Below are 43,603 nucleotides of genomic sequence, written 5' to 3'. Positions count from 1 at the left end.
GAGGGCCTCATAAGTCTTTATGGGGAGTGGTGATGAGGGGGTGCTGATTTTGCAAGGCCCTTTATAAAGACCACCACAATTGAGGTATAACGTAAAAACGCGATGAGTACACACATAATAGGACAACTTGCATCGGCTCTGTATAGAAAGTTAGTAAAACGTGGTTGTGAAAAGTATGAACACTGGTCTATGTCCAGAATCAAAACTCTTCAGGACCTATCCCGATATGATTAATCAATCCATGTGGACTTTTCGCAGAGCCACTTGCATCATATTAATTTTAAATAGTGGCCACATAAGATCAATTTTACCTGAGCCAATTTCCAGTAGGGGCATTTCCACGCAGATACAATAAACGAGGTTCTGCAAAAAGGCATGGTGATCGGTAATAGTGAGAAACGTAGTAGAGTCAATGTATGAATTGATATGAATAGGACTGCGATACGAAGTCGTGTACATATCCAAACTCGCTTTTCACAGATTCCACAAATAACCGGATATAAAAGACAACTAATAAAACAATCCGAATTGTTGAGATGCAAAATCAAACAAGGATTTTGCTGTAAGACGAACATATCATCTTTACCTATATGATTATGATATTGAGAATGGAGTATGACATCATGACTACTACAAAGACTACACGGACCGATCATTGCATTAACAAATAGGTGGTCTACGCCCATCCGTTGTCAGAGAAGTTGGTCCAGCCAGCTGCGGATCTGATTGACAGGGGAATCCCACATCTGTAATGATGTGTTCCAAAGGTGAAGAGGAATTTTCCAACCGCCATAGAGCGGTTCTCCAAGTAATGCCGTGAAGATGTCCGCATCAAGTGAATCAATGACACGAAGAAGTCTTGTTGAGTCGCCAGCAGGCAGATCCAAGACAACGGTCAATTGATTTTCAGAACTGAGAGAGAGAGTTGCAACAGGCAACCGAAAAGAGAGATATGCAAGTTGGTGAACAGCAGTCCGATCCTCAGTCTGGAGTACAATACGTTCAACAAGTCCCACATTGTGCAGTTCGGAAAAACGAATGATAAGGCCATGTCTTTTCAATAGCCGCAGACGCTTGATAACGATGTTCTGCCCGCTTTTTACAGCTTGCCGGATGCGGGCGACTCCAGAGATCCCAGATTGAACGGCATTTAGGATTTGCAAGTCGAGTTCGATCAAGCGTATCTGAGGCCTACTTCGGAAGTAGGTGATCATCTCCAAATAAGAGGTGAGAGAAGGATCCACTGATAACATATCCGATTGAATACTGTGCCAAGGAATAGACCATTTTTTGCGAACGGAATCATAAAATTGTAAATTATATAATCGACCCGAACGAACGACCTCAAAGAGTTCAATATCAACATTCCACTTAGCGGCTAATCGCTCAAAGCTGGTGAGCGCATGGATGGATGATAGATTATCCGGGACGCAAAAGATTGCAAGAGCATCGGCATGGCCAGTAATGAGATTTTGGAACAGGTACAAAAAAGGGCTATCACGAACAAGAAGAAGCGGATCGACAAGATCACCAACACCTGTGAGGAACACATGAAACATACGGATATTTATCCGAGAGAATGGCGACCAATCAAATTGCCTGAGAATTCCGCGAGCTTTGAGGTCTGCTGTTTTCGTAGATACCCACTGCGGGCTCATACCCAGCTCCTGTGCTATATCGCGAACACTTTTTTCCGGGTGATTCAGGAAGGTCTCAATCAATTTAATTTCGGTCTTGTCGATCCCTGTCGAAAAATAGCGAAACCTACGAGATAAATACCTTACATAATCAGAGAAATGAAGTTCAATGTCACCCCTGTAAAGACTGGTCAACTCGCGAATGAGTTGATAAAGGCCCACCTTTTCGGTCAGACTATAAAGAAAAGAAAAATACTTTGAGGGATAATACACAAGATTGGGAGGTACCTGTATTTTCGGTGTGGTCTTCTGCCACAGATTGAGCCATCGTTCAGACTCTTGGACTGGCAGCTGTTGCCTTGCAAATTCTAGGGACATATCAATACGGCATGAATCACAAACAGGATAGGCAGAGAGTACTTGATTCATACAGGCGAAAGCTATTGCACCGGCAAGAGGAATGTGCTGTTCCAACGGGGCATCTGGAGCAAGTTCGATGTCTGCGGAGTATGTTTCAACAAGATCGCCCCACAACGCAGGAATGTTGAGAGGCACTTGTGCAGACAGAGTTCTGAGGCCAATCTCCTTTGAGATTAATGATGCATACATCTTCCACAGTTTTGATTCTTGTTCACGTTTGGATTGAGAGAGAGGCGATGGAGGATCACGCTTCATCATCATCAGTACCTGGATTCCGAATTTGCCTGAGTCTTAGAATTATCTTTCCGAGATCGGTTATCGCAACGCTCGTTTTTCGTCCGTGTGCCTTTTTGGTCACAAGACCCATTCTTTCAAGTGCTTTGACGTGTTTTGAAACAGAGCTCGCTCCGAGACTCTCACGCGAACCTAATTGGGCCATCGACTCAACGGCACCGCCATTTTTGAGCAATCTTGTGAGAATCTTTCGTTTTTGTCTTAATAGGGTCTGTAGCGATAGTGGACGGAACGCAACAAGTTCTCCTACAACATCGGTGTCGTTTTCACTCACAACATAAACCGTTGCCTCAAGTAGGGCTGCTGCTGCATAGGTGGCTGCTGTCATCACACGGGTCCCGCATGAAACGTTGAATTCCACAACCTCATACTCTTCGTTCTCAACAACAATAGAGAGGATTGATGCAAGAATTTTCCTGTAGTCCCACGGATGAACAAGAACGCCCTCTGCAAAGATCTTGCCCTTTTCGAACCGATCAATCAGGACGGGAAGAAGATGTTCATTCTTTTTTGTGTAGACGAGCACGACCTTGTCAGCACCCTTTTTCATCACTACGTGTTCGATACGCTGATTCGCATGGAGTCCTAGAGTTGCAATGTGCAAACGCACATACCTCACCAATTCCAGAGAACAAGTTGTACCTGAAAAGGTCTCTCGTATTGTAGAAAGTTTCCGATTTTTCAGAAACATTCCGGTCTACGGTCCAATTGAATGATCATTCCTTGTCTATGGATCTTGTGCAGGGCTACTTGGTGATTAAAAATGAATACTATCCCTGAACAACCCGAGTGGCCCTGGTAAACTGACATGGTCTGTCAACAACAGCCTAAAACTTTGGTTTCCTTAGACATCATAAACTGGCCTAAATAGTTCACAGTACCTCTCACGTGTGATCTTCAGCATGGCGTTGAGGTTACTGTTACCCGCTGCCATTGGTAGAGGGACTATGGACCTAATGACCAACGATATGCGACGTACCATCGATAGTTCAACCAGAGCAGGTAGGACGTGATCGTCCTTAGTTTTCACGAAATCTGGTCGCAGTGGTCTATGCATTGCGACCTGTAACTTTTTCGAAATAGTATTAATGGCATTGATTCCAATAGGGACAATCCTCATAGCATTGATCAGGCATTCCGGGATCGCGTTCGTCATAGACCAGCTTCATTGCTTCGTCGCGTAATTCGAGAAACTCCTGACGTAACGGCTCATCAATACTGTGAACGTCATGTTTGATTTGTGGCTCGGGTGCAGTGTTAAACCAGCAATAGATAATACAACCGACATCGACGGGGTATTCATAGATACTCTCAATCACCAGTGCATATCCTGCTGTAGCAAGCCTATGAAATCGCTGCAACCGGCCCGTCTTAATATCCATCACAATTCCTTCTTGTCCATAAGCATCGGCACTGAGATGACCACTTAGTCCAAGATTTCGACCATCAAGACGTTGCTCCACGACTACAGGAATAGCCGTGTTGACTAATGCATCAAGTCCCAAATAAGGCTGAGTCGAGAGAACAGCATCAACAGAATAGGCAATTTGACTCGTGGAAGTATCCCATATCCAGAGCATATTCTTGCCCCATATCTTCGGAGCATATTCGCCACCACGATCAACCACGTCCGGTTTTTTTGTTCGATTTAGAAGATCTTCGATAACACGGTCCCTGATCTCGGACATATGTTGCACGAGCTCAGACCCCGTCATCTTACCTATTGAGTAAAGTATCTTCTTAGCATTTTCAAAAGCAAGGGCCGCAGTCTCATGATAGAGTTTTCCACTAATCATCTTAGGCGTTGTCGGTTTACGGACATGCTCGACATGACGGAGATAGATGTCTCTCATTGTCGCGCAGTATCGCCCAGTTATCTCACTAAGAGAGAGTTGAATATCATACGGTGGATCAATTGGCGGATATTGCCAAGCCCATCCACGGAACCGTTCATCAACAACAACTTCACGAGACCTTCGTCTATAGCGCCTCAACACCCTACGCCGAACATTTTCAGGTAATATGTACAAAATCAGTCCCCCCCTTTGCTGGATAATTATGGTTGATCTCTTCTATCCCAGCCTCTACGACCTAATCGCACTTCCACACGGCCAAACCCCGCAGTTCTATTTTTTCCAACGTTACTCAACTCCGCAAAACGCGATAGGGATGCAGTTAAAGCCGCAAAGGGACTATCATTATCATGAATGCTGTAAACGGTTTCGCCAATGAATCCAATAATCTTCCTTCGCGTGCCCATCCTAATCTCGGTCGTACGGAGATTATAACGACTAATAGAGACCTTTTGTTCAACCCAGTCGCGGTATTCTGAAACTCTCTCGATCAAGGGTAAACGGTCAATATTATTCCACACACGCAAAAGAGATGGAAAGACACGTTCTGGCTGTGGGAACAGAGTGGAAAAGTCGCTACCATAGTGCGAGAGGTGAGTGGGAGTAAGAAACCGCATCACGATCTTGTACGGAGTGCAAAGTGTTGATCGGAACTCATCGGTCCACTCGGCCATAAGAGCCTCAAAATCTAGCTGGGTATAGTCGATTCTGCTGACAGGAAATTGGTAATGATGCAGTCTAATCGTCTTTGGTGGACGGATGATAAGATTTCTAATTCCCGTCCGGAGAGACCCTGCATCCAATACATGCACTGCAAAATTATAGGTCTCCCCTTCATTAAAGAGCGTCTGGAATCGTGTATCTGTCGGAAAAGGAACAAGAGAATAAATCCGGGTCTCATGCGAGTCATGGAGTGTTTTACTCAACTCGGGATCATCCGATTTAAGCATATTGAGAAAGGCCCCACGCAAGGCGGTCCCCGTAAAGTCAAGACTTCCTGTGAACGGACTTTGTAGATAGAACTGGAGAGAGATCAAATCGAAATCACATCCTTCGTTTCATTTGTTCTTTCATGCTCTAGAAATTCAGCAACGAGGGACCAATCCCCGATCACTACACCCCCACTGCTATCTTCACAAAACAGTCGAGGAAGTCGGTAATCAACATTTCTATTCATACGCCACCAATAGAATACAAGATTTCGCATGTCAAGCAGTTCTTCAATAATCTCGCGTAATCGCTGGTTTCTGATTTTTATCGTGATATCGTCTTTTGTAAATACGACTGCTCTTCTTCTACAAATAGCGTTATTTGCAATTGCAACACGAGGATACCCTTGTCGCACAAGATCTTCAATTACAAAGATATATTCGTCAGGAAGGTGCCTGCTACGGACTCCAGACGGAATACGCTCCCAATGCTGTAAAGCCTTTTCCAGATGACCAGTCAGTCGGAATATATCAAATATATCAAGCTCTGCAATGATCGTCCCGGTCTCTCCGGTGATAAACCTAAGTGGAATTTGTACAAGAATCGAGTTCATAGTTCCGCGGACAAGACTGTTTTTAGCAATGACCTTCACATAGAATTTCTTGAGGTATGCCTCTATTTCTTTTTGGTCGGTTAGTCCAAAGTTTTCAACAAGACTATACTCCCCAACGCTCACTGTAGCATTTGCCGAAACAAGATGTTGATAATACTCTGCCGCCTTAGGGACATCAAATATGACTTTGCGGCCCCTGAAGTATGAAACAACTGTGCTCCCTGCCAAGGCCATTGCTAACAAGATCTTCCTTGCTTGTGGACTACACACGAAGCGTGCATATGATGGCAGTTCATTAAATGCCTGCTGAGCCTGATCAATAAATTCGGGATATGAGATTGTATTGACGGCACTCAACCGGCTGGCCATTGGCAATGGGACATATAGTGTACCCGCACAGGAAGCATGTCTTCCACCTCTACCAAATCTCTGGAGAAAAGATGCAAGATCATGAGCCTCGGCCACTAAAAATGGAACATCGAAATCAACACCAACTTCAATTGAAGAGGTGCCAATCAAAATTGCTTCGCGAAGACGGGATATCTCAGGTCGCGCTCTCTTGGGGACAAGACCATGATGTTGAAAGACAATCTCATCAGGGTTATCACCACGGGCAAGAAGGATCTCTTTGACTTGTCGGGCGACATTTATTGCAAATGTAACAGAAGAGAAGATGCCCAGTACTTTTACAGCAGGTGATCTTTCAGAATGCCATTTGTATGAGGTATCATACCATTTAATCAGCTCTTCTGAAACGGCTGAAACATCTTCCAAAGACTGTAACACTGACGACTGAGTACGTATATCAAATTGAGAAATGTACCGTACTTGATGCCTATCAGCCCCACGTTCGGTGTAGACCGGAGTCTTGATTATGTCAAGATCCCGGTATGTACTCTGGAGCAAGTCAAGGGTATCACCATGGGTAGCACTTAGAAAAACAATCTCAAAAGCGGGGTCATCGGGGGAGATGCATAGATCATTCAACATGTAAATTAATCGTGCAAGTGCAGGTCCAGAATACAGATGGAACTCGTCTACAACCAGTGTTTTGAAGGTGTCAATTTGTTCAGCAATCAGACCACTCCTAGCATAGCGTCCTGAGGATATGAGAAAGAGCGTATCAGGATTCGTCAAGATAATCCTCAGACCGCCCCTCTTGTGAGTCCCCTTCAATATTCGTTCCATCGCAACGCCCTTGGAACTATCCTTGGCCATGGAATCAAGTGTTTCACCTGTCAGGTGGATCACATAAACAGTATTGTCATCAACTGGAGAGGGCTCCTCTGAGGGATCCCACACGGAATCGATAAGTCGGACATCGTAATCTTTTTTCTCTAACAGTTCGCAAATAGACACCACCTGATCCTTGACTAGGGCATTAGTCGGATAGATGAAGATAGCAGGCAGTCTCCGTTCGGTGACCCGGGCAAGAGCCGCCAGAGTCTTGCCCGAGCCTGTAGGTGCGTCTACAAGCAAGACCTTCTTCTTGCTCGTAATAGTACGTACTTGGTGTTCGTAGAGATGCTCGATCTGACCCCATTGTCGGTCTGTCAATGTGACAAAGGCGTCACCCACAGTAACGGTGTGAACCGGGTCGCTCACAATAGATCAACTCCCCCATGTCATTGGAAATCTATCAGTCCGCGGGATAGGAATCCGATGAACAAGCCCTTTAGGATCGGTTGCTTCGAGATACGCCCCCTCGAGAACACTATCCGTGATGACAGGCACAGGAGGGATTGTAAGAATCGAACCTTGTAATATTTCGGTCTCATCAGGAAGATCACTGACGGTCACGGGACAAGTAGGACTGAATCGACCCTCCTTAATCGTGTATTCGAGAGCAAAGTGTTTGATCCGTGCTGTTGTGTATTTTTTGCCGATCCGGATAACACTCGGTGGCGGTGGTCCAACAGTATAGAAATAAAAATTGGCGAGAGGAGGATGTTTGTAGTATCCTCCAGTCTTTGGTAGATTGTACCTGTCTTTAGACATCTTATCAAGAAGACTCTCACCGATACTGTTCCACGTGATCAACGTTGGATTGAATCGATTCCAGCGTGTCGAGATCTCCTCGCCAAGTAACAACCTATGGTCTAGCCAATTGGATGTCTTGCTGGCCGAGACTTGCACAAAAAAATCTGTGAACGTTGCGGGTGTTGCATAGATATTCATCTTAGGCAAATCCACGTCGTAAAATGGGGTGGACCCACTCACAAGCCGCCTAATCTCGGGGATATTACGATTCAGGGCATACATCAGTGCGTAGTTCCCAATCACGTCAGCAGGTCGAGCAACCGAACCATAGTCCTGACTAGCATAGAATAGAAAGTCATGACTTGTCATCAACACAACGCTAACGACTGGTTCGCTCATTCAACTCCACTCCTTCTCCTATGACTTGGTCTTCTGCTCTTTAACAGCAAGTTTGACAAAGTCATTAGCCTGTTTCTCCATTGACTTGACAAAGGGTTCATCCACAGAAAGATCTTGGACTGATGATACTAGGTCAGCAACCTCTTCAGCAGAGAGAGTGACTATGTTCTTCCGCGAAGCGCTGAGCTGTACATATTTTTGCAGTATTTTTTCGGTCTCCTTGGCCAAGTCTTCAGACTCCCAGACTGCTGCAAGCTCAAGAGCATATTCAAGAGATGTGATAACCTCTTCATAACCGGCCACTATCCCTAGCACCACATTTCGCATGTCACCCTTTGTCCGGGTCTCAGCACCATATGACTTGGTTGCCAACACAGTCTTCAGGTACAACGCTAGTTCTTGCCACGTCACCGAAGTTAGTGTGACGACAGAGGGAAAGTTGGCAAGTGGTCGGACATTATGTGTGACATTGAGCGCTTGACCAGTCAACTGGGAATTTTCAGCAACGGCATTGAAGGTGATCGATTCCAAGAGATCCTCGTATTTTTCAATCGAGAAGGCGGTAGAATATTCGATCCTGTGCTTGATGTTGTATTTTGCTTTGCCCGAGACGTTTACCGCCCCAAAGAGAACGCAGCGAGGACACTTCATACATAATCCATCTTTCAATTGGCAGGTGATATTACTCACTGTCCTTAGAAAGCGTGAGTACATCCTAGTTTCTGGAGCCTTCTGTTTTGAAGCAAGAAATGCTACTTTGACAACGGGATCTGTACTAGTGATGTCCTCAGGAATCACAACCGTGTTCAATTCTCGGCTCTCTTCAGTACGAAAGATTGTGTAGTCATGTGTTTGCCGTAATAGAAGGATCTGCACCACCCTAGCATCTAGAAGCGGCGAGATTTTGTCTACTAAATATGGTTCAAGTTTTGAAAACGTTGGTGGTATTTTCACAGGCATATCTATTCCTCCTTTCCTCCCTTTTTGTAGTCCGTCCAAAATTCATCCACGATAGGTTTGAGCCCTACAGGCAACGAAAAAGGATCTTCCATCTCGTCGAAAGAATCGTAGACCTCGTCAGGATCGAGATATTTATTTATTTCGTCAATTGATGAAAACCGTTTTTTCAGCCATTCATGGAACTTTTTCTGTATCCAGAGTCTCTGACCGACCAGCTTTTGTTTATAGACGCTGAAGAAGACCTCATCGTCTATGTCCTCGACGGCCTTCAACCACTTTGTTGGTGGAAGCAACTCTTTGAGTTCCTTGAGAAGATCAATAGCAGTATCCAAACGTTCTGCTGCTGACGCGGGAACTCCACGCCGTTGCGATTGCTGGTTTTTGTGAATGTTTAAGATGTAACCCTTGACAGCATCCCAATTAATGTCACCAGTCGTGGTTATCCGTGCAAGCAACTTGCCCACTGGTCCCATCAATGAGTGCTTCGAGTCACTCCCAGTATTCTCAGGATGGAATGTGTCGAGATATTTAACCAAGGCTACAGCAGCCTGATTACGAACTTCCCGAACACGGTCCATATCCGTGGTTTCTTTTTCTTTTTTCATACGAATTACCAAGTTATCACCTCATTCGATTATTATTGGATGATCATCAACGATATCTGGCAAGACATCTAGCCAATTGACCAGTCTTCGTCGGGTCCCTCCCTTGAGTTTCTCTCCGAGTTCAGTCTGTGCCCTTCGAAGAATAGCCCCACGATTCATCGAGAGAATTCTGAGAAGGCGATCCTTGCCAAGTTTCTTTACCTGATATAAAGTGATCAACGTTACAGCCGCCAGCTTTTGCAGTGCATCCTTAACATTCGAGAGAGGCATCTCCTCGGTAATCCCGTAGGATGCAAGTGCAATGGACGCGGGAGCTGGTAATTGAGTGCGTACAAGCCCCTTTAGAGTAAAATCTGAAATGGGCTGGAATCCTTCCATCGTTATTACGCGGGCATGATAGACCACTGCCAAGAGCATCGCCATAAAGTATGTACGTATTGCAGTCGTGCTCTTCGATTCTTCTTTGTCTTCATAGGGTGGATTTCGAAGGAACATGAAAAGATGATTAGGCGTTAAATAGGTTGAACTCTGCAATGGTTGGGGCATTTGAAAATCCATCAGATGGTCAGGTTCAATCTCGATATCTCCGTGCAAGTGCGCGCGAGCAATCTCCTCAAATGTTTCCAGCTTGCCAATACCTACAAGATCACGATATCCAACATTCTCAGGCTTCCCAGCATCATTACGCAAATGCTTGGCCAAATCGTCAACACGTTGTTTAGTCGGGTGTAACAGATCAGAGAGATCTGTTGCGTTGTTGACAATTTCGCCACGAGCTAATAGTTTGTAGATATCGGTCATGTTCCATACTCGGCTAGAGCTGAGACCAATTTTTTCCCTCATTGCAAATGATTGAACACCGTCCGCCCATTGTTTCGCTAATTCAGGACTCAATGAAAGATCGGGTAAAACAATGAACGTAGTTGCCGGAGGTGACGGGAAGAATAACGCACGTAGAGTGCCCTCGGCTATGCAGAGATCACAGACCTGCGCTTTTTTACCGCTACCAATACTAACCCCCGCAGGAAGAAAATTACTGAACTTTTCAGACCCATCTCCAAATAATGGCGCAGGAGCGGTATCTTCAGCTACAGCCCCACACAGACTACAGATCCGCCTTGACTTTTCTTTTCCGGCCTGATACCTTTTCGAAGGGCCATCTGCTTGAGATCTGATCTCAGTGTCCGAGAGAAGTACAAAAGGAACGTGAGCAACATCAGCAAAAAGCAATTTCTTGGATGTTTCTGAAAATATTGGGGGCGCATAACGTTTGTACTTTTTAAGAACTCGAACCATTAGGGTCTCATAGTTTTTAATTAGGATCTTTCGTTTCTTTTCGCGAGGCAGTCTATGGAGATCTTTGGTTCCGACTTGCCATAGCTTGGTAATAATTTCAACACGGGTTGTGAGATCTGCGGTATTTTTAATCTTTTTAGAACATAGCTCGAGATCAAATTCGCCCAAGAGTGCTTTCAACCAATCATTAACATCGGCGGTATACTCGTCGATAACACCTGCTGCTTTTGCAATATCCTGATACTCTTTGAGAAAGCTGGCAACATAAATTAGAAAACTAAAATCAGAACCCATTTCCGCAAGGGTCTCATCACGATCTGCACCGATTTGTTTGAGGAAGGTTTCTACAGCAGGTTTATGCTTTGCCTTTGCCGAATCATAAAGTGACTTGCCATATTTCTTGTCCTTGTTAGTTGTAGGCATATTTGAGATATGCGCGAGTATTTGGGGGATCGAATTCACATCAGCCAGATGCACACAGGGCCAAGTAGTCTGAGTCAATGGCCCAATTACTGCATTAGTGATGTGTGTTTTGTAAAATGTTGTTCCTTGGAACGTCGTGACCTGATCATCAAGCAACTCTTCAAGACGCTCCATCACATTATCCGGTATTGTTGGCTCCCCTACAACTAAGTATACGGTTCCACTTCCAAAATACAACAATGGAATATAGCCACATTCCTTCATGAGTTCTAGAAGCGCTTGATTCAGAAAGGTCGTCGTGAGCCCACGGATCATTGAGAGCTCATGATATTCGAAAGAGACTGTCTTATCCGTCGGAAGATCAAGATCATGTGCACGGCGAAGAATCTCAGCGGGAGTTTTGATACTCGCAATGGCATCGGACAGCCTGACAACAGGCACCAATGCATCAATTGGACCGACCTGTTTTTTTCTCCGAGCGGCATCTGCTCTATTTTGTGTATCGTGAGTGTACACAATAATATTCAGAATGCGATCTGCGAACTGGGAAATCTTGACAGTGTGACCGGGATCCATTGCAGCCTCAGCCTGTTGGAGAAGGTCAACGAGCCGTGAACGTTGGTCATCAGACCCATCATCATGAGAGAAGGCACTCCCTTGGACCCGCTTGCCGCTCATAAAGCTTAAAGCTGCTGACTGCCACTTCTCATCCGCTTTTTGGTAATCATGTAGAAATCCGGCCAGACACGCGATGATAACAGAATCAGTATCAAGATCGAAGAGGTTTTCAGCAAGTACCTTGGTCACTGAAAAAGTGTTTAACGCATGAACAAAGAGAGACTGTTTATGTTCTCTTCCAAATTTAGCATACTTGAAATTCCACTGCTGGTCAAGTGCCATTGAGATGAGGCCTCTTCGGATCTGTTCAAGTTTATCGGCTTGGCTGGACATAGCGTGACATATCTCCCGTCATTTTCGTCTTCTCAACATATACTACCCCCACGGACAATATAAGCAGCAATCCCGAGCATGTAGACTGCGCTAAATGATACAGTTCCATGAGAATTTTGAAGGAGACCCTGCGCTCACGGGTAGCGGGATTAAAGTGATTGCCACTTAATAGGGAATTTTAGTACTCCTCTGGCGCTCACAGATCACGACACTGATCCGCAAATCCACACCCGACACGAGAGTATCGACATTCTCTACGCGGTTCGGGAACAACTCCAGCATCGAGCAGATCGCGGATACGTCTAAGATAGACCTGTGCTCGACGCTTCACGCCCTCGGTCAGAAAGACCTGAACAGTCTGCTCGTCTTTCATATAATGCAGATAACCCCTTCGGACAATTGTATCATAGTGGTCCTCAATGAGCAACGCAATGACAGCAAGCTGATATTTGTGATCTAACCGCACCTGCCGATTTTTGCTGACCATCGCTTTGAACTCGACAGGGATATACTCCCCCTCATTCGTTATCACCAGCATGTCCACCTTACCGTGGACCTGTAATCGCGGTGATCGAAAAAAGAGCTCGAACTTACGTTTTGCAACAGTAAAAGGAAAACTCTGCTTTAGCATATTCCGCCTCCGCTTTTCATGGTCCGCTATACGCACATGATCTTTCTTTGCATCCGGTTGTTGCGAACTCATGATCGGTCGAATTTGAACTACCCGCGTGAAATACGTGACACGAGGACAGAAAACGTACTGCTTGACATCAGTTGGTGTGAGAAAATTCTCCTCAACATCCAGGTCTTCAGAAAAACGATACTCGAACTTCATCTTTCTCCATCTCCTTCTCTGCACCAAGCACAATACGTCCATTAAAGCACGAACTACAGAGTTGAAATATCACAATTGAATCGGTCTCGATCCCATCATTCAAGAACCGTCGCATATCAACAATTAGAGAGTTGAAACTATGCCTCATCAGCTCTCCCTGAAACGCACTGAATTGAATCCGTTCAAGACCATAGTCCTTCAGACGTTCACTGATCTTTCCCCGTAGTCCATCATCTGTAATATCATAGATCACTATGATGTGCATGTATTACCACCTCTGGATAAATGGGTCGTACTTGTCCTTCTGTCGCCTCAGAACCTTCACGACCATCCACGCTTGGCGTTGGATCACATTCTTGAGAGAGATCTTTGAATCATCATAGGTCACTCGCTCATCCAGTCGCTCGATAACGGACTTGGCCACATTTTGTCTTGCCAATTTCGATAATTCTCCCTCTGCGATAATTTCTCTTGGCGGAAGACTTCCACGTATTACCACTGCAATAACGGGTCGATCCACGATCTGTTGCCTGAATTCCTCAATAAGATCAAGGACGAGCGAGGGCCGGCCTGGTCTGTCCACATGTAAAAAACCAGCAAACGGATCTAGACCAGCTATTGTTACTGCTGACCAGATCGCTGTGTATAGCACTCCATACCCGTAATTGAATAACATATTCATCGGATCCCGTGCGCCTCGTGTCTCTCGCCCAGTAAATCCCAGCTCCGGCGGGAGAATCTTTGCGACCCCCTCCCAGTAGCTCTGTGCGGCACGACCTTCTATATTCATGATCGTCTGGCGAATCTCACCAGTCAAACGTCCCTCTATCTCCACAAGATCTTTGATTGCTGTATCGACCCTTTTGCTTTGCGCAAATAGATAGTCCGAAGTTTCAGGAGATGTCCGCGTCCTGTTCTTAGCCCATGACTTTAACAAGTTGCGCTGGTTAGCTAACTTTCCTCTTATGAAACCTAGTACCAACCTTGTTGCTATTGCTGATTCAGCCTCTAAATATTGCGCTCGCCTCGTGATTACTGTACCATGACCCTGAACCGGTGTGAGAAATCCAAATGGCTTGCCACTTGAATATGTGAATGCGATCTGAACCCGGTTCACTACTGCTAAGTACAACGCTGCACTACTAACCGATACCCCTGCCGAGGAAATTATGATCCGCTCTACCTCACTTACCGGAAATTCAGCTAGTGCCTTCCCAGACTTCTTTACTACAAACCGTTCCCCTTTCTTCCCTAAGAAAAGTCCAAACTCATCTAAAATGATCGATTCCAGTTCAAACCCCACCCTCTAGGATTTTGTACTATATTGTCGCGCCCATTTTAAAATGTGGTGGTCTTTATAAAGGGCCTTGCAAAATCAGCACCCCCTCATCACCACTCCCCATAAAGACTTATGAGGCCCTCTTTCCTTATTTTTCATGGGTTTTTGCCCGGGTCGCAGAAGAAGATCCCAGATTGAGGGGATTGAAACCGCTTAACGATTGTCCCGGGTCGACGCCCCTTCGGCAGCAGTCGCAGAAGAAGATCCCAGATTGAGGGGATTGAAACCAAACCGTGATCTCAGGTACTGACCGACAGATGGATCGATGTCGCAGAAGAAGATCCCAGATTGAGGGGATTGAAACTTTGAGAGAATACCGAGCAGATAGGCCGTCGATGACGCATGTCGCAGAAGAAGATCCCAGATTGAGGGGATTGAAACGTATTTTGGTGTAATTTACCATACTTCTTTCCAACAATGCAGTCGCAGAAGAAGATCCCAGATTGAGGGGATTGAAACAGAGGAGGCTACGGTCTTCGCATTACTGGGGGTGCCATGTCGCAGAAGAAGATCCCAGATTGAGGGGATTGAAACTTGGCAGCGGTGCGGTCGTGTGGGTCTACATCGACGAGTCGCAGAAGAAGATCCCAGATTGAGGGGATTGAAACTATCCTCTAGACTATATGGCAAATCACACGGTACATGTCGCAGAAGAAGATCCCAGATTGAGGGGATTGAAACATCAGGAGGCCTTATCGACCGCCCGACAGTCGCCCTCAGGTCGCAGAAGAAGATCCCAGATTGAGGGGATTGAAACCCGCGGTGGCTCCGTTAGCTCACGAGTCTATCCGTAAACACGTCGCAGAAGAAGATCCCAGATTGAGGGGATTGAAACACACGAGGGTCATAACGCCGTAACGATATTCGCCACGACGTCAGTCGCAGAAGAAGATCCCAGATTGAGGGGATTGAAACACAGCTGATCCTGGCAGCAGTGACCCATCACCACAACGTCGCAGAAGAAGATCCCAGATTGAGGGGATTGAAACAAAGTGTCTTTTGATCTCATTATGATACATTCCATCCTGAGGTCGCAGAAGAAGATCCCATATTGAGGGGATTGAAACTATATGAGGTACGGCAGCTTATCCTGAAATCGATCAGGTCGCAGAAGAAGATCCCAGATTGAGGGGATTGAAACGTCCCGAGGAGGCATTGTGTCGCGCTGTGCCATGTTAGTCAGGTCGCAGAAGAAGATCCCAGATTGAGGGGATTGAAGCAAGTTGATCTGGGGATTGCGATCTTCCGCTTCGGATTTGCCGGTCGCAGAAGAAGATCCCATATTGAGGGGATTGAAACTCAGGATAGCATCTGTGTAGGATTAGCTATTTGTCATTATTCGTCGCAGAAGAAGATCCCAGATTGAGGGGATTGAAACATCGCCCAGTCTTCTTCGAATTTTTCCGAGAAATTTTCGAAACGGTCGCAGAAGAAGATCCCAGATTGAGGGGATTGAAACTTGATCAACACATTCAAGTCGCCGGAATCTTGAGGATCTTCATGTCGCAGAAGAAGATCCCAGATTGAGAGGGATTGAAACTGAGGATGATACCATACGTGGGACATACTCTTCGTGCGCATCGGGAGGTCGCAGAAGAAGATCCCAGATTGAGGGGATTGAAACCGTGCTGAGCAGTGTGTAGAGGGAAGGTCGTCAGCCGTGAGTCGCAGAAGAAGATCCCAGATTGAGGGGATTGAAACCTACGTCAGTCATCAGACTGCTTGCTCCCTACCGAATAGTCGCAGAAGAAGATCCCAGATTGAGGGGATTGAAACGCATATCTCTGGCACACGCATGAATTCATCATCACAGTCGCAGAAGAAGATCCCAGATTGAGGGGATTGAAACCACGATCCAAGTCGTGGTCTATATTTCACAGTCCATGTCGCAGAAGAAGATCCCAGATTGAGGGGATTGAAACCATGATAGAATCGGGTGATTCCCAACTTTCCATAGCAGTCGCAGAAGAAGATCCCAGATTGAGGGGATTGAAACAGAAGAGGGTGGGCCGTTGGAGTGTCCCCATGACGGTGTCGCAGAAGAAGATCCCAGATTGAGGGGATTGAAACTTATTCACGCGGGACCCAATCACAGAGCGATACGGCCAGTCGCAGAAGAAGATCCCAGATTGAGGGGATTGAAACAGCGAATCATATGGTTTCCATATTGGTACATGTTCAGGTGTCGCAGAAGAAGATCCCAGATTGAGGGGATTGAAACGTATCTCATGGCCGATGACCAACGGGAGCCTCTCAGACTGGGTCGCAGAAGAAGATCCCAGATTGAGGGGATTGAAACAGAAAGAAGGCGACGTACCTCTCGACAAAGAATAATACCGTCGCAGAAGAAGATCCCAGATTGAGGGGATTGAAACTGAAATGAGCAATCTGGTATATGATATTCCTGGGGTGGGTCGCAGAAGAAGATCCCAGATTGAGGGGATTGAAACGTGAAGAGGCTCGTCCCCGTAAGGGGCTCAAAACCAAGGTTACAAAATAAGATCCCAGATTGAGGGGATGCAATTAACACCTTTTCTAATCTCTCGCATCTAAGAAGAAATGATAATTCTTTAACAACCAATTCGGATATAGACCATTTTGTAATAGAATCAGATGACATAAGAGCACGATGATAACTGAAATATTTCGAGAACAGGACTAATGGGATGACAAAGAAAAATAGAAGTATGCACCATAAAGATGCACACTTGTTGTAATTACTCATAGCGAAGAGCATCGACCGGTCGGAGGCGTGACGCTCTCCATGCAGGATAGAGTCCAAAGACCACGCTGACCACGATTCCAAAGAACATAGCCCCAAGGAGGACATTGATGCTAAAGACCGGAGTAAAGGACGGGAATGACATTGGTCGAGGACCACTAAGTGACGAAGAACCAGTAGTCAATCGAGAGAAGATAGTCGCTACAAAATAGCCGAGGCCAACTCCAAAGACTGCGCCAAGCAGACCGATCAACATAGCCTCAGTGAGGAAGACGGCCATGACAGTCCGATTCTTCATGCCCAGCCCTTTCAGGATGCCGATCTCACGAGTCCGTTCCATCAGCGAGACGATCATGATGTTCATGATCCCGACGCCAGCAACAAAGAGAGAGATCGCGGCGATCCCGACGAGCAGGGTGGTCATCATGCCGAGTGCATTATTTATGGTGTCAAGCACAGCGGTTGGCGAGGTCACTTTCACAAGGTCCTCGAAGGCATCCTCAATTGCCTGAGTAACATTGTCGATCGTAGTCTCATCACCATTGACAAGTTTGACGACTATGTTCGAGACCTCCTCAGTATCAAAGAAGTCCTGAGCATCAGAGATGGGGATATAGATCCCAGAGTCCGAGGGGCCCATTGAAAACGCACCGATCTCATCAAGCACACCAGCCACAATGAACGATCTGTTCGTTGTGACAAGACTGCCATTCACCCGACCGGTCCATGAGAGAGTGATGTTATCGCCGACTACCACGTTGCGCGTCCCGTTCTTCCAAGGATCAGCAATGGTATGACCAACAACAACCTTGCCTTCTGGAGAGCTGAGAGGGATCTCACCTTCCACTGTGGAGAAGGTGCTGTAGACCTGGGCGTACTTTTCAAAGTCCACCCCACTGGTGGGCAAGGTATACTCAGTACTGTTGAAGTAGACCTTACAGGTCTTTGACATGACAGGAATAGCGGTCTGCACGCCGTCTATCTTAGTAATCGTATCAGTATCATTCACCAGCAGTGTAAAGTCCGAATCGGGACCACTGAAACTCATCCGACTGTTACCTACGATCAGAGTGTCGGACGCTAATCCTTCTTCTAATTGACTGGTCATTGCCACCTGAAAGCCCTGAGTGATGGACATCAATGCTACAATTGCAGCGATCCCGATGACCACACCTAGCGTAGTCAGTCCTGCTCGCAATTTTCGTAGCCGTATTGCTGAGAACGAGTATGAGAAGATGTCACGTACTTTCACTTAGTTGGCCTCCTCCGCAATGATTAGGCCGTCACGCATTCGTAGAATTCGACTGGCCTGCCGACCGATCTCTTGGTCATGTGTCACAACGATCACGGTCACCCCGAACTGCTCATTCAATTCTCTGACCAGAGTCATGATCTCCAGAGCGGTCTTCGAGTCGAGATTCCCGGTCGGTTCATCCATCAGAATGAACTGTGGATTGTTGACGAGGGCACGGGCAACTGCAACGCGCTGCCGCTCGCCACCACTCAGTTCAGCAGGTCGATGATGCATGCGATCCGTGAGACCGACATTCTCCAACATCTTGACTGCGCGTTCTCTCCGCTCCTTCCTACCGACACCTGCGATCGCCAGAGGAAGTTCTACGTTACCAATGGCATCCAGTCGTGGAATGAGATTAAAGAACTGGAACACAAAGCCAACGTTCTGTCGTAGGTCGGCAAGGAGATTGTCATCGGCAGTGCTTGTGTCCTTTCCTGTGATCACCAGGCGTCCGGAAGTTGGCCTATCCAATGCCCCGATCATGTTCAAGAGGGTGGACTTTCCGCTTCCAGAGGGACCAAGGATGGAGATATACTCTCCTTGCTGTACTGAGAAACTGACACCTCGTAGTGCCTCAACAGGCACTTTTCCCAGCATGTATGTCTTGGTTATTTGTTCTACTTCTAATACTGTGCTCATTATCGGCACCTCAGTCTGATGACTCTCGTTCGTGTTCAAGCTCAGAGGCGAGTGCCTCAATCTTCTTCGCGGCGGTATTCAGAATCCGGACTACCTTCTTCTTCACATCTGTCGAGGCATCTTGGCCCATGAGCGGGCCCAGTCCACGTAGACCTTGCAAGATTCGAAATCCTGCCTGAAGGATCGGATCATCCCGGCCCATGCCAAAGAGAAAGAATGGCGGGATCATCCCACTGGACAGACGACCTTGCATCTGTTCTAGGAGACCCTTCTCCTGCTCTATGAGATCAAGACCCTTTTTCGTGAGCCGATACCGCTTCATCCCTTTCTGCCCATGGAGAGTCTCCTCAATGATGCCGTTCTTCTTCAGACGCGCCAGCAGAGGATAGATGCTTCCAGGTTTAGGCCTCCACCGACCACCGGTCTCAGCCTCGATCGCATCAGCGATCTCTGACCCGGACATCGGCTTTTCCATAAGAAGCCTGATCGATCGTAGACGCAGAAATCCCTTCGGGACAGTTGCCGTATGACGCATCCATCCAGATTTGAAACGTTCCTCTATAGAGGCCACCAGTTCTTCAGAGAGATAGTATTTCTCATTGACTTCTACAATAGGAAGAAACTCTGAGAACACACCGGTCAGCCGCATCTTGAACGTCTTTGGAAGTCCAAGTTCTTCAAGCGTCATTGCGGTGTCAGGACTCAGAGCACCCTTCTCACGAAAGGTCTGAATGACTTGTTTGAGCATTTCCGGCATCTGTGGGAACAATCGATCTTTCTCCTTGGGATTCGTTTTTGTTCTGTTCTGACCACGAACAAGCGGTCATATCATATCTGATATCACACGTGATATCACATGTGATATATATAAGGATTTCTGAAGTGTCATCGAGAAAAAGTTCGACGATCGACGGCACAGAGAGAGCAGGTGTGTTGAAACGGTAGCACGTGACTAACGGAGTACAGACCAAAGTTCATAAACGGACAATCCTATGCAAACGCAGGGAGTAATATGACAATTTGCCCATTTTCAAGACAGGAGTGTCTAAGAGAGGAATGTGAACTCTGGATAACGGCCGAAGATCTACTTGCAACAACAGCACATCTTCCGCAATTTGCAAAACAGATGGCGGCCATGAGCACCCAGTTCATCCGTTCGGTGATCAAGGATGGAATGTGCTCCATCAAATACGGCCTGAGTTTCAAGACATAGTGTGATCCATGGAAAAAAGTGAGAGGGCCTCATCAAAGGCCCTATTTTTTTACTCGTGTAGAAGACGGTAACTCAACGTTTCAAGAGATGCATGGTTGTAAATGTCCGTTGAGCCAACCATAATAGAGGCCCGAGCAAGACCAGTGCGAAGACCCAGATCACAGCGAGGTCCCACACAAGGGTCAGACTTGTACCGTTAATGAAGATCGCCACAAGCGAGCGGTACACATTGAAAAATGGCGTAAAGAGATTTACAGGCTCAGACCCGATTCCTACTATTAGCAAGGGGGCAATACCTCCACAGAGGATCCAATAGCAGAGAGATAACATGGCGGTCAAGGGGACAAGATACACTGAGTTCTTGAACAAAGAACCAAGGAGTGCACCAATGGACGCGCTGAGCAGACCTAGTGGGAGGGTCAGCAAGAGGAAGATCAGTAGATCGCCCTGTGGCCAGACACCGAAGCCCACGAGACCTAAGAGCAAGAGCACCGGAACGACCAGATAACTGCTGATGACACCACTCAGGATCTTCCCAACAAAAATGGAATCGACGGGAGCGGAAGAGAGAGTGATCTCGTCAAGCGTATGCGCTTCGAACTCGTTAGTCACAGCAGACCCTGCAATGTACATGCTCACGAACATGATTGAGAAGATGGCAATTGTCCAAGACATATATGCAAGCCGTGGCAGAGAGACCTCCTGTGTAGTCGATAGAGTAAAGTCAACAGATGCGTCGTCGCCCAGATATTTTTGATAGAACAGGTCCACCTTACGTATGATCGGCATCCGCAGATTTTTGGTGGCGTCCTCGTGAATGTTGTTGACCCGGACTTGAATGTGAGCGGACGATCCGTTTGCCACACTATTCTCGAATCCGTCGGGGATCACTACAACGACCAACACATCGCCATTAGCAAACAAGCTGTCAGCGGTCTCAGCATCAGTCCTGATGATCATAAGATTTGGTGGAATGGAGTCATGTTCTTCAAGGGTCTCAATGAGTCCATTTGTATAGTAACCCGGCGAGCTCTCTTCAACGACCAGGGCGACTGAGATCCCAGAGGAATAGATCCCGCCCATCAAGATGAAGAAGGACGAATAGTACAGTAGAGGCAAGAGAGTCACAATGAACAGCTTTCGCTTGTTACGGCGCAGAGTTCGCAGTTCCTTACGCACAGTTGCACTGATGACATACATTCGGGAATTCATTCAATCGACCTCCTACTCAATAGAACCGCCCCAAGAACAGTCAAGAAGGCCCACCAGAAAAATAACATAAATACGGGAAATATCAACAGGCCCTGAGATCCTATAAAGAAGGAACGGATCCACAAGTCAAGTGCATAGGTCATTGGCGATAAGAGAGTAATGAATCGGTAAGGTGGCGGCAATAGGGAGACTGGGGCGAGACCACCACCTGCAAAATATCCCAATATCGTTATGATCACAGATAGAAGAAGGGCCTGCTCGCGATTTCCTACAGCGTTACCGATGATCTCACCTATAGGAGCAGTACCGAGAATGGTCAGAATAATCACTCCTACAAGAAGCAGAGGCTCTCCAGTTGACGGAAGACCCAAGGTCAAAGCAATGAACGGAATCACGAACACAAGCCCAATCATGGATCGAGGAATTGCGGCGATCGTTCTACCAAGGATATAGGAGATTCTGGGGGCGGGCGAGTTCAAGGTCTCGTACAGCGCACCGTGCTCGATATCGGCTGCTGCAAGCATGGCCTGACCACCAATAGCACAGGCAACCACTGAGAGGAGAATTGCACTGACACCACTATAGCTAAGGAGAGAGGGTGTAATTGGTAACAAGAGGGTCTCATCAATGGCCACACGTGCATTCGATTGATCAAAGTCCGGAGCGTATGCATGCTGGTTGAATAGAAGAACAGCGGTCTCTACACGGTGTACATAGTTCTTGACAACATCATCATTTACATTGTTGATATGTAAGACCACACTGGCCTTTTCGCCAGCCGTAATGTTCGCCCCAAATCCTTTGGGGATCTCAATATATGCTATCAACTTCCCGGATTCAAGACGACTTGCTGCTTCTGCAAGATTGCACCGTTCTACAGTGAACCACGGGTGATCTGTCGTCGAGGTCATATTCTCAATAATGGCCGCCATGTTACCAGCCTGTGCCGAAGTATCATCGACGACAAGTCCTACAACAAAAGACTCGCCACCACCAACAGTCGGAAAGAGAGCGACATAAACAAGGATAAGAGCTGTGGGTACAATGATGCTCGGTCCGATAAATCGGGGATCCCGGCGAGCCTGTTTCAATTCTTTTCGGACAACTGCATAGATCTCACGTAGCATGATCAATCCCTCAACTCAGTCCCAGTAATATTAAGAAAGACATCTCCCAATGATGGTGCCCTCACAGTCATCTCAAGAATGGGGATTTTTGCTTTTCTAAGCATCTCAACTATCAAGGGCAGATCAACAGGTCCGGCACTGCTCCTTATTGCAATTTGAGAGGTCTCACTATCGGTGCTCTCAAGTATCTGCACGATCTCATGACCCGCGTCCCGTATCGCCTTATTGGCCTCTTCCCTGAAACGATCCTCCACACTAATCAATATCAGATACTCACCAATACAATCGCGTTTGAGTGTTGTTGGAGAACCTTCTGCTACTATCTGACCCTTGTCGAGAATGACCAACCGGTCCGCAAGATCTTCAGCCTCATCCATGTAGTTTGTACAGAAGATTATGGTTCGCCCCTCAGCCTTCAATCGTTTTACTTGCGACCAGATCAGGTTCCGGCTCTGGACATCCACTCCAAGAGACATCTCATCCAAGATCAGAATCTGTGAATCATGAAGCATTGCCCTCACTAACGCAAGACGCCGTTTCATTCCACCACTATACGTCTTGACAAGATCGTGTGCGCGATTCCTCAGCCCAGCAAGGTCAAGCATTGCAGTAATACGTTCGGCGACCTCTCCCGGAGGAACACCATAGAGCGCAGCATGATACTCAAGGGTCTCATATGCAGTAAGATCATCATACAGAGCGGTCTCCTGAGGCACAAAGCCGATCACATGACGGACTTGTTTCGCATTGGCGAAGACATCGAGGCCATTGATCCTAATCGACCCCGCTGTGGGACGTAGTAATCCGGTTATGGCCTTGACAAGAGTGGACTTGCCTGCACCGTTTGGCCCAAGAATCCCAACGATCTCTCCCTTCTCCACCGTGAAAGAGACCCCATCTAATGCCTGTGTCCCATTCCGATAGGTATGTGAGAGATTCTTCAGTTCGATTACTGGCGATAGCATAATCATCATCATACCTGTAGACACTACAGTACCATATGATATTGGTGTCACTAAGAGTGTGACAGCGAAATTCTAGCAGGATAATAGGCAACTTCGGTATTTTAATGCGCAGCGACGAGATTGAAAATCTGTAACTCCTAAAGTGACAACAGATTAATGAGGAATAAAGATGATAGAGACTTGATACTCTTGGAACGAAACATGATCTCTGACCTAATGCAATTGAGTCTCAAGAAGAACGAGGCCAGAGCATATTATACGTTGGTCACAAATGGACGGGCCACAGCAAGTCGTGTGGCCAGTCTCGCACACATACCACGTAGCAAAGTCTACGAAGCGCTGTATGGGCTTGAGGCAAAAGGGATGATCAGAAAGGTTGTGGGATCCAGTCCAGCCGAGTTTCAAGCATATTCCCCAAGGGAAACAATCCCATTCTTGGTGGAACGTGTGGAGGGGATTGGCAAGTCCGTAATGAAGAGATTGAGTGCACTTGAAAAACAGATGGCTATGAGTGGCTATGATGCGGTCAGAACGGTAGTAGGAGAACAGCAAATTGTCATGGAACTCAGAACAACAATAGATCGTGCAAAAAAGAATGTACGAATCACGTCGCGTGAGCCAAGTATTCTCAGATCATTAATCCCTGCATTCATTCAAGCAAGACAGCATGACGTAAAGATCGAACTATATGTCACGGCTGCTGCAAGAGATCATCTAGAAGAGTTGAAACATTATCTTACAATTAGAGAGCTGGCACCAAGCTCAGAGATACTAAAAAAGAGTGTCCAAGAAGTCCTTGTCGAGCCCGTGATAGTAGACGGGATCACCGGGCCCGAAGAGACAGCCGTCTTTATCATAGACGGAGAGGAGAGTGTGGCAGTCTTCAACTATGGTCGGAGGGACACGAAACCGTGGGCACTCTGTGTAAGAAACACCTTGATCGCAACGATCCAATGGCAGGTCATCAAGACGGTCTTGTCAACCATGGAAGACCTACCACAAAAGACCAGCAAGAAGAGAGAAAAGAAAGGACTAATGCGTATCTTTGGAAGATGACAGAGAACAAAAATATGCATGCACTATAGAACGGCAGGATAATGGTTCCTAACGCGGCCCATAAATGAGATGATAACAAGACCTAGTACTGTCGTTCTTTGATCTTTTGTATTTTGATGATGCTGTTAATTACAAGAAACTCCTCGGGATCATCAGAAGATCCACGCTTAATTGCAACGATTCCATTACCAACGTAAGCAACTTTCCCTTCCGCAAGAATCACCATTGAAGGGCCAAAGAATCTGAGCAGTGTACCACGCTCCGCAGCAGTTCTCAAGACGGACTTGATCGTTTCATTTCTCTCTATTGTCATAATCATATAATATCAATCTAGTAAGATAAGTCTTACAAAATGCACGTATAACATAGAGAATTCACCGGAGAAAAGCATCTGTGTTTCGCAAATTACTGTATATCATTAAAGTGGATACCATAGTTGATTCACATCTACAAACTGTTCAGTGAGATTTGAACAATAATTTAAGAAAAATAAGATTGATTTGCATTGAAACTCGGATGAAAATATAACAATGCATCACATGATTCCTAAAAATAAATATCATTCTAACTGAGTCTGAAAAACCAGTGTCTTGCTTAGATCCAAGACTGTGTCAAAAAGGGTGTCTGCGGGTACACGGCCCAGTTCCTTTGGCTCGATTTTATGAAGCCCACCACCATATACGCGTCCTTCACGTATCAAAAGATTAGACGGTATAGCACGCAATGCGGACCAGATATCTAAAAGTAATTTTGGATTTTTCGTGATAAGAAGATGTAGATTCTGATTGGGATACATCATCAAATATGTATTCGTAACAATAGCAGAGGAAAGGTTTAGTATGAATCTAAAAGGCGACGACGTTTTATCAGTACTACGACCCATATACGAACAGAGGAGAGGGGCGGGTTGCCTCAATTCTTGAGAGTACCACGGATTTCGATTTCTACATAAATACCGTTTATGAACACCTTGTCTAATTCCCTCCTCGAGATAACTCCACAGCTCGGGATATTCAACCTGAATGCGCTCTTCGGGTAAATCACATGACAACAATACATACTGTGGATCAAGTAACGGCATGCCATGCTCATCTGCATATACCACATCAGCGTCCAGACCACGAGGACTTGGAAGAATGGGAAACAGAAATTCTGAAGCAAGTCCTAACTCTTCTGCTCTTTCAGATGTCATAATGAAAAAAGAGTTGGCACCAGTTGCAATTCCACGTTTAATCATAAAGAGATGGTCCAGTGTGAACTTGGGCGGAATAAACTGTGACTCGTCAAAAAACTTAATCCATTTGGTTTCACGCTTCAGTAGCGAAGCTTCCACGCTCTTAATCGATTCTGGATTTAGCAAAGATCCGCCATAACTGAATTTGACAATATGATTGGAAGGGGGTGGTTCATTCTTGAACCAGATAATTGAAGATGAAACGGTTGCATCCCCAAATTGTACATCTTCAGGACGAAATCTATGAATCCGTAGAAGAGTGACTCGATCAAGGAGATATGTACGGAGATATCTTCCATACCCCACATCCATGAACTCGCTAGGAATTAGCCAACCAGAGATAGCCCCTTTTGACATCCAAGAGTGTGCTAATAGAATAAAATAAACATAAAGCCCTGAAAGACCGTTTGGAACGATTCGGGTCCGAACCATGGCCTCGTTTTGAAGACGCTCTTTTGTTAATCGATCTAGGTGGTGATGTCTAACATACGGAGGATTACAGATTATGAGATTAGGCAACTCGGATGACTCAAAATTAGGTTCAATGGCGGTAAAGTCTGCTAATCTGATATCAATAGGAAACCCACTCCATAATTCCTCGGCAGCCTGCACAAATGACCTGTCAATTTCAAATCCAATAGCAGAGTGGATACGATCTCGAGGAAATTCGGAAAGCAGTGCATGATAAAATGTTCCAATCCCAAAGGCGGGATCGAGAAATCTAATTTGAGGGAGGTCAGAAGTAAGCAGACGGGCGTAATGTAATATTTCAAGAGCCAAACCAAGGGGGGTTGCGTGCTGTCCAAGCTTGTTTCTCTCAGGTAAAGTCCGTAATGAATTAAGTTCACGTTGTAACTTTTCCCGAAAGAGATCTTGTTCGTCCAGTGAACGCATATTCAAACACCAAGTAGCTTAAAATCTTCAAGTCGATGTGACCATACCCAATCTATTTTTGATTCATGCATATATTGAAGATAAGCTCTATTAAAGTACCCGTTAAGTAATAGAACGTAATCAAAAGAAACGGTATAAATTTTTTGTAAATGATCTAGTTTTTTTGCCTCTTCCTTTCGTCGCTTGTTCACATTTGCAAAATCTCCAGCGGATTTTGCCTCAACGAGCAATAATCCTGCCGAGGAGGGTCGCATCAGAGCAAGATCAAGGGGAACATTGGTTCCTTCGGTAGAAGAGATAGCAACAGGACGTATAAGATAGGTGTGATCATTCATCTTAGTTAGATCATGTTCACGATTCTCAGCAGGACTATATCCTCGTTCTTCTAGCCATTTGCATAGTGCATCAAGTTGTTGCTTTTCCTGAATATTACGGATGAGTGTATCGTATAAAATCCCTCGAAAACGATCCGCCAAAATACCTGTAGCCAACTCTATTTCATGCATAGTAGGTTCTCGTGATTGTGCTAGCCAAGGGAACAATGAGTAATCAATCATTTTAAAAATAATACTCGTGATAGATTCTAAATTACTTAATATCTTCTCTTCTGACATTTTCGGGGGAAGATCATTACTCCGTTCCATTCGTTGGACAAAGCCCCTTGAAACATCACAAAGACCAGCCAGACGATCGATAGCTAATGGAGGCGCAGTGATCAACCGTACCACTCGCAATAACTCGGGACGATCCCTGAGAAGATCGATAAATTCAGTTTCAGTCTTCATAATCTTTAATGAATTTGATCTTTCCATGAACTGTACAACATATTTTCGGGCTTGTTTGTAGAGTTTATGAAAATGAAAGGGAGCCGCCTCAATAAACCACTTATTGTAAAATTGGACCGATTTATCGATATCTTCAGCCCATCTCTTAGTCTTGTCAATGTTTGCAGGCATATTTTACTCCATCTTTAGTGCTACATAAACCCAAAAAGGAAAAGGAGTCCCGAGGAAAAATCCCCCCGGGATGTTTTCCGACATTAAATAATTTTAAGCTCTTTTCCGACCTTCTCGTAGGCATTAAGTGCCTGGTCGAGATGTTCCTTCGTCAACCCAGAGTTCATAATGTTCCTGATCCGGGCTGCATCACGTGCAACCATCGGAAAGACAATAGGCAGAGCAAGGATACCTTCTCTGTAAAGGCCCTCACTGAGCTTTACAGCCTTTGAACTCTCACCGACAATTGCAGGAACGATAGGTGTCTGCGATCGGCCAGTGTCATAGCCCATCTCTTGGAGACCCTTCACAAAGTAATCGCGGTTCTCCCAGAGTGTCCTGACATGCTCAGGCTCGTTCTCAAGGACATCAATGGCTGCAATGCAGGCAGCAGCAGTGGCCGGAGGATGAGATGCGCTGAGGAGCCAGGAGCGGCTCTTGTTCAGGGCATAATTGACCATGTCCTGACTACCAGAAACGTGGCCACCCATCACACCAAAGGCCTTTGAGAAAGTACCCATCTCAAAGTGAACCTCATCGTGTGTCAGGTTGAAATGGGACACGATACCTCTACCGCCCTTCCCCAGAACAGCCTCGCCATGTGCATCGTCCACATAGATCATTGCACCGTGTTCAGAACCCAGTTTGACAATCTCATCAAGGGGTGCAATGTCACCATCCATTGAAAAAACACCGTCAGTGATGATGAGCATGCGCTCCGGATTGCCCTTCTCAGCCTCATTGAGCACACGTTCAAGAGAGGCCATATCGCAGTGATCGTAGACGAAGCGATCAGCCTTTGTGAGACGAACACCGTCAATAATGCTTCCATGATTGAGCTCATCAGAGATAATGGCATCACCCTTGCGTACGAGCTGTGGAATGAGTCCCTCGTTCGCAGTGAACCCGGCACTGTAGGTAATTGAGGCCTCTGCATCCTTAAACTGGGCTAAGCGACGTTCCAACTCTGCGTGCAGGTCCATAGTTCCTGCAATAGCTCGCACTGAACCAGAACCCGTCCCATGAGTCTTGATAGCCTCAATAGCCGCCTCCTTGAGATGCGGATGGTTCGTCAGGTTGAGATAGTTGTTGCTACAGAGCATGATCACATCGACGCCATCGACCTTAGCTTTTGGAGTTGAAGGACCCTGAAGGATCCGAATCTTCCAGTCAAGATCGGCCTCGACGAGCTTCTGATACTCTTCTTTCATCCAGCCAATTGGATTTCGCTTCATGTTTTTCACCAGTGGTTGACACTTCTCTATGATATTTCTGTGTCTTGGCCACGCCCGGCTGGTATATGTCCCTATTTATGGCCTTCGCTAAGAGTATATTTCTACGAAATTGATAAAAAAGAGGTGGCTGGAAAAGACTTCCAGCCTAAAATCGTCCTATTCTGTCATTAGATCCTTGGCCTCAGCAATCCACTTCTTGACGTTCTCAAGCGTGAACTCATAGCCCTTGGGAATCTGGACATGACCAAGCTTGACGCCTTCCAAGATATCCTTAAGCAATTGCTCAGGATCGGCCTCGGAAAGTTCGTTGAGGGAACCAATACCACCAGCATAGACAATGGCCTCGGCATCCTCTTCGGATACAGACTCTAGCCAAGCGAACCTGCTCATGGAAATCCAACGTTGTGCTTCATCTTCACCGACACCACAGATCTTTGCGACTTCCTCAGCACTTGCAGCAAGAAGCTCTTGTACTGTAGAGATTCCGTTATCACGTAACTTCTGGCCATACACGGGGCCTATTCCCTCAATGGTCTCGATGGGTAACTCGGTCAGTGCGGCATGAGGAACCTCCACCTCGGGAACCCATTCTTCAACCTCTGGCTTAGCAGTCTTCGCAGATGAGACGGTGCCTGCCGCCTGTGTCTTTTTACCACAGACAACGCCAACAGTAGGAATAAACACGAGCGCAGCAATTAGTGGATTCGATTGAATCGCAAGGATCTCAAGAACAATGAGACCAGCAATTACTATGAACCTCCAATGCGATGCAATAGTCATTAATCTATCATCTCCTAAGATGAGTCTCGATTTTCAAGAAGCACAAGCTGTAATGAATCTTTGTAGGCTGAGGCTCAGGGCTGTTGTTCCAGCAATTGCTGATTTCGTCGTACTGCTAGCCACATTGGAATTACTGACACAGGATAGAAACACATTGCCAGGGGAAATACAACAAGTCCAAAGTTCACAATACCACCTGCAATCCCCGAACCAAGAATAAACGCGGCGATAAGGGTGCCAGTCTGCCGCGGAAAGGTCCATAAAATCCGCACAACAGCCCATGAACGACCACGTTTCGACTGCGCGATTTCACTCATGAGAAGTGAAGTCGAGGCAGGTTGGACCATGTTAGCAACTGAAGAACGGGCGATATAGAAGATGACCGCTAAGATAAACAGAGGCGCGTAGACAAAGCCAATAGTGAGAAGCGGTGTGATGAGATATAGAAGAAGGATCAGACGGAGCTTGCCAATACGCTCACTTGTGAAACCAACAACAAGAAGACCCCATGCCAGGCTCATATTCGAGATCGATGGCACAATACCCAAGACTAATGGATCCGGACTAAACGCAGCATAGATCCATGGAATGAGATATGGCACGACCATTCCAGAACTGAAACCCATGATAACACGGCTCAGCCCGAACAACGACACAACCAACGCATCCCCTTTGCGTTCTTCATCTGAATCTTGAGGATCGATAGTGGTCGACTCAAATGGTTCCGAAGAGTTCGCTCGCAACCAATAATCCGTAGAGATGCCTAAGACACCACTGACGATCTTTACACCTCCTATAAGAAAGAATAGAATCGCATAGCGTGTCATCACCGTGGTTATCCATGATAACATACTGGGATCAAGGACAAATCCTGCAATGAACGGTCCGATCATTGCTGCAAAAGTTCCAGTGGCGTCTGTAATACCATAGGACTTTGTGCGTTCAGTCCCAACTTCGGTGTAGTCAGCAATCATTGCGCGATATGATGAAGAAGTAAAACCAGTACCAACACCTGTGAGTGCGTAGATCACAAGAATAGCAAGCGTGTCATGAATAAATGGCATAAGCATAAAACACATACCGCTTACAAGGCCGCCAATGAGCAGGGCGATACCACGACCATGACGATCACTGAGCGTGCCTGCTGGAAATAGCGTTGCCGCCTGAAGATAACCGGCCATCGCGACCATGAGGCCGTAAAATGCCTCGTCTGTCCCAATTGCAAGAGCATAGAGTGGTAGAACAATAATAGTAAATGAGTTGGCAAACTTGTTCAGTGTGCTTAGAGCTGAAAAACGCCAGATCTTCTTCTGGGTGAGGCTTGCGAGACCGTCTCGTAATTCCATCGGATCGTCACTACTTCCTGAAGCGCGGCCTCCTTGAGGCCTTGAGGCGGCTAAATAAACTGTTCTTCTTCGGCCAACTGAAAATCATCTAGGGAGTAGTATCTGACACAGCACTCGGCTCTTGCTGTTCTTCATCGGTCTCTTCCTCAGTCCCATTCTCTTTCTGACAAAAGATCTCAGGACCAAAAATGATCAGCCCAAAAATAATGATGAGCGTAATAAAACCAATAGGCGTACTGATGAGGCCTCTCAGGAAGAGACTGATGTTCCCAACCCACGGAATCGTCAAAACAACAACGCCTGTGATCTCGCTATATACACGGTCTCCAGGGTCTTCTACCGAATTGTTATCACCTTTCGTGTAGAAGTGTTTCGTCCCGTTGATCTCTTCGATACGAATGACCCGATGAACAATTGGGGCTGCTGTATACCAAGAGTCCTCATAGACAATAATGTCGCCCACCTTAATATCGTCCTCAGGCACATGCTTGAGAACCAAAAGATCTCCCACGTTCAGTGTCGGAACCATCGATCTGCTCGTAACCACAACAAGAGGTGTTGGCGTACCCATTGCAAGGACAAAGAGTCCATACCCTCCAGCAGTGCCACCGATCACAAGGGTAATAATGAAAATTGTCTTTGCGGTCTCTGATCGTTCATTCCATTTTAGGAGAGTCTTTACTCGCTCCATCTCTTCTACGCCCGACTTGGCCTGTCGGTCTTCCGGCGTATAAACATTGAGGAATTAGTAAGTGCCCTCTCTCAAGAATATGGTGACTGCCCCAAGAATCTCAAGACGATAATGCCATCTCTGAGTGCGATCATCCCAAAATAAAAAAATCCTCTCTTGACATTTCTGATTATGTGATGCATTTTTAAGGATTCGATAAATCCCTGAAAGATAGAGGGAACTCTAAAAATGGGAATGGATGAAAGTTATACTGGAACAGGCACTCGTAGATTCAAGGTCGTGCAAAAAATCATTGCAATGCGACCAGTCTTTGAGATCTATGATGCAGATACAGGCGAACAGGTAGCTGTCGCTCGTAGAACGTGGTTAAGCGTCTTCCGCACGACCCTACATATGGAGGACATGAATGGCGAACGAATCTTAACTGCCAAGGGAGGATTCTTCGATAAGACATTCTGGCTTCTTGGAGCTCAGGGAGAGAGAATCGCCAAGATCTCTCGACCGTGGATTGCGCTGAGAAAGAATTTCACACTCTATTATAGAAATGAGGCAATCAAGGCCCAAGGTGGATATCTGGCCTGGGGTTTTGATGCAGTCAGTGAAACGGGTCAGCACAAGTTCCGACTTGACAAAAAGATATTGTCAATACGGGATCAGTACATTGTCACAGTAGACGAGTCAATGGATCCACTTCATGCTGTTGCACTGGCTCTAGTCATCGATACTGTCTTTTTCAAGGCAAAAGGCGGCTGTGTATCACCTTGTTCCTGCATATGTGGATTGATCTTACTGATCGTTCTTGCAGTGACCTATGCTCTATCAGGATATATCATCCCTGGACCGTGATACTGAAGAGAAAGGGCACGCTTCGTTCTTTCAATTCGTGCCCATCTTTTTTTCCATATACAATCAATTCAACTTCAACCATTATCTCTTTTGCAAGAACACTCATTGTTAATACAATAAACAGGAGCACAACCTTAGAACGAATCTCTGTACAGATTCCGAAAAAGGATACAGGATCCCAATGAGCAACGTATGGGTACGAGCCTGGAGAAACACACCACAATATAATTGCGGTCTGTGTGGACGATCGACCTGTACAGCATTTGCTCGGGCATACTTGGCGGGAAACCTTGATCTTGATGCCTGTCCTGTCATGCAAACTGGTGAATTTGTCAATCTCCGCACAACTCTAGAAACAATGCGCACTCGTGAACATGTAGTGTCACCCCAACCTGCACCAGAAAGATCCTCGGTAAAAATCGCATTCCTTCAACCTTGCAAAGACGATATCAAGCGAGTCAGTGGAACTCTCACAATCTACAATGGGGTTCCTCAAGGTCAGTTGATGAACTTTGGAGGGTTTGATCCTCTTGTCTTATGCGATCTCCTTGATCATCTCGGGGACAAGTTTTCCTTCATCAAATGCAGTCGTGAGCTAGGGTATGCGCGTGCTGACCGTGATGAGATAAACATCACTATACTTCAAGATGGTCGTGTCAATCTCCGACAAGTGCCTGATAAGGGCGCAATTTACAAGTTGGCCGCGTCACTCGAACGTGTTCTTATTGGAGCGCTCATCTGTGATTGCTGTGGTTGTGATCTACTAAGTGTCTTGGTAGATTGCCCAACTGCTGCAGGGGAACATTATGTACTTGATGCAGGCCAGATGACCTCACTAGACAAAGAAATCATCAGTGAACCATTCTCATTGGCCGTACTCTCAGCCACTTGCAAAGATCGAGGACCGGAAGTCATAGCAGTGTTCGAACATGCATTTCAAAAATTAGAGAGAAGATTACATGAAGCGATTCAAGGCAAGTGGCCTTCGCTCAAGGATGAGTTTACCAGTTCATATCAGATCCTACTGAATCACCTCATGGAGGTCAATGATAGTAAATCAACAACATTGATACTAAAGAGTTTGGGAGTTCTCAGAGTTATCGAGAATGCCCTTACGGGACTGGCCAATCTCGGCTATGAGAGCCAAATTCACAATGATGAGATCCAGCAGATTCAATTGCTCTTGCAGAGCTTGGCCACTGATACCGTAGTTGACCTGAAGGAGTCCTCAGTGCAACCAACAACAATGGCTAATCTCGCGCGTGTCCAAAGAGCCACTCAATTAATGAACTTGTGGAACACTGACTGATCAATCACACCGTGAGAACCTGCTCTCCACATCTCGAATTATCGAGAGGATCCGCCGCGCATTCACACGCTCATCAGGAACCCACTCGTGAACGTGAGTGATCTTAGCACCCTGCTCCTTGTCAAGAAATTCCTTGAGAATACGCATCTTCTTCTCTTCGGACTCTGCAACTTTCATCGCATCTCGTGTTGTAGGAAAACCAGACTCGGGAACTTCATAGGTGACAAAGAGGTACCACGATCCCTCGCCCAAATTCACGCATACAAGTTCCGCAGGAAGAAGGTCGATCCGTTCACGATACACTACGGATTCCCCTACGTCAATGTTTCCATCATAATCACGTTGACATCCATCATGCGTTAGAACAAATGTATCAAATGTGACCAAGAGCTTGCCAGCAGCAGCTTCAAGGTCCTCAATACTGCTCTCAACGATGATGCCTCCCTCAGGAATGTCCTGCATCTTCATCTCGTCGTCTGCCATGTGAACTCGAACCTTTGGTGACAATACCCTCTTTATTAGTTTCTACTTTGTGGAATAATCAAATATATGCTAAAACATCATTCTCGCAAGGGCCTTTAACGGATCAGTTGGCTAAACCGAAGGAATAGTGGCCCCAAGAACACTCCACGAAGGTAAGAATACATTATAACAAGCCTTAATTGAATAGAATAGGATATATTATCATGAGAGGAATATCTTGAGTGTGCCACAATCAGTACAAATGCAACGTCCAATGGTTGTCAAGATTGCAGTTGTTGGAGCAGGCGGTGTTGGGAAGAGTACGCTAATTGGCCATCTTGCAACGGGAATGTTCATTGAAACCCATATGACGGTCGGAGTCAATGTACAATCAATGTCAATTGAGATTGAAGCCAACGAACAGGCAACACTGGCAATGTTTGATTTTGGTGGTCAGAAACAGTTCAGGTTCATGCAGGGGACGCTTATCAAAGGGTCTCAAATAGCACTGCTTGTCTTTGATTGCTCTGATCTTCAAACTCTAGAACAACTCAAAGAATGGTTGAATCTACTCGCGGCGATCCCTGTAGAACGACGACTCCTTGTTGGAACAAAGACGGATATGAAAGACCAGATTCCAGAACGCAGAATAATAGAATTTGCAGCAGAACTGGGAATTGATCACGTTATTGTCAGCTCAAAGACTGGTGAAAATATGGATGTGCTCTTTGACAAGATTCGAAGCATATTACACGAGTTCTGAAGACCGCACGGTTCTAAGCATTGGTCAATATGAACATCTCCAATCAGATCAAAACCTAACGAAATAATTAAAACATATTTTTTGTTAATAGACAGCCCCCGTGATGGTGTGGTGTCAGACCGTTTTACTCAATAGTAGGGATGCCTACTACTCACGATACTTCAGAAGTCAAGTTCAGTATTACTATTTAACCAACAGAGAATTGAACCAATATGAGAGGAGAGAGAGTAGTTGTTTTGGAGAAGAAAAACCGGCCGATCTGACGTTCTCGCTCCCAAAGGAATTGTTGCAGCCTCTGAACCATTAGCCGCCCAAGCAGGTATCGAGATCCTTCGTCAAGGAGGTAATGCTGCTGATGCGGCAGTCGCCACAGCGGCAGTCTTAGATGTGACCGAACCGTTCTCGACAGGTTGTGGTGGCGATGCATTTGTTCTTCTACACACGCCCGACGGCCATAGGCCTATTGCACTAAATGGATCTGGTCGAGCCGGATCACTTGTCACCTTGGACGAACTACTCTCAGACGGATGGGAAAAGATGCCGGTACGTGGTGGCCCTCCCGTGACTGTGCCGGGAGCAATGCATCTCTGGGAGCTACTGAACAAAGAATATGGCAATCTCGACCTTGGAGAAGTATTGGCTCCTGCAATCAGATACGCACGTGATGGTTTCCCCGTCGCGCCGATAATTTCACAGTACTGGAAGATGTTAGTACCAGTTCTTCAGAACGATGAGGCGCAAAGAGTATTCACCATCGATGGACGTGCCCCACAAATGGGAGATCTCATGAGGAACAAAGATCTGGCACATACCTTTGAAACCGTAGCAAATGAAGGGGCTGAAACGTTTTACGAAGGGGATATCGCTGATGCCATTGTCAAGACGGTACAGGCTCATGGAGGCTTCTTGACACACGAGGATTTGAAACGCCATCGCACAGAAAAGACCGACCCCATATCAAGTGAGTATCATGGTCTCCGAGTGTTTGAACATCCCCCTAATGGTCAAGGATTTGCTGCCCTGATCATGCTCAATATACTGACAGAACTGGAGATATCACGTTTTGGCCCCTTGGAATCAAAACGATATCACCTAATGATCGAGGCAAAAAAACTCGCCTATGCCGATCTCCTCGCACACAATGCGGATCCTTATTTCTACGACGTACCACTTGAGAAGCTTCTATCGAAAGGATATGCCAAGCAACGTGCAAAGAGAATCAATGAGGCATCGGCAATGGAACCTTCCATCACCGGAGCCTTACCTCGTAGCGACACTATCTATCTGGCAACTGCTGATGCCGAGGGGATGGCTGTATCATTCATCAATAGTCTGTATATGGGCTTTGGCAGTGGTCTTGTTGTTCCCGGAACAGGAATTAAACTCCAGAACCGCGGAAACTTGTTCAGCTTGGACCCGAAGCATCCAAATGCCTATGCACCAGGTAAGCGCCCGTTCCACACCATTATTCCCGGCGCGCTCTATAGAGAGCACGAGTTCTATGGTGTATTCGGAATCATGGGCGGATCACATCAGGCGCAGGCGCATGTACAGTTCGTCAGTAACCTTGTCGATTACAACATGACACCACAAGAGGCATTGGACCATCCACGGTTCCATCATGATCAGGAAACGAACATGGTTGCACTAGAAAATGGGATTCCGCCATATATTCAAGGAGAGCTACGTAGACTAGGTCACCGACTCCATCATGAGACCATGGTAAGTTTTGGTGGGGGTCAGGCAATCATTCGTTTAGACAATGCATGGATTGGTGGATCCGATCATAGAAAAGATGGTCAGGCTATTGGATTTTAGAAGAGCGCCTCAAGATAGCAGAATCGCGAGAGTATGAGGGAGATTTAGTGATCTCACTTTAACATAGCAGTAAGACGCTTTTACTATCGCTACAATAGACTGATATTCAATAAACCGACCTTTCTCCTGTGGTGTATAACATGAGCAAACACGAACATGAGGAATATCGAGAAGAGAGCGATCTACTTGGCACACGCAAGATTCCTCGTGATGCCTATTGGGGAGTCCAGACAAGCCGTGCCCAAGATAATTTTGGCGTATCACTCATTCCGATAGGCAATTACACCAAACTGATTGTTGCGTTAGCAATGGTCAAAAAGGCCTGTGCCTTGGCAAATCGAGATCTGGGGCTATTAAAGAAAAAATATGCGCGTGCCATCATTCAAGCGTGTGATGAGATCATTGACGGAAAACTCCATGACCAGTTTGTTGTGGACGTGCTCCAGGGTGGTGCGGGAACCTCTACTAACATGAACACGAACGAGGTCATTGCGTCACGTGCAAATGAGATTCTAGGATACCCACGTAACTCAATGACACCCATTGCTGCAAATGATCACGTCAATATGTCACAGAGCACCAACGATGTCTATCCGACGGCCATCAAGATCGCCACCATATTCAATCTCAACGAACTCTCGGATGTTCTCGGAGAGCTCATCATGGCGCTTGACGAGAAGGCTGAGGCGTTCAAGGATATCCTCAAGCTGGGACGCACTGAGATGCAGGATGCTGTACCCATCACACTTGGACAAGAATTCTCTGCATGGTCAGCCTGCCTAAAACGTGATCTGCTCCGTATTGGATTGGCCCGGCAGGTTCTTGAGACCCACAATATCGGAGCCACTGCCATCGGCACCTCATTAAATGCGGATCCTCATTATATCCAACTGGCTGAGAAACACTTACGTGAAGTCACGGGACTGAATGGCCTTGTCACCGCAGAGAACCTAGTTGACGACACACAGAACAGTGATGAGTTTGTACACGCGTCAGGCCTCCTGCGGGTCATGGCATCCAATTTGAGCAAGATCTGCCACGATCTGATCCTGCTCTCATCGGGACCAATAGGCGGGTTCCACGAGATCGTCCTTCCGGCGGTTCAACCCGGTTCATCGATCATGCCGGGGAAGGTCAATCCCGTCATTCCCGAGATGATGATCCAATGTTCGGCCATGGTCATTGGTCACGATAATGTCATAACGCTTGCAGCAAATGGTGGACAACTCGAACTGAATGCCTTTGAACCACTCATCGCGTACAACTTCTTCCAAGCGCTTAAACTTCTCAGAAATGCAATTCCAATCCTGACGAATAAATGCATCAAGGGAATCAGTCCCAACCCCGAGGGCCTAGAGGTCGTACATCGTAGTGTGGGTCTCGTGACGGCACTCAATCCGTACATAGGATACAAGGCTGCGACCAAGATCGCAAAAGAGGCACTTGCAACAAGGCGGCCGATACGGGAGATCGTCCTTGAGAAAGGACTGCTTGACGAAAAGACCCTCGATGAGGTGTTGTCACCGGAACGAATGACTCAGGCACATGAGCTAGAGGTAGCACATGAAACTCAAGATGACGACAATCGAGAGTGACCACATTAGTCATCCATTGCCAATTAGTCGAGAAAAAGATGTGTTTAGGCCGCCGAATTAGATGGCGGCCCATGGTCATGGTGGCGCAGATTCCTTCCTTCCTGCATTTTAGGAATGGGACCAGTAACTCTTGTTGATTCATAATTGCACATAACTTAATGATGAATGTCATTGTGTATCCACTAACACGTTCACGTCACTAATAGAAGTGCTTCACAAGAGAAAAAAAGAAGGGGAGAGGGAAAAATTCCCTCACCAGATTAAAAACAATACTCTATGGACGACGTTTCTTGAGAACAACTAAAACAATGACCACAGCCGCAACAGCAACACCTGCACCTGCAACCAAGACAAGCCCATTCTGAGCAAGCCAGTCGGTCGGCACAAAGGTTGTTCCCGAAGATACTGGATAGGCCAGATTTAGCAAATCAGCAGGGAGAATGATCACGTTCGTAAGCATCTCTGTAAGTGTGATGTTCAAAGAACCTGTATCTACACCTGCATTTCTATCAATTGCTACAACAAGTACAGCATCCGTACCTATCGATGGAATCTGAAGGCCCATATCACTGACTGAACCAATCATAGTGTCATCCAAGTAACTCCATGTTAGGGTCTGGATTCGACCATTAAAGTCTTGGAAGAGACTCATAGAAATAGAAGTGACATCGGCGGTCCGGACTGAAACGTTGTACCACTGGTCTGCTTTCAGAGTTAACTGGAACACATAAGACTCGGATGAGTCCTGTGGCTCCTCTAAGGGGACAGAACGGAAACCAGAACCAGAGGTGGCATCTAAGGTCACTGTGCCATTGAATGCTTCACTCATATAATCAACAAAATCAACATCGAAAGTGTGTACTTTGCCGGGCAGTTCATTTGTAGGAGCACCAGTGGTAGTATTCTTTGTATCGTAAGGCTTGAGAGCAATGATCAATCCTCCATCATCTAACGAACGGCTTGTCATGAGACCGCATTCCAATGTGGAGAAGTTTGCTCCAACTGCAGTCCAGCCAAAACCATTTTGGACGTGGCCCAGTGTCGGGGTAGTAGAAGTGATTGACCGCCCAGTTTCACTAAACAAGTTGATCTTTGTCGTCACACTGACATTATCATTGGTCATAAGGCTGACATTAACAGCATAATGATTGAGAATATCTGCATTGACTCTAACACCAATCACTGACGAATCTGCAACAGAATAGAGTCCAGTTCCATCAATGATAGGACCAACCGTGACCTTATAGAAGCCATTAGAATCGGGTCCTTGAGGTGTTGCCATTATAAGATAGTCCCCAGCTGGAAGATATGCTATCCCCGCATTGGAAAAAGCAGAAGAATCTGGTATAGGGGTTCTAGTATATCTTCCATTATAGTAAGTGTGCGCTGACCAACTAAAACCGCCATTATATTCTGTAGAGTTGATTATAACAAGGGAATCCTCACCAAGATGAAGCATGTAGCAAAAGTAGTCTTCTGTAGAAAAGGCTGCATCCATGAAGAAATTCGTATTAATTGGTAATTCGCTGACTTCAGGGTACTCGTTCATTACTGAGAACATGATGTTATCCATTCCCATAATAGTGACATAGTAGCTCTGATTATTGTACGACTGATATAACCATTCGCCATAATCGGGATTCAAAGTTTCCCCATAGATGCTTGCCAGTCCCAAGAAACTAGTTGAGATATTTGCCGTCACTAATATCGTTGGTTCGTGAATTTCATAGGTACCATCTTGTAGTTCAGGATAATTAAAGGAATACCTGAGTTTTCCGGGAAGACCGTAAGGAGAAGTGATCTTGAAAGTATATGCAGTAGGCACCTGCTCTTCATAAATGATATCACCCGACTTCTGATCAACGACCCACTCACTTCCCGATAGTACGCCTTGAGTCAATTGATTCACTGGCAGCTCGATGGGTGTGATCGCATCCACTGAGATGGTCGTTGTAACAAAGGATGTAGAAGACGCATCGGCCCAGATAAGCACTCGATATAGACCGATTCCAACGAATTGTAGTGGAATTATAATAGTATCCCCTCTGTTAACCCCCCACTCTATTAGGAACTTGCCCTGTGGTCCAATGATACCAATATAAAACATGCAATTATCATTTTGATTCTCGATTGTAACATAGTAGTATTCGGCTTTTTCGGTCACATTGAGCAAGCCTATGTTGATCGAATTAGTTTCAAGAACGGTTGTCGTATTCTGTCCAACTGCAAGGGGAAACTCTCGCATACGCCAGTTTAGAGTTGCAGAGAGATCATTCGACTGATTCGTAAACTTCCAAAAGACGGGTAATCTTGTACCTCCATCGAGCCACCCAGAAGAATCACCAATCGTTGTAGAAAAGTCAACGCTCCTGTTTGCAGGACCCTTGTAAGAGCTAGATGAATATGTCCAAGAATGAAGATAGTAGGAAAATGTTTTATAACTAAAATCAGTACTGTGAGCCAAAGTCAAGTGAGGCCATATTAGGGGGTTATCTGCTGGAAGAACCGTATAGATGCTCCCATCAGAGGCAGTAGAGAGACTCTGGGATCCAGTTTGGTATACATAGGGAACCGCAACCGCATCTACGGTCATAAAAGAGGTTCCAAGCATTAATGACACAATAACAAGTGTGAATAATAGCATTTTATTTCTGTGTATTTGCATAAGCACACACCTCAGTTTCAAGTTCTCCAAAAAGGGATAAAGTTTTCCTATAGAAACAAGATTCTCCAAATCGTTTGTATCCTGTATACACTATTTAACACATATTCGAAAAATAAAAAGTGGGGATTACGATCCTGAACGAAATTGTATCAACTTTCAATGTAGACATCTTCGAAAGAATGTTTACGAGATTATATTAGTTCCGAGGCCCAACTAGCCGCCTATCTTTGATTCGTACTAAGGAACTCGCCACTAGATGCGAAGTTGACATGGACCAAATCTGCTGAGAACTGTTATACCTCTTCAAGCTCACGAGGTTTCAGTGTGAGTCGCCGCGGATTTGCAAGAAGTGTCAATTCAAACCTGTGCTGACGTGGCTGGTATTTTCCGAGTCTCCAGGCATCCATCAGATCTGCAACACGTGACCTAACCTTTTTCCGATAGCGAACAAAGACCGAAAAACATTGGAGAATTCTACAGAACCAGTCGTTTTCGGCAAGTATGCGGTCCTTCACTGACACAATAAATTCTCCACCCACATCCGCAAATTTACTATCGATCTCTGCAACCTCGGCACTATTTCCGCTTAAGAGAAGGACACGAAAGTCATCTCCTAGGGTTCCGCGCTTGCCCTCGATGCTGAACACCTCAAAATCACCACTGGGACCGGCGATGAAGAAGCCATAAGCCTCAGATGCTCCGGCCCGACGACGCATTTGCCGAACGTAAGTAACGATCTCATTTTCCGAGGTCATGATCGCAAGAGACAGAAGGGGAATCCCTGATGCATAGCTATTAGCCAGCTCATCGGCCACCATCTCTTCAGCAGTAGCGAGCCAACGACCCGACTGAGAGAACAGTTTGATGACAAACCGTCGAGACAACGGATCGGAAGCCTGATCCCAAGTCGATTGTCGAAGAATAATGAAACCAACTTTCTCTAGTGGACTCAACTTTCGGGAGTCATCTTCAAACGATGATTCCAGAATCTTACCAATGACATCAGCATCTGCTGTAAATTGCCTACTCTTGGAACGCCACTGGTCAATCTGCCGAATCCCAATCTCGTCAGAGTGTAGTCCTGTTCTATAAAGATCCTGAGCAAATCTTCGAAAGACGATCTTGCCACCACGTTTTTCATCATCAGACATCTTCATCATCAGGGAGAATATGACAATTGCAGTTATAGGATTACCGTAAGATTCGAAAATGAAACACCCACAATTGATTTAATATTGAATGGGAAATAGAAAAGAGAGGATATACTGTAATAGGGATGGGCAATGTTGGATGATAGTACTGAAAGACTTGTCCAAAATCTGAGAGAGGTATTATTGGAATACCTTGAAGACATCATTCTTCTCTTAGATCAAGATATGGTGGTAGGTTGGGCCAATACTGCGGCACTGAAGGCACTCAATACCTCAAAATTCGAGATCATAGGACACAGACTTGATGAACTAGAGTATCCATTTCTCTCACAATTATGCGCCATACCCAAAGTAAAGAATGCGGTACGACTGAGAATCCCACAGAGGAGCATTGAGGTGACTGAAAATAACATAAGTTGGGAAGTTGTCATTTTTCCACTTCTTCAAGGTGGCGTTCATGTTGGTACTGCCATCCTTGCTCATCAATTGGGGATCTTACCTGCTGAATATGTCAACCGCATAAAGGAGTTCCAATGGCGTACCATATTTGACGCTCTTGGGTACCCCACCATGATAGTCGATCCAAGTCACACAATTCGCGGTGCGAATCGAGTCTTGCTGGAAACTTTTGGTTTTGAGGCCGAAACCGATCTTATTGGCAAGAAGTGCTTTAGTGTGTTTCATCATACAGATGAGCCTATATCTAATTGCCCCGTTGATGCTGTCCTCCGCAGTCTCCACCCAGAGATCTCCAATGATGAGATCGACCAGCTTGGAAGACTATTCAAAGTGTCTACTATTCCTGCCTTCGACGATTCTGGGAAACTGCAACACATCTTTCATGTTGCCATAGATTTCACTGAGAAGATCCGCGCAAAAGAGGCAGCTCAATTATTCTTAGATGTGCTCTCACACGATGTGGCCAACCTCCTACAGGCACTTGAATTCGGGATCGCATTGCAGGATGAGAATGAAAGTGATGCGATTGCCAGACGGAAGATTATTGAGGATGCCATTGACAGGATCAGTAGACTAGTAAGCAAGGCAAGGACT

General features: G+C 46.0%; 36 protein-coding genes and 1 CRISPR repeat array (1 of these 37 running past the window's edge). Of the genes, 8 read left to right on the top strand and 28 right to left on the bottom strand.

From position 1 onward, the window contains the following. Positions 1 to 692: 692 nt before the first annotated feature. The 15 genes from K9W43_13675 to K9W43_13605 form a co-directional block, all read right to left on the bottom strand. Positions 693 to 2,318, bottom strand: a complete 1,626-nt coding sequence (locus tag K9W43_13675; protein MCF2138276.1) for a winged helix-turn-helix transcriptional regulator — start codon at positions 2,316 to 2,318, stop codon at positions 693 to 695. Beyond that, on the bottom strand, positions 2,302 to 2,961 hold the full coding sequence (locus K9W43_13670) for a winged helix-turn-helix domain-containing protein (GenBank protein MCF2138275.1): 660 nt from the start codon (positions 2,959 to 2,961) through the stop codon (positions 2,302 to 2,304). The genes K9W43_13675 and K9W43_13670 overlap by 17 nt, the downstream gene beginning before the upstream one ends. A gap of 475 nt (positions 2,962 to 3,436) precedes the next feature. Then, complete coding sequence (gene cas4a / locus K9W43_13665; GenBank protein ID MCF2138274.1) at positions 3,437 to 4,348, bottom strand: type I-A CRISPR-associated protein Cas4/Csa1; 912 nt, start codon at positions 4,346 to 4,348, stop codon at positions 3,437 to 3,439. Positions 4,349 to 4,407: 59 nt separating this feature from the next. After that, a complete protein-coding gene (gene cas6, locus K9W43_13660) occupies positions 4,408 to 5,241 on the bottom strand; it encodes a CRISPR system precrRNA processing endoribonuclease RAMP protein Cas6 (protein MCF2138273.1) in 834 nt (277 codons plus the stop codon). After that, on the bottom strand, positions 5,238 to 7,352 hold the full coding sequence (cas3, locus tag K9W43_13655) for a type I-D CRISPR-associated helicase Cas3' (protein MCF2138272.1): 2,115 nt from the start codon (positions 7,350 to 7,352) through the stop codon (positions 5,238 to 5,240). The genes cas6 and cas3 overlap by 4 nt, the downstream gene beginning before the upstream one ends. Positions 7,353 to 7,358: 6 nt before the next feature. Beyond that, complete coding sequence (gene cas5d / locus K9W43_13650) at positions 7,359 to 8,126, bottom strand: type I-D CRISPR-associated protein Cas5/Csc1 (protein MCF2138271.1); 768 nt, start codon at positions 8,124 to 8,126, stop codon at positions 7,359 to 7,361. Positions 8,127 to 8,144: 18 nt separating this feature from the next. Next, positions 8,145 to 9,086, bottom strand: coding sequence for a type I-D CRISPR-associated protein Cas7/Csc2 (gene cas7d / locus K9W43_13645; protein MCF2138270.1), 942 nt, complete (start codon positions 9,084 to 9,086; stop codon positions 8,145 to 8,147). Positions 9,087 to 9,088: 2 nt separating this feature from the next. Then, positions 9,089 to 9,703, bottom strand: coding sequence for a hypothetical protein (locus tag K9W43_13640; GenBank protein ID MCF2138269.1), 615 nt, complete (start codon positions 9,701 to 9,703; stop codon positions 9,089 to 9,091). A gap of 9 nt (positions 9,704 to 9,712) precedes the next feature. Continuing rightward, positions 9,713 to 12,361: a type I-D CRISPR-associated protein Cas10d/Csc3 gene (gene cas10d, locus K9W43_13635; GenBank protein ID MCF2138268.1), complete on the bottom strand. Its 2,649-nt coding sequence runs from the start codon at positions 12,359 to 12,361 to the stop codon at positions 9,713 to 9,715. A gap of 196 nt (positions 12,362 to 12,557) precedes the next feature. Then, positions 12,558 to 13,196: a CRISPR-associated protein Cas4 gene (cas4, locus tag K9W43_13630; protein MCF2138267.1), complete on the bottom strand. Its 639-nt coding sequence runs from the start codon at positions 13,194 to 13,196 to the stop codon at positions 12,558 to 12,560. After that, entirely contained in the window at positions 13,171 to 13,461 is a 291-nt protein-coding gene (gene cas2 / locus K9W43_13625) for a CRISPR-associated endonuclease Cas2 (GenBank protein ID MCF2138266.1), read from the bottom strand. The genes cas4 and cas2 overlap by 26 nt, the downstream gene beginning before the upstream one ends. Before the next feature lie 3 nt (positions 13,462 to 13,464). Further along, complete coding sequence (gene cas1, locus K9W43_13620; protein MCF2138265.1) at positions 13,465 to 14,499, bottom strand: CRISPR-associated endonuclease Cas1; 1,035 nt, start codon at positions 14,497 to 14,499, stop codon at positions 13,465 to 13,467. Between the two features lie 149 nt (positions 14,500 to 14,648). After that, positions 14,649 to 17,060: direct repeats of the CRISPR family, unit length 37 nt; unit sequence GTCGCAGAAGAAGATCCCAGATTGAGGGGATTGAAAC. 192 nt (positions 17,061 to 17,252) lie between these two features. After that, positions 17,253 to 18,509, bottom strand: coding sequence for an ABC transporter permease (locus tag K9W43_13615; protein MCF2138264.1), 1,257 nt, complete (start codon positions 18,507 to 18,509; stop codon positions 17,253 to 17,255). Further along, positions 18,510 to 19,193 carry an ABC transporter ATP-binding protein gene (locus K9W43_13610; GenBank protein ID MCF2138263.1) on the bottom strand — a complete coding sequence of 228 codons (684 nt, stop codon included), beginning with the start codon at positions 19,191 to 19,193 and terminating at the stop codon, positions 18,510 to 18,512. Between the two features lie 10 nt (positions 19,194 to 19,203). After that, positions 19,204 to 19,962: a PadR family transcriptional regulator gene (locus K9W43_13605; protein MCF2138262.1), complete on the bottom strand. Its 759-nt coding sequence runs from the start codon at positions 19,960 to 19,962 to the stop codon at positions 19,204 to 19,206. 243 nt (positions 19,963 to 20,205) lie between these two features. Between K9W43_13605 and K9W43_13600 the strand changes: the two genes are divergently transcribed. After that, complete coding sequence (locus K9W43_13600; protein MCF2138261.1) at positions 20,206 to 20,406, top strand: hypothetical protein; 201 nt, start codon at positions 20,206 to 20,208, stop codon at positions 20,404 to 20,406. 72 nt (positions 20,407 to 20,478) lie between these two features. Here K9W43_13600 and K9W43_13595 read toward each other — a convergent pair whose 3' ends face one another. From K9W43_13595 to K9W43_13585, 3 genes are read right to left on the bottom strand one after another with little or no spacing between them, the layout of a single operon-like run. Continuing rightward, positions 20,479 to 21,618 carry an ABC transporter permease gene (locus K9W43_13595; GenBank protein MCF2138260.1) on the bottom strand — a complete coding sequence of 380 codons (1,140 nt, stop codon included), beginning with the start codon at positions 21,616 to 21,618 and terminating at the stop codon, positions 20,479 to 20,481. Further along, entirely contained in the window at positions 21,615 to 22,745 is a 1,131-nt protein-coding gene (locus K9W43_13590; GenBank protein MCF2138259.1) for an ABC transporter permease, read from the bottom strand. The genes K9W43_13595 and K9W43_13590 overlap by 4 nt, the downstream gene beginning before the upstream one ends. 2 nt (positions 22,746 to 22,747) lie before the next feature. Beyond that, positions 22,748 to 23,710, bottom strand: a complete 963-nt coding sequence (locus tag K9W43_13585) for an ABC transporter ATP-binding protein (protein MCF2138258.1) — start codon at positions 23,708 to 23,710, stop codon at positions 22,748 to 22,750. Between the two features lie 189 nt (positions 23,711 to 23,899). On the opposite strand from K9W43_13585, the gene K9W43_13580 reads away from it, so the two are divergent. Continuing rightward, positions 23,900 to 24,766, top strand: coding sequence for a hypothetical protein (locus K9W43_13580; protein MCF2138257.1), 867 nt, complete (start codon positions 23,900 to 23,902; stop codon positions 24,764 to 24,766). Between the two features lie 82 nt (positions 24,767 to 24,848). Here K9W43_13580 and K9W43_13575 read toward each other — a convergent pair whose 3' ends face one another. From K9W43_13575 to K9W43_13545, 7 genes are all read right to left on the bottom strand, one after another. Beyond that, positions 24,849 to 25,079, bottom strand: coding sequence for a hypothetical protein (locus K9W43_13575; GenBank protein MCF2138256.1), 231 nt, complete (start codon positions 25,077 to 25,079; stop codon positions 24,849 to 24,851). 246 nt (positions 25,080 to 25,325) lie between these two features. Beyond that, positions 25,326 to 26,894 (bottom strand): Eco57I restriction-modification methylase domain-containing protein, encoded by a 1,569-nt coding sequence (locus K9W43_13570; GenBank protein MCF2138255.1) that lies wholly within the window; start codon positions 26,892 to 26,894, stop codon positions 25,326 to 25,328. A 2-nt stretch (positions 26,895 to 26,896) separates the two neighbouring features. Continuing rightward, positions 26,897 to 27,850 carry a XamI family restriction endonuclease gene (locus K9W43_13565; GenBank protein ID MCF2138254.1) on the bottom strand — a complete coding sequence of 318 codons (954 nt, stop codon included), beginning with the start codon at positions 27,848 to 27,850 and terminating at the stop codon, positions 26,897 to 26,899. 83 nt (positions 27,851 to 27,933) lie between these two features. After that, complete coding sequence (locus tag K9W43_13560; protein ID MCF2138253.1) at positions 27,934 to 29,124, bottom strand: aminotransferase class I/II-fold pyridoxal phosphate-dependent enzyme; 1,191 nt, start codon at positions 29,122 to 29,124, stop codon at positions 27,934 to 27,936. Positions 29,125 to 29,280: 156 nt separating this feature from the next. Then, on the bottom strand, positions 29,281 to 29,904 hold the full coding sequence (locus tag K9W43_13555; protein MCF2138252.1) for a DUF4332 domain-containing protein: 624 nt from the start codon (positions 29,902 to 29,904) through the stop codon (positions 29,281 to 29,283). Positions 29,905 to 29,978: 74 nt separating this feature from the next. Beyond that, on the bottom strand, positions 29,979 to 31,250 hold the full coding sequence (locus K9W43_13550; protein ID MCF2138251.1) for an MFS transporter: 1,272 nt from the start codon (positions 31,248 to 31,250) through the stop codon (positions 29,979 to 29,981). A gap of 88 nt (positions 31,251 to 31,338) precedes the next feature. After that, positions 31,339 to 31,941, bottom strand: a complete 603-nt coding sequence (locus tag K9W43_13545) for a signal peptidase I (protein ID MCF2138250.1) — start codon at positions 31,939 to 31,941, stop codon at positions 31,339 to 31,341. A gap of 228 nt (positions 31,942 to 32,169) precedes the next feature. Here K9W43_13545 and K9W43_13540 point away from each other — a divergent pair, with 228 nt between their 5' ends. Both K9W43_13540 and K9W43_13535 read left to right on the top strand, forming a co-directional pair. Next, positions 32,170 to 32,787 (top strand): hypothetical protein, encoded by a 618-nt coding sequence (locus tag K9W43_13540; protein ID MCF2138249.1) that lies wholly within the window; start codon positions 32,170 to 32,172, stop codon positions 32,785 to 32,787. A gap of 181 nt (positions 32,788 to 32,968) precedes the next feature. Next, a complete protein-coding gene (locus K9W43_13535) occupies positions 32,969 to 34,096 on the top strand; it encodes a hypothetical protein (GenBank protein ID MCF2138248.1) in 1,128 nt (375 codons plus the stop codon). Here K9W43_13535 and K9W43_13530 read toward each other — a convergent pair whose 3' ends face one another. Next, complete coding sequence (locus tag K9W43_13530; GenBank protein ID MCF2138247.1) at positions 34,097 to 34,579, bottom strand: hypothetical protein; 483 nt, start codon at positions 34,577 to 34,579, stop codon at positions 34,097 to 34,099. It lies immediately after the preceding gene. Positions 34,580 to 34,820: 241 nt separating this feature from the next. Between K9W43_13530 and K9W43_13525 the strand changes: the two genes are divergently transcribed. The 3 genes from K9W43_13525 to K9W43_13515 all read left to right on the top strand — a co-directional run bounded on the left by K9W43_13525 (position 34,821) and on the right by K9W43_13515 (position 38,734). Further along, entirely contained in the window at positions 34,821 to 35,321 is a 501-nt protein-coding gene (locus tag K9W43_13525) for a GTP-binding protein (protein MCF2138246.1), read from the top strand. Positions 35,322 to 35,552: 231 nt separating this feature from the next. Further along, positions 35,553 to 37,139: a gamma-glutamyltransferase gene (gene ggt, locus K9W43_13520; GenBank protein MCF2138245.1), complete on the top strand. Its 1,587-nt coding sequence runs from the start codon at positions 35,553 to 35,555 to the stop codon at positions 37,137 to 37,139. Between the two features lie 140 nt (positions 37,140 to 37,279). Then, on the top strand, positions 37,280 to 38,734 hold the full coding sequence (locus K9W43_13515; protein MCF2138244.1) for an aspartate ammonia-lyase: 1,455 nt from the start codon (positions 37,280 to 37,282) through the stop codon (positions 38,732 to 38,734). 274 nt (positions 38,735 to 39,008) lie between these two features. On the opposite strand, the gene K9W43_13510 is transcribed toward K9W43_13515, so the two are convergent. Continuing rightward, the gene (locus tag K9W43_13510) at positions 39,009 to 41,399 is read right to left on the bottom strand and encodes a hypothetical protein (GenBank protein MCF2138243.1); all 2,391 of its coding nucleotides are present in this window, start codon (positions 41,397 to 41,399) and stop codon (positions 39,009 to 39,011) included. A gap of 293 nt (positions 41,400 to 41,692) precedes the next feature. Further along, on the bottom strand, positions 41,693 to 42,550 hold the full coding sequence (locus K9W43_13505) for a hypothetical protein (protein MCF2138242.1): 858 nt from the start codon (positions 42,548 to 42,550) through the stop codon (positions 41,693 to 41,695). 132 nt (positions 42,551 to 42,682) lie between these two features. Between K9W43_13505 and K9W43_13500 the strand changes: the two genes are divergently transcribed. Beyond that, positions 42,683 to 43,603, top strand: partial view of a PAS domain-containing sensor histidine kinase gene (locus K9W43_13500; protein ID MCF2138241.1) — the 5' portion only. The gene runs 462 nt beyond the window's last position; 921 of the gene's 1,383 nt are visible here — the first part of the coding sequence; the start codon lies at positions 42,683 to 42,685; its stop codon lies off the right edge, out of view.

The organism is Candidatus Thorarchaeota archaeon, from assembly GCA_021498125.1.
Taxonomy (GTDB): domain Archaea; phylum Asgardarchaeota; class Thorarchaeia; order Thorarchaeales; family Thorarchaeaceae; genus B65-G9.
Note: the sequence above shows the minus strand (reverse complement) of the source record. Positions and strands in the feature narration are given on the sequence as shown.

What these genes read in the sequence shown, in the direction of transcription:
- K9W43_13675 (MCF2138276.1), bottom strand. Translation starts at nt 2,318, where the DNA reads ATGATGATGAAGCGTGATCCTCCATCGCCTCTCTCTCAATCCAAACGT.
- cas5d (MCF2138271.1), bottom strand. Translation starts at nt 8,126, where the DNA reads ATGAGCGAACCAGTCGTTAGCGTTGTGTTGATGACAAGTCATGACTTT.
- cas7d (MCF2138270.1), bottom strand. Translation starts at nt 9,086, where the DNA reads ATGCCTGTGAAAATACCACCAACGTTTTCAAAACTTGAACCATATTTA.
- cas10d (MCF2138268.1), bottom strand. Translation starts at nt 12,361, where the DNA reads ATGTCCAGCCAAGCCGATAAACTTGAACAGATCCGAAGAGGCCTCATC.
- cas4 (MCF2138267.1), bottom strand. Translation starts at nt 13,196, where the DNA reads ATGAAGTTCGAGTATCGTTTTTCTGAAGACCTGGATGTTGAGGAGAAT.
- cas2 (MCF2138266.1), bottom strand. Translation starts at nt 13,461, where the DNA reads ATGCACATCATAGTGATCTATGATATTACAGATGATGGACTACGGGGA.
- K9W43_13610 (MCF2138263.1), bottom strand. Translation starts at nt 19,193, where the DNA reads ATGAGCACAGTATTAGAAGTAGAACAAATAACCAAGACATACATGCTG.
- K9W43_13600 (MCF2138261.1), top strand. Translation starts at nt 20,206, where the DNA reads ATGACAATTTGCCCATTTTCAAGACAGGAGTGTCTAAGAGAGGAATGT.
- K9W43_13595 (MCF2138260.1), bottom strand. Translation starts at nt 21,618, where the DNA reads ATGAATTCCCGAATGTATGTCATCAGTGCAACTGTGCGTAAGGAACTG.
- K9W43_13590 (MCF2138259.1), bottom strand. Translation starts at nt 22,745, where the DNA reads ATGCTACGTGAGATCTATGCAGTTGTCCGAAAAGAATTGAAACAGGCT.
- K9W43_13585 (MCF2138258.1), bottom strand. Translation starts at nt 23,710, where the DNA reads ATGCTATCGCCAGTAATCGAACTGAAGAATCTCTCACATACCTATCGG.
- K9W43_13575 (MCF2138256.1), bottom strand. Translation starts at nt 25,079, where the DNA reads ATGACAATAGAGAGAAATGAAACGATCAAGTCCGTCTTGAGAACTGCT.
- K9W43_13570 (MCF2138255.1), bottom strand. Translation starts at nt 26,894, where the DNA reads ATGCGTTCACTGGACGAACAAGATCTCTTTCGGGAAAAGTTACAACGT.
- K9W43_13565 (MCF2138254.1), bottom strand. Translation starts at nt 27,850, where the DNA reads ATGCCTGCAAACATTGACAAGACTAAGAGATGGGCTGAAGATATCGAT.
- K9W43_13560 (MCF2138253.1), bottom strand. Translation starts at nt 29,124, where the DNA reads ATGAAGCGAAATCCAATTGGCTGGATGAAAGAAGAGTATCAGAAGCTC.
- K9W43_13555 (MCF2138252.1), bottom strand. Translation starts at nt 29,904, where the DNA reads ATGACTATTGCATCGCATTGGAGGTTCATAGTAATTGCTGGTCTCATT.
- K9W43_13550 (MCF2138251.1), bottom strand. Translation starts at nt 31,250, where the DNA reads ATGGAATTACGAGACGGTCTCGCAAGCCTCACCCAGAAGAAGATCTGG.
- K9W43_13545 (MCF2138250.1), bottom strand. Translation starts at nt 31,941, where the DNA reads ATGGAGCGAGTAAAGACTCTCCTAAAATGGAATGAACGATCAGAGACC.
- K9W43_13540 (MCF2138249.1), top strand. Translation starts at nt 32,170, where the DNA reads ATGGGAATGGATGAAAGTTATACTGGAACAGGCACTCGTAGATTCAAG.
- K9W43_13535 (MCF2138248.1), top strand. Translation starts at nt 32,969, where the DNA reads ATGAGCAACGTATGGGTACGAGCCTGGAGAAACACACCACAATATAAT.
- K9W43_13530 (MCF2138247.1), bottom strand. Translation starts at nt 34,579, where the DNA reads ATGGCAGACGACGAGATGAAGATGCAGGACATTCCTGAGGGAGGCATC.
- K9W43_13525 (MCF2138246.1), top strand. Translation starts at nt 34,821, where the DNA reads ATGCAACGTCCAATGGTTGTCAAGATTGCAGTTGTTGGAGCAGGCGGT.
- K9W43_13515 (MCF2138244.1), top strand. Translation starts at nt 37,280, where the DNA reads ATGAGCAAACACGAACATGAGGAATATCGAGAAGAGAGCGATCTACTT.
- K9W43_13510 (MCF2138243.1), bottom strand. Translation starts at nt 41,399, where the DNA reads ATGCAAATACACAGAAATAAAATGCTATTATTCACACTTGTTATTGTG.
- K9W43_13505 (MCF2138242.1), bottom strand. Translation starts at nt 42,550, where the DNA reads ATGTCTGATGATGAAAAACGTGGTGGCAAGATCGTCTTTCGAAGATTT.